This window comes from Actinoplanes sp. URMC 104 (assembly GCF_051386375.1).
Lineage (GTDB): Bacteria > Actinomycetota > Actinomycetes > Mycobacteriales > Micromonosporaceae > Actinoplanes.
The window spans coordinates 1,800,511-1,853,598 of sequence record NZ_JBPQTO010000011.1 but is presented as its reverse complement, the minus strand read 5'-3'; the positions used below and the strand labels follow the sequence as shown (position 1 = coordinate 1,853,598).

The 53,088-nt window shown below is 74.2% G+C and carries 61 protein-coding genes (2 of these 61 cut by a window edge); 34 read left to right on the top strand and 27 right to left on the bottom strand.

Going from position 1 to position 53,088, the window contains the following annotated elements:
- Positions 1-213, bottom strand: the start of a protein-coding gene (locus ACSNN8_RS34295) for an SAM-dependent methyltransferase (protein ID WP_436654311.1). The gene continues 603 nt to the left of window position 1, outside the view; only the first 213 of its 816 coding nucleotides appear in the window; the start codon lies at positions 211-213; its stop codon lies off the left edge, out of view.
- 55 nt (positions 214-268) lie between these two features.
- On the opposite strand from ACSNN8_RS34295, the gene ACSNN8_RS34290 reads away from it, so the two are divergent.
- Both ACSNN8_RS34290 and ACSNN8_RS34285 read left to right on the top strand, forming a co-directional pair.
- The gene (locus ACSNN8_RS34290) at positions 269-1,036 is read left to right on the top strand and encodes an SAM-dependent methyltransferase (RefSeq protein WP_436654309.1); all 768 of its coding nucleotides are present in this window, start codon (positions 269-271) and stop codon (positions 1,034-1,036) included.
- Positions 1,033-1,710, top strand: coding sequence for an SDR family NAD(P)-dependent oxidoreductase (locus tag ACSNN8_RS34285; RefSeq protein WP_436654307.1), 678 nt, complete (start codon positions 1,033-1,035; stop codon positions 1,708-1,710). The genes ACSNN8_RS34290 and ACSNN8_RS34285 overlap by 4 nt, the downstream gene beginning before the upstream one ends.
- Here ACSNN8_RS34285 and ACSNN8_RS34280 read toward each other — a convergent pair.
- The 3 genes from ACSNN8_RS34280 to ACSNN8_RS34270 are packed head-to-tail and all read right to left on the bottom strand — an operon-like array spanning position 1,685 to position 4,643.
- On the bottom strand, positions 1,685-2,533 hold the full coding sequence (locus ACSNN8_RS34280) for a phosphatidylinositol-specific phospholipase C/glycerophosphodiester phosphodiesterase family protein (RefSeq protein WP_436654305.1): 849 nt from the start codon (positions 2,531-2,533) through the stop codon (positions 1,685-1,687). The genes ACSNN8_RS34285 and ACSNN8_RS34280 overlap by 26 nt on opposite strands.
- Before the next feature lie 31 nt (positions 2,534-2,564).
- A complete protein-coding gene (locus ACSNN8_RS34275; protein ID WP_436654303.1) occupies positions 2,565-3,389 on the bottom strand; it encodes a helix-turn-helix transcriptional regulator in 825 nt (274 codons plus the stop codon).
- Positions 3,390-3,425: 36 nt separating this feature from the next.
- Entirely contained in the window at positions 3,426-4,643 is a 1,218-nt protein-coding gene (locus ACSNN8_RS34270; protein WP_436655510.1) for a TIR domain-containing protein, read from the bottom strand.
- Here ACSNN8_RS34270 and ACSNN8_RS34265 point away from each other — a divergent pair.
- A complete protein-coding gene (locus tag ACSNN8_RS34265; RefSeq protein WP_436654301.1) occupies positions 4,603-5,340 on the top strand; it encodes an STAS domain-containing protein in 738 nt (245 codons plus the stop codon). The two genes, ACSNN8_RS34270 and ACSNN8_RS34265, sit on opposite strands and share 41 nt — an antisense overlap.
- Positions 5,341-5,377: 37 nt before the next feature.
- On the opposite strand, the gene ACSNN8_RS34260 is transcribed toward ACSNN8_RS34265, so the two are convergent.
- A complete protein-coding gene (locus ACSNN8_RS34260; protein WP_436655508.1) occupies positions 5,378-5,728 on the bottom strand; it encodes a hypothetical protein in 351 nt (116 codons plus the stop codon).
- A 52-nt stretch (positions 5,729-5,780) separates the two neighbouring features.
- Between ACSNN8_RS34260 and ACSNN8_RS34255 the strand changes: the two genes are divergently transcribed.
- On the top strand, positions 5,781-6,362 hold the full coding sequence (locus ACSNN8_RS34255) for an O-methyltransferase (protein ID WP_436654299.1): 582 nt from the start codon (positions 5,781-5,783) through the stop codon (positions 6,360-6,362).
- 180 nt (positions 6,363-6,542) lie between these two features.
- Complete coding sequence (locus ACSNN8_RS34250) at positions 6,543-8,339, top strand: immune inhibitor A domain-containing protein (RefSeq protein WP_436654297.1); 1,797 nt, start codon at positions 6,543-6,545, stop codon at positions 8,337-8,339.
- Here ACSNN8_RS34250 and ACSNN8_RS34245 read toward each other — a convergent pair.
- Entirely contained in the window at positions 8,275-9,498 is a 1,224-nt protein-coding gene (locus ACSNN8_RS34245; protein ID WP_436654295.1) for an MFS transporter, read from the bottom strand. The two genes, ACSNN8_RS34250 and ACSNN8_RS34245, sit on opposite strands and share 65 nt — an antisense overlap.
- Positions 9,499-9,658: 160 nt before the next feature.
- Here ACSNN8_RS34245 and ACSNN8_RS34240 point away from each other — a divergent pair, with 160 nt between their 5' ends.
- The 9 genes from ACSNN8_RS34240 (at position 9,659) to ACSNN8_RS34200 (ending at position 17,424) form a co-directional block, all read left to right on the top strand.
- Positions 9,659-10,369: a polysaccharide deacetylase family protein gene (locus tag ACSNN8_RS34240; RefSeq protein WP_436654293.1), complete on the top strand. Its 711-nt coding sequence runs from the start codon at positions 9,659-9,661 to the stop codon at positions 10,367-10,369.
- Positions 10,370-10,371: 2 nt separating this feature from the next.
- Positions 10,372-11,118 (top strand): XRE family transcriptional regulator, encoded by a 747-nt coding sequence (locus ACSNN8_RS34235; RefSeq protein ID WP_436654291.1) that lies wholly within the window; start codon positions 10,372-10,374, stop codon positions 11,116-11,118.
- Between the two features lie 46 nt (positions 11,119-11,164).
- Positions 11,165-11,683, top strand: coding sequence for a hypothetical protein (locus tag ACSNN8_RS34230; protein WP_436654289.1), 519 nt, complete (start codon positions 11,165-11,167; stop codon positions 11,681-11,683).
- Positions 11,684-11,804: 121 nt separating this feature from the next.
- On the top strand, positions 11,805-12,464 hold the full coding sequence (locus tag ACSNN8_RS34225) for a hypothetical protein (RefSeq protein WP_436654287.1): 660 nt from the start codon (positions 11,805-11,807) through the stop codon (positions 12,462-12,464).
- Positions 12,465-12,594: 130 nt separating this feature from the next.
- Positions 12,595-13,398 (top strand): class I SAM-dependent methyltransferase, encoded by an 804-nt coding sequence (locus ACSNN8_RS34220; RefSeq protein WP_436654285.1) that lies wholly within the window; start codon positions 12,595-12,597, stop codon positions 13,396-13,398.
- Positions 13,395-14,405, top strand: coding sequence for an ABC transporter substrate-binding protein (locus ACSNN8_RS34215; RefSeq protein WP_436654283.1), 1,011 nt, complete (start codon positions 13,395-13,397; stop codon positions 14,403-14,405). Before ACSNN8_RS34220 ends, ACSNN8_RS34215 begins: the two co-directional genes overlap by 4 nt.
- Positions 14,402-15,157 carry an ABC transporter permease gene (locus tag ACSNN8_RS34210; protein WP_436654282.1) on the top strand — a complete coding sequence of 252 codons (756 nt, stop codon included), beginning with the start codon at positions 14,402-14,404 and terminating at the stop codon, positions 15,155-15,157. The genes ACSNN8_RS34215 and ACSNN8_RS34210 overlap by 4 nt, the downstream gene beginning before the upstream one ends.
- Positions 15,158-15,371: 214 nt before the next feature.
- Positions 15,372-17,195, top strand: a complete 1,824-nt coding sequence (locus ACSNN8_RS34205) for a serine/threonine-protein kinase (RefSeq protein WP_436654281.1) — start codon at positions 15,372-15,374, stop codon at positions 17,193-17,195.
- A 46-nt stretch (positions 17,196-17,241) separates the two neighbouring features.
- Positions 17,242-17,424, top strand: coding sequence for a hypothetical protein (locus ACSNN8_RS34200; RefSeq protein WP_436654279.1), 183 nt, complete (start codon positions 17,242-17,244; stop codon positions 17,422-17,424).
- Positions 17,425-17,434: 10 nt separating this feature from the next.
- Here the strand turns inward: ACSNN8_RS34200 and ACSNN8_RS34195 are convergent, their stop codons facing one another.
- Entirely contained in the window at positions 17,435-17,593 is a 159-nt protein-coding gene (locus ACSNN8_RS34195; protein ID WP_436654278.1) for a hypothetical protein, read from the bottom strand.
- 210 nt (positions 17,594-17,803) lie between these two features.
- Positions 17,804-18,499, bottom strand: coding sequence for a siderophore-interacting protein (locus tag ACSNN8_RS34190; RefSeq protein WP_436654276.1), 696 nt, complete (start codon positions 18,497-18,499; stop codon positions 17,804-17,806).
- 47 nt (positions 18,500-18,546) lie between these two features.
- On the opposite strand from ACSNN8_RS34190, the gene ACSNN8_RS34185 reads away from it, so the two are divergent.
- Together ACSNN8_RS34185 and yidC are read left to right on the top strand one after the other, a co-directional pair.
- On the top strand, positions 18,547-18,810 hold the full coding sequence (locus ACSNN8_RS34185; protein WP_436654275.1) for a DUF6412 domain-containing protein: 264 nt from the start codon (positions 18,547-18,549) through the stop codon (positions 18,808-18,810).
- Between the two features lie 61 nt (positions 18,811-18,871).
- Entirely contained in the window at positions 18,872-19,669 is a 798-nt protein-coding gene (gene yidC / locus ACSNN8_RS34180; RefSeq protein ID WP_436654273.1) for a membrane protein insertase YidC, read from the top strand.
- Here yidC and ACSNN8_RS34175 read toward each other — a convergent pair.
- A complete protein-coding gene (locus ACSNN8_RS34175; RefSeq protein WP_436654272.1) occupies positions 19,611-20,510 on the bottom strand; it encodes a LysR family transcriptional regulator in 900 nt (299 codons plus the stop codon). The genes yidC and ACSNN8_RS34175 overlap by 59 nt on opposite strands.
- A gap of 95 nt (positions 20,511-20,605) precedes the next feature.
- Here ACSNN8_RS34175 and ACSNN8_RS34170 point away from each other — a divergent pair, with 95 nt between their 5' ends.
- On the top strand, positions 20,606-21,481 hold the full coding sequence (locus tag ACSNN8_RS34170; RefSeq protein ID WP_436654270.1) for an oxidoreductase: 876 nt from the start codon (positions 20,606-20,608) through the stop codon (positions 21,479-21,481).
- Here ACSNN8_RS34170 and ACSNN8_RS34165 read toward each other — a convergent pair.
- Entirely contained in the window at positions 21,447-22,088 is a 642-nt protein-coding gene (locus ACSNN8_RS34165) for a TetR/AcrR family transcriptional regulator (RefSeq protein ID WP_436654269.1), read from the bottom strand. The two genes, ACSNN8_RS34170 and ACSNN8_RS34165, sit on opposite strands and share 35 nt — an antisense overlap.
- 101 nt (positions 22,089-22,189) lie before the next feature.
- Between ACSNN8_RS34165 and ACSNN8_RS34160 the strand changes: the two genes are divergently transcribed.
- The gene (locus ACSNN8_RS34160; RefSeq protein WP_436654268.1) at positions 22,190-22,918 is read left to right on the top strand and encodes an SDR family NAD(P)-dependent oxidoreductase; all 729 of its coding nucleotides are present in this window, start codon (positions 22,190-22,192) and stop codon (positions 22,916-22,918) included.
- Here ACSNN8_RS34160 and ACSNN8_RS34155 read toward each other — a convergent pair.
- The gene (locus tag ACSNN8_RS34155; protein WP_436654267.1) at positions 22,915-23,634 is read right to left on the bottom strand and encodes an alpha/beta fold hydrolase; all 720 of its coding nucleotides are present in this window, start codon (positions 23,632-23,634) and stop codon (positions 22,915-22,917) included. The genes ACSNN8_RS34160 and ACSNN8_RS34155 overlap by 4 nt on opposite strands.
- Before the next feature lie 49 nt (positions 23,635-23,683).
- Here ACSNN8_RS34155 and ACSNN8_RS34150 point away from each other — a divergent pair, with 49 nt between their 5' ends.
- From ACSNN8_RS34150 to ACSNN8_RS34140, 3 genes are read left to right on the top strand one after another with little or no spacing between them, the layout of a single operon-like run.
- Positions 23,684-24,496 carry a helix-turn-helix transcriptional regulator gene (locus ACSNN8_RS34150; protein WP_436654266.1) on the top strand — a complete coding sequence of 271 codons (813 nt, stop codon included), beginning with the start codon at positions 23,684-23,686 and terminating at the stop codon, positions 24,494-24,496.
- A gap of 12 nt (positions 24,497-24,508) precedes the next feature.
- The gene (locus tag ACSNN8_RS34145; RefSeq protein ID WP_436654265.1) at positions 24,509-26,506 is read left to right on the top strand and encodes a S9 family peptidase; all 1,998 of its coding nucleotides are present in this window, start codon (positions 24,509-24,511) and stop codon (positions 26,504-26,506) included.
- Positions 26,507-26,520: 14 nt separating this feature from the next.
- Entirely contained in the window at positions 26,521-27,048 is a 528-nt protein-coding gene (locus ACSNN8_RS34140; protein WP_436654264.1) for a hypothetical protein, read from the top strand.
- A 19-nt stretch (positions 27,049-27,067) separates the two neighbouring features.
- On the opposite strand, the gene ACSNN8_RS34135 is transcribed toward ACSNN8_RS34140, so the two are convergent.
- Genes ACSNN8_RS34135 through ACSNN8_RS34120 form a run of 4 tightly spaced genes read right to left on the bottom strand, consistent with a single transcriptional unit; the run spans position 27,068 to position 30,410 of the window.
- Positions 27,068-28,054: a serine hydrolase domain-containing protein gene (locus ACSNN8_RS34135; RefSeq protein ID WP_436654263.1), complete on the bottom strand. Its 987-nt coding sequence runs from the start codon at positions 28,052-28,054 to the stop codon at positions 27,068-27,070.
- A 10-nt stretch (positions 28,055-28,064) separates the two neighbouring features.
- Positions 28,065-28,997, bottom strand: coding sequence for an aldo/keto reductase (locus ACSNN8_RS34130; RefSeq protein ID WP_436654261.1), 933 nt, complete (start codon positions 28,995-28,997; stop codon positions 28,065-28,067).
- Positions 28,998-29,031: 34 nt separating this feature from the next.
- Positions 29,032-29,754: a nucleotidyltransferase domain-containing protein gene (locus ACSNN8_RS34125; protein ID WP_436654259.1), complete on the bottom strand. Its 723-nt coding sequence runs from the start codon at positions 29,752-29,754 to the stop codon at positions 29,032-29,034.
- A gap of 32 nt (positions 29,755-29,786) precedes the next feature.
- Entirely contained in the window at positions 29,787-30,410 is a 624-nt protein-coding gene (locus tag ACSNN8_RS34120; RefSeq protein WP_436654257.1) for a hypothetical protein, read from the bottom strand.
- A 90-nt stretch (positions 30,411-30,500) separates the two neighbouring features.
- On the opposite strand from ACSNN8_RS34120, the gene ACSNN8_RS34115 reads away from it, so the two are divergent.
- The 3 genes from ACSNN8_RS34115 to ACSNN8_RS34105 are packed head-to-tail and all read left to right on the top strand — an operon-like array spanning position 30,501 to position 32,457.
- Positions 30,501-31,247, top strand: a complete 747-nt coding sequence (locus ACSNN8_RS34115; protein WP_436654255.1) for a class I SAM-dependent methyltransferase — start codon at positions 30,501-30,503, stop codon at positions 31,245-31,247.
- Between the two features lie 20 nt (positions 31,248-31,267).
- On the top strand, positions 31,268-31,576 hold the full coding sequence (locus ACSNN8_RS34110; protein WP_436654254.1) for a hypothetical protein: 309 nt from the start codon (positions 31,268-31,270) through the stop codon (positions 31,574-31,576).
- The gene (locus ACSNN8_RS34105) at positions 31,573-32,457 is read left to right on the top strand and encodes a DUF5996 family protein (RefSeq protein WP_436654252.1); all 885 of its coding nucleotides are present in this window, start codon (positions 31,573-31,575) and stop codon (positions 32,455-32,457) included. The genes ACSNN8_RS34110 and ACSNN8_RS34105 overlap by 4 nt, the downstream gene beginning before the upstream one ends.
- An 18-nt stretch (positions 32,458-32,475) precedes the next feature.
- Here ACSNN8_RS34105 and ACSNN8_RS34100 read toward each other — a convergent pair whose 3' ends face one another.
- Positions 32,476-35,463, bottom strand: a complete 2,988-nt coding sequence (locus ACSNN8_RS34100; RefSeq protein WP_436654250.1) for a helix-turn-helix transcriptional regulator — start codon at positions 35,461-35,463, stop codon at positions 32,476-32,478.
- Between the two features lie 63 nt (positions 35,464-35,526).
- Here ACSNN8_RS34100 and ACSNN8_RS34095 point away from each other — a divergent pair, with 63 nt between their 5' ends.
- Complete coding sequence (locus ACSNN8_RS34095) at positions 35,527-35,736, top strand: hypothetical protein (protein WP_436654248.1); 210 nt, start codon at positions 35,527-35,529, stop codon at positions 35,734-35,736.
- Positions 35,737-35,770: 34 nt separating this feature from the next.
- Here ACSNN8_RS34095 and ACSNN8_RS34090 read toward each other — a convergent pair whose 3' ends face one another.
- Genes ACSNN8_RS34090 through ACSNN8_RS34080 form a run of 3 tightly spaced genes read right to left on the bottom strand, consistent with a single transcriptional unit; the run spans position 35,771 to position 38,477 of the window.
- Entirely contained in the window at positions 35,771-36,406 is a 636-nt protein-coding gene (locus tag ACSNN8_RS34090; RefSeq protein ID WP_436654246.1) for a hypothetical protein, read from the bottom strand.
- 18 nt (positions 36,407-36,424) lie between these two features.
- The gene (locus tag ACSNN8_RS34085) at positions 36,425-37,426 is read right to left on the bottom strand and encodes an NAD(P)/FAD-dependent oxidoreductase (protein WP_436654245.1); all 1,002 of its coding nucleotides are present in this window, start codon (positions 37,424-37,426) and stop codon (positions 36,425-36,427) included.
- A 10-nt stretch (positions 37,427-37,436) separates the two neighbouring features.
- On the bottom strand, positions 37,437-38,477 hold the full coding sequence (locus ACSNN8_RS34080) for a DUF3500 domain-containing protein (protein WP_436654243.1): 1,041 nt from the start codon (positions 38,475-38,477) through the stop codon (positions 37,437-37,439).
- Between the two features lie 97 nt (positions 38,478-38,574).
- On the opposite strand from ACSNN8_RS34080, the gene ACSNN8_RS34075 reads away from it, so the two are divergent.
- The gene (locus ACSNN8_RS34075; RefSeq protein WP_436654242.1) at positions 38,575-39,594 is read left to right on the top strand and encodes an NADPH:quinone reductase; all 1,020 of its coding nucleotides are present in this window, start codon (positions 38,575-38,577) and stop codon (positions 39,592-39,594) included.
- Positions 39,595-39,645: 51 nt separating this feature from the next.
- Here ACSNN8_RS34075 and ACSNN8_RS34070 read toward each other — a convergent pair whose 3' ends face one another.
- Complete coding sequence (locus ACSNN8_RS34070; protein WP_436654240.1) at positions 39,646-41,448, bottom strand: peroxidase family protein; 1,803 nt, start codon at positions 41,446-41,448, stop codon at positions 39,646-39,648.
- 125 nt (positions 41,449-41,573) lie between these two features.
- On the bottom strand, positions 41,574-42,137 hold the full coding sequence (locus ACSNN8_RS34065) for a TetR family transcriptional regulator (RefSeq protein ID WP_436654239.1): 564 nt from the start codon (positions 42,135-42,137) through the stop codon (positions 41,574-41,576).
- Positions 42,138-42,237: 100 nt separating this feature from the next.
- Here ACSNN8_RS34065 and ACSNN8_RS34060 point away from each other — a divergent pair, with 100 nt between their 5' ends.
- Positions 42,238-43,383: an FAD-dependent oxidoreductase gene (locus ACSNN8_RS34060; RefSeq protein ID WP_436654238.1), complete on the top strand. Its 1,146-nt coding sequence runs from the start codon at positions 42,238-42,240 to the stop codon at positions 43,381-43,383.
- Here the strand turns inward: ACSNN8_RS34060 and ACSNN8_RS34055 are convergent.
- From ACSNN8_RS34055 to ACSNN8_RS34040, 4 genes are all read right to left on the bottom strand, one after another.
- Positions 43,353-43,763 carry a TIGR03618 family F420-dependent PPOX class oxidoreductase gene (locus tag ACSNN8_RS34055; protein ID WP_436654237.1) on the bottom strand — a complete coding sequence of 137 codons (411 nt, stop codon included), beginning with the start codon at positions 43,761-43,763 and terminating at the stop codon, positions 43,353-43,355. The two genes, ACSNN8_RS34060 and ACSNN8_RS34055, sit on opposite strands and share 31 nt — an antisense overlap.
- 10 nt (positions 43,764-43,773) lie before the next feature.
- Positions 43,774-44,082 carry an STAS domain-containing protein gene (locus ACSNN8_RS34050; protein WP_436654236.1) on the bottom strand — a complete coding sequence of 103 codons (309 nt, stop codon included), beginning with the start codon at positions 44,080-44,082 and terminating at the stop codon, positions 43,774-43,776.
- Positions 44,083-44,152: 70 nt separating this feature from the next.
- Positions 44,153-45,103 carry an FAD-dependent oxidoreductase gene (locus tag ACSNN8_RS34045; RefSeq protein ID WP_436654234.1) on the bottom strand — a complete coding sequence of 317 codons (951 nt, stop codon included), beginning with the start codon at positions 45,101-45,103 and terminating at the stop codon, positions 44,153-44,155.
- A complete protein-coding gene (locus ACSNN8_RS34040) occupies positions 45,096-46,061 on the bottom strand; it encodes a hypothetical protein (RefSeq protein WP_436654233.1) in 966 nt (321 codons plus the stop codon). Before ACSNN8_RS34040 ends, ACSNN8_RS34045 begins: the two co-directional genes overlap by 8 nt.
- Positions 46,062-46,151: 90 nt before the next feature.
- Here ACSNN8_RS34040 and ACSNN8_RS34035 point away from each other — a divergent pair, with 90 nt between their 5' ends.
- The 7 genes from ACSNN8_RS34035 to ACSNN8_RS34005 all read left to right on the top strand — a co-directional run bounded on the left by ACSNN8_RS34035 (position 46,152) and on the right by ACSNN8_RS34005 (position 51,878).
- Entirely contained in the window at positions 46,152-46,508 is a 357-nt protein-coding gene (locus tag ACSNN8_RS34035) for a hypothetical protein (RefSeq protein ID WP_436654231.1), read from the top strand.
- 115 nt (positions 46,509-46,623) lie between these two features.
- On the top strand, positions 46,624-48,027 hold the full coding sequence (locus ACSNN8_RS34030) for a hypothetical protein (protein ID WP_436654229.1): 1,404 nt from the start codon (positions 46,624-46,626) through the stop codon (positions 48,025-48,027).
- The gene (locus ACSNN8_RS34025) at positions 47,996-48,814 is read left to right on the top strand and encodes an inositol monophosphatase family protein (protein ID WP_436654227.1); all 819 of its coding nucleotides are present in this window, start codon (positions 47,996-47,998) and stop codon (positions 48,812-48,814) included. Before ACSNN8_RS34030 ends, ACSNN8_RS34025 begins: the two co-directional genes overlap by 32 nt.
- 71 nt (positions 48,815-48,885) lie before the next feature.
- Positions 48,886-49,584 (top strand): class I SAM-dependent methyltransferase, encoded by a 699-nt coding sequence (locus ACSNN8_RS34020; protein WP_436654225.1) that lies wholly within the window; start codon positions 48,886-48,888, stop codon positions 49,582-49,584.
- A gap of 19 nt (positions 49,585-49,603) precedes the next feature.
- Positions 49,604-50,398, top strand: coding sequence for an endonuclease/exonuclease/phosphatase family protein (locus ACSNN8_RS34015; protein ID WP_436654224.1), 795 nt, complete (start codon positions 49,604-49,606; stop codon positions 50,396-50,398).
- A 152-nt stretch (positions 50,399-50,550) separates the two neighbouring features.
- Positions 50,551-51,207 carry a DUF4142 domain-containing protein gene (locus tag ACSNN8_RS34010; RefSeq protein ID WP_436654223.1) on the top strand — a complete coding sequence of 219 codons (657 nt, stop codon included), beginning with the start codon at positions 50,551-50,553 and terminating at the stop codon, positions 51,205-51,207.
- Complete coding sequence (locus ACSNN8_RS34005; protein WP_436654221.1) at positions 51,204-51,878, top strand: class F sortase; 675 nt, start codon at positions 51,204-51,206, stop codon at positions 51,876-51,878. The genes ACSNN8_RS34010 and ACSNN8_RS34005 overlap by 4 nt, the downstream gene beginning before the upstream one ends.
- On the opposite strand, the gene ACSNN8_RS34000 is transcribed toward ACSNN8_RS34005, so the two are convergent.
- Positions 51,857-52,279, bottom strand: a complete 423-nt coding sequence (locus tag ACSNN8_RS34000) for a hypothetical protein (protein WP_436654219.1) — start codon at positions 52,277-52,279, stop codon at positions 51,857-51,859. The two genes, ACSNN8_RS34005 and ACSNN8_RS34000, sit on opposite strands and share 22 nt — an antisense overlap.
- A 9-nt stretch (positions 52,280-52,288) precedes the next feature.
- On the bottom strand, positions 52,289-53,088 hold the 3' portion of the coding sequence (locus ACSNN8_RS33995) for a DUF3488 and transglutaminase-like domain-containing protein (RefSeq protein ID WP_436654217.1). 1,405 nt of this gene lie beyond the right edge of the window; the window shows 800 of its 2,205 coding nt (coding positions 1,406-2,205); its start codon lies off the right edge, out of view; its stop codon occupies positions 52,289-52,291.

Sequence of the window (53,088 nt, the reverse complement as noted above, 5' to 3'; positions counted from 1 at the left end):
GGCCTCGGCGGCCAGGAACCGGGTGGCCCGCTGCAGCATCGCCCGGTTGATCAGCGCGCCCTGGCGCACCGCGGGGAACAGCCTCTCGAGCGCGTCGCCCGACTCGCGGTCGGCGGCGAAGTGGTCCTTGCCGCCGAGCCAGTAGTTGTAGCGCCGGGCGGGGTGCGGGACGCTCGTGTCGAGACCTGCGGATGCCGCGCTGGTGTGATCCACAGCCGCACCCTACCGCCGGTTCCCCCGCACCGTCATCGGGGTCCACAATAGAGGCATGGACGAGCAGCTCGACACGAGCGTGCCGCAGACGGCGCGGATCTGGAACTACTGGCTGGGCGGCAAGGACAACTTCGCGGTCGACCGGCAGGTCGGCGACCAGATCCGCGAGGCCTTCCCCGACATCGTCGACAACGCCCGCGCCTCGCGGGCGTTCCTGGTGCGGGCCGTCACCCACGTGGCCGCCGACGCCGGGATCCGCCAGTTCCTCGACGTCGGCACCGGCCTGCCGACCGCCGACAACACCCACGAGGTCGCGCAGCGGGTGGCCCCCGAGGCCCGCATCGTCTACGTCGACTTCGACCCGCTGGTGCTGGCCCACGCGCGGGCCCTGCTGACCAGCACCGCCGAGGGCGTCACCCAGTACGTCGACGCCGACGGGCGCGACGCGGCCAAGGTGCTCGGCGAGGCCGCGCAGACGCTCGACCTCAGCCGCCCGGTGGCGCTGATCATGTCGGGGCTGCTGGGTCACGTCACCGACGACGACGAGGCGCTGGGCATGGTCCGTGCCTACGTCGACGCGCTCGCGCCCGGCAGCTACTTCATCGCGCTGGACGGCTCGCACAGCGTCGAGCACGGCGAGGCCGAGAAGATCTGGAACGAACAGGCCAACCCGCCGTACGTGCTGCGCAGCCACGCCCAGTTCGCGCGGTTCTTCGACGGCCTCACGCTGGTCAGCCCCGGTGTCACCTCCGCGCCGCTGTGGCGGCCCACCGAGGAGGCGCCCAAGCCCCTCGACGTGGTCTGCGGGGTCGCGGTCAAGTGAGCCGTACGGCGGTGGTCACCGGCGGCCTGAGCGGCATCGGCGCAGCCACGGCCGCCCGGCTGCGCGCCGACGGCGTCAAGGTGCACACGCTGGACGTCGCCGAGGGCGCCGACCTGCCCGCCGACGTCTCCTCCGCGGAGCAGATGCAGGAGGCCGCCGCGCGGATCGGACCGGTCGACATCCTGGTCAACTCGGCCGGGATCGTCGGCCCGGGCGCGCCGCTGTGGGAGATCGCGCCCGAGGACTGGGAACGGGTGTTCGCGGTCAACGTGCGCGGCACCTTCAACGCGTGCCGGGCGTTCGTGCCCGGCATGCTCGCGCGCGGCTGGGGCCGGATCGTGAACCTGGCGAGCATGGCCGGCAAGGACGGCAACCCGGCCATGTCGCCGTACTCGGCGTCCAAGGCCGCCGTCATCGCGCTCACCAAGTCGCTGGGCAAGGAGCTGGCCACCAGCGGGGTGCTGGTCAACGCGGTCGCGCCGGCCGTCATCGCGACGCCGATGAACGCCGGCACCGACCCGGACGCGCTGGCGCACATCACCAGCCTGATCCCGATGCGGCGGGTGGGCCGGCCGGAGGAGGTCGCCGAGCTGATCGCCTGGCTCGCCTCCGACCGGGTCACCTTCTCGACCGGCGCGGTCTACGACATCAGCGGCGGACGAGCGACCTATTAGTCAGGAACGCCTGCAGCCCGGCCAGGTCGTCGGTGTTGATGTGGTCGACGTCCGCGGCCACCAGCTCGCGCCACACGGCCTCGCGCTCGGGCCCCGGCACGTCCGGCGTCGCCCAGAAACGCACCCGCTGCCGGTTCGCGTGTGCGTCGCGGACGAACTGCCGCAGCTTGGCGCGCTCGGCCTGCGGCATCGGTCCGGCGCCCTCCCAGGTGAACAGCGTCGTCCAGTTGTCGCTGATCAGCGGGATGAACGTCGCCGGCGCGCCCGAGTTGAGGTCCGCCGCGCGCCCGTCGTAGAAGGCATGGCGCACCCGTTGCGCGCTCATCAGCTCGCGGGGCCGGTCGCCGCTGACGACCACCGTCACGGCGTCCTTGAAAACCCGGCCCCAGGCGTACGTGGTGAGGATGCTGCGGTAGCGGCGCAGCACCCGGTCCAGCTCCGTGTAGGTGGCCGCACCGGTGTTCTTGATGTCGACCAGCAGCTGCAGCGAGATCGGGCTGCCCCGGTAGACGCGGCCGTGGTTGGCCCGCACCCGCTGCACGAGCGGGTCCAGGTAGAGGCTCTGCAGCGTACGCCCGGCAACGACGTCCCCGGGGTCGTGCGCGACCAGCAGCTGGCCGCCGACCAGGTAGATGTCGGCCTCCACGCTGGTGAAGCCGTGCGCCAGCGCGTCCGCCAGCGGGCGCTCGTGCTCGTAGTCGTTGTGGGCGTGCGCGCGGGGCAGCGGGCGCACGCCGTGGCGCACGTCCGCTTGCGCGACCGCGGGCGCGAGGGTCAGCATCGCGCACACCGCGGCGAACAGGGTCAGCACTCGACGGGTCATGCGCCCGACGCTAGACATCCATCGTGAAGTGTCAATGACGCAGACCGGAACGGCCGTTGAGCATGCCCAGCAGGGCCACGGCGTCGGCGCTGGGCGAACCCGGCTCGGCGGAGTAGACCGTCAGCTCCTGACCGTCGGTCCCCCGTACGGCGAAGGTCTGCACCCGCAGCGTGAGCTCGCCGACCTCGGGGTGGCGCAGCGTCTTGACGTCGATCGTCTTGCCGCGGGCGTCGTGCTCGCGCCACAGCGCCGCGAACTCGGGGCTGCGCTCCAGCAGCTCGGCCAGCACGGCACGCACCCGGGGATGGCCGGGCGCCTCGCCGAGCCGCACGCGGAAACCGGCCACCGAGTTCGCCGCCACCGCGGGCCAGTCGGCGTAGAACTCGCGCGCCCGCGGGTCGGTGAAGACCGCGAGCATGAGGTTGCGCGACAGCCCGGCGAACAGCGCCTCGCCCAGCGGGTTGGCGGCCAGCACGTCGTACGCGCGGCCGAGCACCAGTGCGGGCGTGGCGGGCCAGGAGTCCAGCAGCTCAGCCAGGGCCGGGTCGACGCGCTCGGCGGCGTGCGAGACGCGATCGCGCGGCGCGAGACCGGCCAGCCGGAACAGGTGCGCGCGGCCGTCGTCGCCGAGCCGCAACGCCACCGCGAGCGACTCGGCGACCTGCGCGGACGGGGTGCGCTCGCGACCCTGCTCCAGGCGTACGTAGTAGTCGACGCTCACCCCGGCGAGCAGCGCGACCTCCTCACGGCGAAGCCCCGCCACCCGCCGGTCGCCGTGCTCGGGCAGCCCCACCTGCCCGGGCCGCACCGCGGCGCGGCGGTGACGCAGGAAGTCGCCCAGCTCGGAGGTCGGCATGCCCCGACTGTAGGCCCGCGCCGGCCGGACCGTGACCTACCGGCGCTGGTCGTGAGCCCGCCACTGCTGGGCCAGGTGCCCACTCTTCTTGTCGCACACCTCCAGCCGCAGCGTGGTGTCCTGGTGAGGAGCCGCGACCGGCCGAGCGACGCAGAACTCGTCCGCGCCGGCGTAATGGATCTGCCAGTACCGGTCGTTGCCGTTCGTGCTCTCACCCCAGTCCTCGAAACGCCATGCCGGAGCCGACGCGCAGTGGTCGAGGACGAGCCTCCGGTCGACGACACGTTCGTCCGCGGTGACCGCCAGGCACAGATCCGGGGCGTGTTTGAACTGCAGCTTCCACCGGGTTCTGTCCTGGCCGCCGGGGTGCAGCGCGATCAGTTCCTGTCTGTCACCCGGTCCGCATGGGGAGCGGCCGACACCCGCCCCGGCCTCCGCCAGCCCGCCCAGCGCTTCGATGCACCGCGGACCTTCAGCGATCGGGCCGTCGGTGCTGACCACCTGCCCGAGATAGCCGTCCCGCAGAAGCGCGCCGGTGTATGCCGGCGAAGGTGTGGCTGTGGTCCCCGGCGTGTTGCTGCGGTCGTTCAATGCGTATGCGGTCGCGCCGCCGATGAGCGCGACTGCAGCTGCGGCCGGCGCCACGAGCCGGTAGCGCCGCCGGGCCGCAACCCCGGCCGGTGGGGGACCGTCGGCCGCCCTCGCGAGGTCCTCGAGGAACCGCCGGTCGGGCAGCCGGCCGTCGTGCGCGTCGAAGTAGTGCCTCCCGGCCACGGCATAGAACTCCTCCCCGGACAACAGCACGGGGAACACCGGGATCTTGAGCTTTCTCGCCCAGGCGAGTTCGTTGCCGACATGGTCCGATCCGGCGGAGTCCGGCGTCATCACGACGACCATCGCGGCCGCGCCCTCGATCCGCCTGCGGATCTCGTTCTCCCACTGCGAGCCGTAGTGGATCTCGGTGTCGACCCACACCTCGGCACCCGCGGCGCGGAGATGGCGGACGAGGTCCATCGTGTAGGTCTTGTCGCGGCGGCTGTAGCTGACGAAGACGTAGCCCGGCACCGCCCCATCAGAGCAGCCGTCGCGCAAGGTCACCAGTGTCGCCGGCCATCCGTCGTTCGGGCGATGGGCATGTGACCAGGGGTTGCGCGGTCGTGACGCAGAGGAGTTTGGTGGGAGCGCGACGACGGGGAGGCTCACCGAGGCTGCGATGCTCACAACCGCGATCGACCGAAATCTGAACAGCGGCATCACGACGGTACGCCTCGCCGGCACCCTGGCGCTGGGCACCGTGCCGGAGGTCCGCGGGGCGATCGCCAAGGCCGTCGCGGAGTGCCCGGCCGCGGTCGTCGTGGACCTGCAGGGGCTGCGCCACGACGGCGACGCGCTGCTCGGGGTGTTCGCGGCGATGACCCACGACGCGCAGCTGCACTGGGGAGTTCCGGTGCTGCTGTGCGGGGCAGCCCCCGAGGTGCGCCACGCCCTGCACGCCTTCCGCACGTACGTGGCCCTCTACGAGGACCGCGCGCACGCGTCGCTGGCCGTGCACGCCAACGTGCCGCGCTGGGTGCGCCGGCATCTGCCGCCCGTGCCCGAGAGCGCGGCGGTCGCCCGCACCGTGACCGGCGAGGCGTGCCTGACCTGGGGCCTGACCGATCTGCGCAACCCCGCCCGGCTGGTCGCCTCGGAGCTCGCCGCGAACGCGATCCTGCACGCGGTCACCGCGTTCGACCTCGTGGTCGTCCACACCGGCCGGTTCCTGCGCATCGCCGTGCAGGACGGCAGCACCACGCTGCCGCGGCTGAGCGGGGACCCGCCCGCCACCAGCACGCTGATGCGTCCCGGCACCGGCCGCGGCCTGCGCATCGTCGCCGCCGCGAGCACCCACTGGGGCGTCACGCCGCTGCCCACGGGCAAGATCGTCTGGGCGCTGATGCGGTCCGAGTGACAGTGCATCCGAGTGGCGGTGCAACAGCCCGGGGCCGTCAGTCCGGGGTGACCAGGCCCTGCAGGCCCACGACGACGGCGATCAGGCCGAAGACAGCGAGCAGCAGCGCCGGCGGCGCCTTGCGGCGGGTCAGGCGGTCCCACAGCAGCGCGACGCCGACGAGGATGCCGACGACCTCGAAGTGGAAGACGTGCGGGCCGTTGAACAGGTGCACCAGCAGGTAGAAGCCGCCGGCGACCAGGGCGGCCACGCCGACCACCCAGCCGAAGGGGGCCACGCGGTCGGCGGCGCGCTGCAGGGTGTCGCCGGCGCGGGGCAGGCGGCGCAGCAGCGAGACGGCCAGCAGGAAGCCGCCGACGATGTTCGCGAGATCGAGCAGGAGGGCCATCAGCACGGCGCGTCGTTTACCCGGGAGCGCTCCCACGGGAAACATGGACCCCATGGACGCCGAACTCCGCGACTTTCTGTCGACCCTGCACGCCGAGGGCGCCGCGCGCGACGCCGCCGAGAACGACCGGCTGCGCCGGCTGCGCAACCTCGAGCCGGCGACGGCCGAGCTGCTCACCTTCGTGCTGCGCGCCGCCCGGGCCCGCGACATCGTGGAGATCGGCACGTCGAACGGCTACTCCGCGATCTGGCTGGCCGACGCGGCCCGCGACACCGGCGGCACGGTGACCACCGTGGACGTCAAGGAGTGGCCCGGCGTGGTGGAGAACCTCGAACGCGCCGGCGTGAGCGTGCGGCGCGAGATCGCCGACGCCGCGGACTTCCTCGCCGCCCGCCCGGACGCGAGCGTCGACCTGCTGTTCCTCGACGCCGAACGCACCGAGTACGCGAGCTGGTGGCCGCACCCCGCGCGCGTGCTGCGGCCCGGGGGAGTGCTGGCCGTCGACAACGTGCTCTCGCACCCGGAGGAGGCCGAGGCCCTGCTGTCGCTGATCGCCGCCGACGCGAACCTGGTGCCCGGCACCGTCTCCGTCGGCAAGGGCCTGCACCTGGCCTGGCGGCGCCTCGCCGACTGAGCAGGCCGTTTCCGGCCGGCTTCAACCCGGGGGCCGACGTCGGCCCACGGTATGAGCCAACCGCTAGTGCCGATCGATGCATCGAGATTCATAAGATTCATCGATCGGACGCGAGGCGGAAACGACGATCGACGAACGTGCTCGCGGTCCGGCTTGCGCCTACCGGCAAAGGAGCACTCGTTGAGGAACCAGTTCACCGCCGTGCTGGCCGCCGTCTCCGCGATCGCGGTGACGGCCGGCTTCACGGCAGCGCCCGCGGCCGCCGCACCCGGCGCCGCGGACCGCCCGGCCGAAGCGTCGCTGGGCGAGGACAACCTGCCGCACCCGCTGGGCGAGCAGCGGGAGGCCGAGCGCACGGAGGCGCTCGAGAAGCTCATCGCCGGGGAGGTGACGACCGAGCGGCGTACGGGATCCGACGTCATCAGGCTCGGCGGCAACCGCTTCGTCGAGTACCGCAAGAAGGAGACGAAGACCGACCCGATCCTGACCTTCCTCGTGGAGTTCGGCGACGCGACCCACCCGGCCGCCGGGGGCGCCGCGGGGCCGCTGCACAACCGGATCGCCGCGCCGGACCGGGCCGACGACAACTCCACGATCTGGGCCCCCGACTTCAGCACCGCGTACTACAAGGATCTCCTGTTCGCCAAGAACAAGGAGTCGATGACCACGTTCTACTACAAGCAGTCGGGCGGCCGGTACACGGTGGGCGGCGACGTCTCGGACTGGGTGAAGGTGCCCTACAACGAGGCGCGCTACGGCAGCAACGAGGTGCCGGAGGACGACGGCTACTGGAACTTCGTCAAGGACAGCGCGACCGCCTGGTACGACGCGCAGGTCGCCGCCGGCAAGTCCCCCGAGCAGATCAGGGCGTACCTCAAGACCTTCGACATCTGGGACCGCGACGACTTCGACGGCGACGGCGACTTCAACGAGCCGGACGGCTACGTCGACCACTTCCAGGCCATCCACGCCGGTGAGGGCGAGGAGGCCGGGGGAGGCGCGCAGGGCGCGGACGCCATCTGGGCCCACCGCTGGTACGCCTTCTCCGACCTGGCCGGTGTGGCGGGCCCCGAGGGCAACCTCGCCGGCGGCGTGCAGATCGGCGACACCGGCATCTGGATCGGCGACTACACGACCGAGCCGGAGAACGGCGGGCTCGGCGTCTTCGCCCACGAGTACGGCCACGACCTGGGCCTGCCCGACCTGTACGACACCGCGGGCGGCGACAACGGCACCGGCTTCTGGACGCTCATGTCGGCCGGCTCGTGGCTGGGCCACGGCGCGCCGACGATCGGCTCGACGCCCGGCTACATGGGCGCCTGGGAGAAGCTGTTCCTCGGCTGGTCGAACTTCGTGACCGTCAAGCCCGGCAAGGCCAAGTACGTGACGCTGGGCTCGGCCGCCAACGCCTGGAGCAGCGCCCTGCCGGAGACCGTGGTGGTGCCGCTGGCCGACGGGTCGTACTACGCGGCGGAGTACCGCTCGTACACCGGCTACGACGAGGTGCTCCGGACCGGCCCGTACAACTGGGGGTGGCAGAGCACCCGGCCCAAGTGGGCGGAACGCTTCCCCTACCAGGACGGTCTGCTCGTCTGGTACGTCAACCCGGCGGCCGGCAACAACAACACCAGCCGCCACCCGGGCACGGGCCTGAGCCTGCCGGTCGACGCCCGCCCCGCGCCCGTCGTGTTCCCCGACGGCACCCTGCTGAGCAACCGGCGGCAGCCGTTCGACGCGACGTTCGGCCTGCAGCGCACCGACCCGGTCACGTTCCACCGCAACGGCGAGCCGGTCTCGGTGCCGCGGCAGCCGGCGATCCCGGTCTTCGACGACTCGGACCCGCTGGCCTACTGGAACGCCGCCAACCCGCAGAACTCGGTGAAGGTCGCCGGCGCGGGCGTCAAGCTGGAGGTCAAGACGCAGGTGGGCGGGCAGGTTCCGCTGATGACGCTGAAGGTGACTCCGCCGGCGCAGTAGCCGGGGCGGGCCGGGCCCGCAGACCGGCCCACAGCAGCAGCAGGCAGACGCCGATCAGCACGGGCTCCAGCGCGAACGCGGTGACCAGCCCGTGCCGGTCGGCCAGGGCGCCGAGGGCGTACGGGGACACGGCCGCGACCAGCCCCAGCACGAGCTGGGACCGGGCGTTGGCCGTGTCCTCGCGGCCGTCGGCGGCGTCGAGGGTGAGCGCCAGCGCGAGCGGATAGAGGTTCGCGATGCCCAGGCCGCACAGGAACAGGCCCGCGACCGCGGGCGCCGGCCGGTCGGCCAGCCAGAACAGCGCGAAGCCCGCGCCGGTGAGCGCCAGCGACCCGTACAGCACCCGGACGCCGCGGCCCGGGCGGCGGGTGATCCGCGAGCCGAGCACCCGGCCGACCAGGATGCCGAGGTAGTTGCCGCTGAGCGCGGTGCCCGCGGCCGCGGCGGACAGCCCGGTGCCGATCAGCATCTGCGGCCCGAAGTAGACCAGGCAGAACTCGATCGCCGAGCTCACCGCGGTCAGCACCGCGAACAGCCAGCACGCCAGGGGCAGCCGCCCGCTGCCCGCCGCCGCGCGCTGCTGGGGCCGGGCCGGCAGCGGCCGCCGCCGATACGTCAGGAACAGCACCACGAGGACGGCGGCCGGCAGCGCGAACGTGACCCGCCAGCCCAGCGCGCTCGCCGCCAGCGCGCCGAGCACGAGCGGCGCGACCACCGCGGACGCGCCGGCGCCGATGTTGGCCTCGGTCAGCGCCCGGTCCCGCAGCGGACCGTGCCGGTCGGACAGGATCGCCTGGATGACCGTGAGCAGGGTCGCCCCGGCCATGCCGAACACCAGCGCGCCGGTCAGCGTGACGGGCACGGTGCCGCCGAGCGTGTAGAGGGCCGCCCCGGCCGTGGTGCCCGCCGCCGAACCCCAGAACAACGCGCCCCGGGACAGGCGCCGCGCCGCCCACGCGAACCCGGCCCCGGTCAGCGCGGCGCCCACCGACCACACCACCGAGTAGATGCCGAGCAGCGTGTACGAGAACCCGAGCTCCTCGCGCAGCAGCGTCACCGACGGCCCGAAGGCGTACAGCCAGAACGTGAAGCACCCCAGCGCGGCGTAGGACAGCACCGTCGGCCCGTCCCTGTCGAAAGTCTCTGTGTATCGATACACACGTCGAGTGTGCGCCGGTCGCCGGCGAAACGCAACCTCCGGAAGTCCTTGGAAGTGCAGCGGAAGTTTCGGTTGCTCTATTGACGTACGTCGTTTCCGATCCCTAGCGTGCGAGGTGATCGCCGTCCGAAAGATTCGCTTCCGCAAGGAGGGGCCAGCCATGAGAGAACGTCGTCTCCGGCTCACCGCGCTGCTCGCCGCCTGCACGCTCACCCTCGTCGGAGCCGCCGGAGCCTCGCGCGCTCCCGCGCACGGCAGGTCCTGCGCCAACGGGTACGTCGGCCTCACCTACGACGACGGGCCGAGCGCCACCACCGACCAGCTGCTGGCGGCGCTGCGCAAGAACAAGCTGCGCGCCACCTTCTTCAACCAGGGCAACAATTCGCTGGAACGCCCGGAGCTGGTCCGCGCCGAGCTGCGCGCCGGCATGTGGGTGGGCAACCACACCTTCACCCACCCCCACCTCACCCAGATCGAGGACGCCGCGGCCTTCCAGGAGATCGCGAGCACGCAGTGGGTGCTGCGCGACATCACCGGCCGGGAGCCGACCCTGTTCCGCCCGCCGTACGGCGAGACCGACGAGCAGGTCCGCGCCGACGCGAGCCGCATCGGGGTGCTCGAGGTGCTGTGGACGGTCGACTCGCGCGACTGGGCCGGAGCCACGGCCGAGGAGATCGCGGCGGCCGCGCACACCCTGCAGCCCGGCGGCATCATCCTCATGCACGACTGGCCGCCGGCCACCATCGAGGCCGTCCCGCTGATCGCCGCCGACCTCGCCGCGCGCGGTCTGTGCGCCGGCCGCATCGCCTACACGCCCGCCGACGTCCCGTTCGGCACCCAGGTCTTCCACGCCAAGGCCGTACGGCCGTAGGGGTGCAGGCCTTCCCCGGACCGGGCGAGCGCCTCAGGCGGCTGGCGGAGCTGCGCGGAACGGCCCTGCCCGGCGGCGGGCCCGACCCGGGGCTGCTGCGCCGCGTGGCGCCGGCCCTGGGTCTGCACACCAGCGACCTGTTCGTGATCGTGGACGAGCCGGTGCCCGACGACCTCACCCCGCTCGACACCACCGGCGGCGCCGCCCTGCTGGCGTGGCCGATGACGTACCTGCCGGGCGCCGTGCCGCGGCTGCGGGAGTTCGTGGCGTCCTTGCCGCAGCTGCCGCGCCCGCCGGGGCCGCGCCCGCCGGTGCCGTCGTTCCAGCACTATCCGGACGGTCCCGGCGGGCTGCTGCTGCGGCTGCTGCACAACCGCAACCTGACCTGGACCGGGGCGGCGAAGTACCTGCTCGGGCTGGGGCGCGGCGACGCGCTGTCGGCGTCGACGATCGGCATGATCGGGCACGGCCGCAAGGCACTGACGCCGGAGCTGCTGACCCGGATCGCCGCCCTGCTGGACATCCCGGCGCGCGACCTCAGCGCGCTGACCGGCGTGGACGTGGCGGTGCTCGACCGGCCGGTCCACCCGGACGCCGCCGGGGCCGCCGCCCTGCTCTGGGAGGCGCGCCGTCTCACCGGCGCGCAGCTGAGCCGGGTCCACGACCGGGCCCACGTCCTCCGGCACGAGTGCGCCGACGAGATCGACCCGCTCCTGCGGTGCAGCTGTCCCGGGCCCCGCGATCCGTGAGCTCACGCCGCGGGAACCCGCGACGCCTCCGCGGTGTCAGCCGGACATGAGGACCCTCGCCGCTGTCGCCGTCGCGCTGCTGCTGCTCGCCGGATGCACGTCCACACCGCCGTCCACGCCGGCATCCACGCCGCCGTCTGCGCTGTCCGCGCCGCCCTCCGCGCCGTCGTCGACGCCGGTCGCCTCCGCCGCCTGCGGCTCGCCGGTGCGCACGGGTCCGCTGCCGGAGTGGGCGCGCGCCGGCTTCAGCGACGACGGCAGCGGCGTGCCCCAGGTCTACGGCGCCGCCGGCGACATCGTCGCGATCATCTTCGGCCGGCCCCTGCAGGCGTCGCCCGCCCCCGACCGCGGCAACAAGATCCTGTGGGTCGCCCGGGAGCCCGTCGAACGCGGCAACGACCTGCACATCTCCGCCGTCCTCGACCGCGCCGACGTGCGCCACGAGCAGACGGTCGCCGGCGGCCCCGGCCCTTCGCTGGTCGACCTGCCCCGCGCCGGCTGCTGGCACCTGACCCTGACCTGGGGGGACCACACCGACACGCTGGACCTGACCTACGAGCCCTGACCTACGAGCCCTGACCCCGACTCGGCGGCGGGCATCCGAAGCCCCTCTACCTCCAGACAACCAAGGTGGACCGGCAAGAACAAGACTTGATCGTGCTGAAGATCGGGGTCAGGGTCTTGTCATGCATGGGGATCTCTGCACGACCCTGCGACGGGCCCTCTGGATCGGTGGCGGGCAGTGGGCCGGCAAGACGACCGTCGCCGGGATTCTCGCCGAGCGGTACGGCCTCATCCACTACCACTACGACTACCACGACGCTCGGGGCCACCTCGACCGGCGGATGGCGGCGCAACTACGGCGCGGCGAACGGCCCGTCGAGCCTTCCGCGGAGGACATGTGGGTCCGGCCGACCGTCGAGCAGGCCGTCGAGCAGGCCGTCGAGCAGGCCCGCGACATCTTCGTGGAGCGCTTCGCGTACGTCCTGGACGACCTGCGCGCTCTCACCTCGCCGCGCCCCGTGGTCGCCGACGGGTGGGGACTGCGGCCGGAACTGGTCGCGCCCCTGCTGTCCACGACGCGGCGCATGGTGGTCATGGTGCCCACCGAGGACTTCCGGCAGCGGCAACTCCGGGAGCTGCCCCGCGCCGGCGCCCTGCGGGTGAACGTCAGCGACCCGCAGCTCGCCCGGCGGAACCGGATCGCCCGCGACCGGCTGATCGCCGACGACGCGGTCCGCAACGCCGAGCGCCTGACCATTCGCGTCATCGAGGTGGACGGGTCCCGCGACGCCCGGGCCGTGGCCGATGTGGTGGCCGAGCACTTCCGCGAGTTCCTGCCATAGGGGGCGGGGACCGCAGGCAAGACATCGATGCATTTCCATAAATCATTCCGATCATGGAGTGGGCTTCGCTAGGGTCTCGGACGGCAATCGTGGGAGTTGCGCCGCATTTGTGACCACCTGTGGAGGTTCTATGGCCGCGCCCAGGGCGACCCGTACCCCGTACGCCTTCGACAACGACGAGCCGACGGCGGCCGGCATGCTCGCCGCGCTCGCGGCCACGCTCGACGAGTTCACCATCGCGCGCCTGCGGCAGGCGGGCGCCGCCGAGGGGATGCGCTGTCTCGAGATCGGCGCGGGCGCGGGCACGATCGCGGTGTGGCTGGCCGAGCAGGCCGGCCCGCGCGGGCGGGTCGTCGCGACGGACCTCAAGCCGCAGCACGTCGCGGACCACCCGCACCTGACCGTGCTGCGGCACGACGTGGTCGGCGAACCGCTGCCCGAGGGCCCGTTCGACCTCATCCACGCACGGGCCGTCCTGCAGCACCTGCCGCAGCGGCGCGAGGTGCTCGCCAAGCTGGCCGCCGCGCTGGCCCCGGGCGGCGCGCTCGTGGTGGAGGAGCTCGAGGCGGGCTGGAGCCGCGCGGTGCTGGCCACCCCGGACCCCCGGGCGTACGACGTCTTCGCCGCCTACGAGAGGGCGCTGACCCGGGTGCTGACCGCCAGCGGCAACGACCGGACGTGGAACCGGCTCAAGCACGCCGCGATGCTCGAGATCGGCCTCGAGGACGTGGACACGCAGAGCTGGCAGGGGTCGTTCGCCGGCGGGACGGGCGTGTGCCTGCTGGCGTACTCGGGCTCGAAGGAACTGCACGACCGGCTCGTCGAGGAGGGCATGCCCGCCGAGGACCTGGAGACGTTGCGGCGCCTCGCGCTGGACCCGCGGCTCGTGCTGCGCGGCATCCTGCTGCTGTCGACGATCGGGCGCAAGCCGTGAGGCGGCGCGCGCTGCTCAGCGCGCCGCTGCTCGCGCTCGGCGCGGGCTGCACCGCGCAGTCCGACGGCGACGGCGACGGCGATCGCGGGAGCGGCATCGAGCGGGTCAAGTTCCTCACCGGCGCCAGCATTCTCGGCCGGGAGGCGTACGTGTATGTCGCCTCGGAGAAGGGCTACTTCCACGAGGCCGGCTTCGACGTGGAGGTGCAGGCGGGCAAGGGCACGGGCCCGAACCTGCAGCTGCTGCAGAGCGGCCAGGTCGACTTCGCGGCGCTCGACATCACCGCCGCGCTCATCGAGTACGGCAACGGCAGGTTCCGCGACTTCACCATCGTCGACGCCATCCAGCAGCGCAACCTGCAGTGCATCATGGCGCTCGAGGGCAGCGGCATCGCCGGCCCCAAGGACCTCGCCGGCAAGAAGATCGCGTACCTGCCCGGCGGCGTGGCCAAGTCGCTGTTCCCGGCGTACGCGAAGCTCGCCGGCATCGACGCGTCGCGCATCCGGTGGATCAACATCCCGCTGGAGCAGCATCCGCAGAACCTCGCCGCGGGCACGGTCGACGCCGCCACCCAGTTCGCGGTCGGCAAGCCGGGCATCGAGCGTGTGGCCAAGGGCCGGGCCATCACGGTGCTGCCCTACACCGACTACCTCACCGACCTCTACGGCGTCGGCATCGGCGTGACGCGCAAGGCCGCCGAAAAGGACCCCGAGCGCGTACGCCGATTCAACGGGGCGCTCCTCAAGGGGCTCAGCGACGCGATGGCCGACCCCGCCGAGGCCGGGCGGATCTACGCCAAGCACCAGAAGATCCAGCCCGAGCCGGTCGCCGCCGCGGAGAACACGCTGATGGTCCCGTACGCCAAGTCGGCCGCCGGGGGCACGCCGGTCGGCGCGCTCGACCCGCAGCGGGTCGCCCGCAACATCGCCATCCTGCAGGGCGCGGGCGTCATCTCCGACGTGTTCGACCCGCAGGAGGTGGTCGCCGCCGACCTGCTGCCGGGATGACCCGCCGGGCGGGGGCGGTCGCGCTGGCGGTGCTCGGCGGCGCTGTCAGCGTCGGACTGTGGTGGCTGGCGATCGTCGTGTTCGGCGTCGAGTCGTACACCGCGCCCACGCCTCCGCAGGTCGTGGCGGCGTTCGGCCGGATGCCCGGCTATCTGGTCGGCAACGCCGGGATCACGCTGCTGGCCACGGTGCAGGGCTTCGCGACGACCGTCGTGCTGGGGCTGCTGCTCGGCGCGCTGCTGGGCACCTCGCGCACGCTGGAGCGGGCGTTCCTGCCCTCGCTGGTGGCGCTCAACGCCGTACCGAAGATGGCCTTCGGCCCGCTGCTGCTGGTCTGGTTCGGGGTGGGCCGCACGCCCAGCGTCGTGATGGCGGTGCTGCTGTGCTTCTTCCCGATCGTGCTCGCCGTGGTGACCGGGTTGTCGCGTACGCCCGGCGACCTCGCGGAGCTGGCCCGGTCGATGGCCGCGGGCCGCTGGCAGACGTTCACGCGGATCCGGCTGCCCGGCGCGCTCCCGCAGATCTTCGTGGGCCTCAAGCTCGGGCTGCCGCTGGCCGTGATCGGCGTGCTGCTCGGCGAGCTGTTCGGCGCGGGTTCCGGGCTCGGCTACATCATCACGACCGCGGGCTCGGACACCGCGCTGTCGTTCGCCGCGATCGCCCTGGTGGCCGCGCTGAGCATCGCGCTCTATTACCTGCTCGTCGCGGTGGAGGCCGTGCTGCTGCCGTGGGTGCGGGAAACCACGGAATAGGCCGGGAGAATGGTCACTCCGGGTGCAGTTGTGGTGACTCTGGATAGCCGGTCGGTTGTCATGATCCGTACGTCCGACCGATGGGCGCGATACGCGTACGGAGAAATCTTTGAGGCATCGCAACGGAGCGTCCGGCCTGCTGGAAGCGCCATTGTGGACCATTCCTCCCGGCCGCGGCGGAAACGCATTCCGGCGAGCCGGCTACGGAAGGAAAATGGCGATGGCCGACGAGGAGCAGCTCGGTCGCGACTACCGCCTGCGCGAGGAAATCGGGCGGGGACCCACGGCGGTCGTGCGACGGGCGACGAGCACACTCGGCGGCGCGGACTACGCCGCCAAGCTGTTCGGGCCGGACTTCGCCGCGGACCAGCGGGTCCGCGAGGTCTTCCTGCGCGAGGAGACGGTCCTGCGCGAGCTGCGCCACGAAAACATCGTGGGCGTCCGCGGCGTGGTGGTGGAACAGGTGCGCATCGCGCTGCTGCGCGAGTACGTGGACGGGGTCAACCTGCGCCAGCACCAGGCCCGCCGCGGCGGCGTGCTGCCCGCGACCGAGGCGGCCGGGATCGCCGCCCAGGTCGCCGCGGCGCTGGCCGCCGCGCACGCCCGGGGCATCTCGCACCTGAGCCTCGTGCCCGAGAACGTGCTGGTCACCGGCGGCGACCCGGTCACGGTCCGGGTCACCGACTTCGGCCTGACCACCCTCATGTGGGACGCGGGGCGCCCGGCCAACCTGACCAACGGCTACGCGGCGCCGGAACTGTGGACCGGCGGCGCCCCCACCCCCGCGGCCGACCTGTACTCGCTGGGCGCGATCTTCCTCGAGCTCGTCACGGGCATGCACCCCGGCGCGGGCGGGCCCGGCCTGTCCGCCGTGCCGCCGCAGCTGCGACCGCTGGTGCAGCAGATGCTCTCCGCCGACCCGGCGCAGCGGCCCTCCGCGAGCACCGCGGCCGCCCAGTTCCGCGCGGCCGCCCCATCCTCGGCGGCCGCCGGCTATCCGACGGGCGCCGGCTACGCCACGGGCGACTGGCCCACCGTGGCCGATGCGCCGCTGTGGCCGCCGCCTCCCATGGCGCCGCCCTTCTCCGCTCCGCCGTCGCCGGCGCCGCCCTATCCCGGGCCGATCCCGCCCCATCCCGCGTCGGCGCCGCCCTATCCCGGGGCGACCCCGCCCCATCCCGCGTCGGCGCCGCCCTTCGCCGCCTCCGCGGCGGGTTCCCCGTACGCCGCCCCGGATCAGTGCTCGTCCGCTCCGGCAGCGCGCCCGACCTTCCCGGCCCAGTCCGCGCCGGCGTCGCCGTCGGTGGTCTCGTTCGCGCCCCAGGACAAGACGCTGCACGTCTCGCTGACCGGCAAGCACGCCGCCATCCTCGCCGCGGTCATCGCCGTGGTCGCCGTGGCGGTGCTCGCGTTCCGGCTCGGCGACGCCAACGGCAACGACACGATGGCCCAGCCCACGCCCACCGCCACGGCCACCACCACGCCGTCGCCGACGCCCACGACGGCGCCGACCGACGTCGTTGCGCCGCCGGTGACGAAGGAGACCGTGGGATACCCCTCCCGGGAGACCTACGCCTCCCGCCTGCCCGGCGGCTGGGGCACCATCTACATCGCCGTCCGCGACGGCACGGTCGTCGCCTACCTGTGCGACGGCAACACCCTCGAGGCCTGGTTCAAGGGCTCGATCGACGGCGGCGACCTCACGGCGAGCAGCAAGAAGACGGGCGGCAAGCTGACCGGCTCGTTCAGCGCCGGGCGGCTGAGCGTGGAAATCACGGTGGAGGGCGAGACCCACACGTACCAGATCCCGGCCGTCAAGAAGCCGTCCGGCCTCTACCGCGCCTCCGGGCGCGTCCGCAACGCCGAGGTGAGCGGCGGCTGGATCGTCCTGTCCGACGGCAGCCAGGTCGGCGTGCTCGCCGTCGGCGGCACCCCGCAACCCGCGCCCCGGCTGGACACCACCAGCAAGTCCGCGACCGTCGACGGCACGGCGGTGTCCGCCACCGAGGTGGATGTCCAGAGCGGTACGGGCTTCTGACCCCGCGGCCCGGTTGTGACCCCTCGCCGCGGGGTAGCACAGGGCGATGACCGACGAACACCACGCGCTCACCAACGAGCAGGCCGCCGACATCCTCCGCAACGACCCGGTGCTGAGCGCCGGCTCGGCGGGCGGCCAGGACGACGAGGACCGCGGCGCGGAGCCCAACGACCAGGGCACCGACGACGACGCCACCACGCCCGACCGGGCGGTCACCGAACAGGACTGACCGGGCGCGCCTAAGGCCGGCGGCCCTCGAGCAGGCGCTGCTCCTCGGCTCGTCGGACCTGATGAGCGATGTCCCGGGAGCTTCGCGGGGCGCTGCCGGGCCGCTGCCGCCGATGGTCGGCGGCGGGCCTGAGCAGCAGTCCGATCAGGTGGTCGAGTCCGGTGGGCATTGTGGTCTCCTCGACGTCGCCTGCGGCTCGGCGCCGGAGCCCGGCGCCGTGCCGGTCCCTGCGACCGGCACACACCACGCTGGGGCCTGACCCAAGGTCAGGGTCAAGGGAGCGGAACCGCGCCCGACAGTCAGTCGTGGCCTGTGCCGGCCTTTCGAGGCGCGCGGCGGCTTCGGTGTGGCGGCGCCGCGTCGAGGCGGGCGCGGGCGGTCAGTCGCGGCCGGCGCCGAAACCCGGGTGGCCCGGCGCCCACTGTGGCTGCACGCGGACCGCGCGGCGCGGCCATCCGCGTTGCTCGACGAGGTGGCGCTGCAGCAGCCGGCACGTGCCGGCCTCCCCGGCGAGGTAGGCGGCGCCGGGGCCGGGCGGCAGGTCGAGATCCTGGACGGCGCGCAGCAGCACCCGCGAAGCCACCGGTGAGGCGCCGCCGCGGTGCACCCACGGCAGCGGCGCGACGCCGGCCGCGCCGGGAACCTCGTCGGCAGGCTGCGCCGCCTCGAAGACGCCGTGCACGCTGGCCGTCGAGCCGCGCAGCGCCGCCCGCATCGCCAGCAGCGGCACGGCCCCCGTCTCGTCGCCCGCGAACAGATGGAACCGCGCCGTCCCGTCCAACGTGATCTTGCTGCGGGGCGGCTCGAGCGTGACCCGGTCGCCCTCCGCGACGCTGCGGGCCCACGTACACCCCGGCCCGCCCGCGTCGTGCAGCGCTACCCGGATCGAGAGCGACGCCGCCCGCGGGTCGTGCCGCCAGACCGAGTAGACCCGCCGCTGCGGGACGTGCACCACCACGTGCGCGCCCGGTCGGCAGCGCAGGCGCGGCACGTCGGGCCCCACGAGGTCGATCTGCCGCATGTGGCCGGTCACGTCGAGGACCGCCCGCACCCGGGTCGGCAGCGAGGCCCGCATCCGTGCGACGTTATCGGCGCTGGCGCGTGGTTGCTAGCGTGCCGGGCATGACCTGGCTGGACGCGATCTGGTGGCTGGTCGGCGTGCTGACCGACGCCGGGCCGTCCGGGCTGGCGGGCGTGCTGCTGATCGCCGCGGTCGCCGCGGTGCTGCTGCTGACCGGGCGCGTCACCGCCGCGGATCCGGCCACCGCCGGGCTGGCGCTGCGCACCCGCGCCCGCCGAGCGGGCGTGCCCCGCCACCGCGATCCCGACGCCGCGGGTCGCACCCGCCCGAGAGGACCCACCGAGCGGCCCCCGGCGGCCGCCTGAACCACGCGCGGCCGCCGGCGACACCTGTCCGCCGTCGTCCTCACCTCTCGAGGGGTTCCGCGTGTCCATCGTCTATTCCGGCATCTCCGCGCTTCTGCTGTTCTGGCACTCCGCCTGGGCCGCCCTGCTGGGCGAGCAGTCCGGGCTCGGCACCGACTGGGCGTGGGTGCTCAGCATCGTGTTCCTCGTTCTCACCGTGCGCGTCGCGCTGCTGCCGCTGTTCGCCCGGCAGGTCCGCTCGCAGCGCGCCCTGCAGCGCCTGCAGCCCGAGCTCAAGTCGCTGCAAGCCCGGCACGGCAACGACGTGCGCGCACTCGGCACGGCCGTCCAGGACCTCTACCGGCGCGAGCGCGTCAGCCCGTACGGGAGCCTGATGCCCTTGATCCTCCAGGCGCCTGTCTTCCTGGGGTTGTTCCACGTGCTGCGCCACCTGCGGCCCACCACCACCGACCCGGCCACCCGGACCCTGTACGGCTGGACTGCCGCCCAGTTCCACGACGCCTCGCACGCGCACCTGCTCGGCGCCCCGATCGCCGCGAGCTTCAGCACCGGTGGCGCCCTGGTCGCCGCACTCCTGATCGCCGCCATGGTGACCACCACGTTCCTCACGATGCGCCTGTCCGCGACCCGCGCCGACGACCCCCTGCAGCGGACGGTCCAACGGCTGATGACGTACGGGGTCCCGCTGTCGCTGCTCGTCTCCGGCGTCATCCTCCCCGTGGGCGTGCTGCTCTACTGGACGACGCAGAACGTGTTCGCGCTCGCCCAGCAGGCGTGGCTCCTGCGCCGGTACCCGCCGCTCACCTGCGAGCGGCCGGCCCCGCCAGATGGTCCTTCGCGGCGCGCACGAACTGCGTGACGAGGGGGTTCGGGTCCGCGCTCCGGGTGGCGACGACGACCCGGCAGGGCTCGACGCCGTCGAGCGCCACGGTGACCAGGCCGGGACGCAGGGTCCAGCGCCGGTCGCCGGCCGGGACGACGGCGATGGCGGTGCCGTCGGCGATCGCCTCGAGCTTGTCCTCGTGGGTCTCGGCCAGGGCGGGACCCACCGGGGCGTGGCCGCCGTCCGGCCGCGGTTCGAGCCGCCAGAAGCTCGTCCACTGTGCCCCCATGCCGGTGCAGCCCACGAGGGGCTCCGCGGCGAGGTCGGCCGCCGTGACCGCCTCCCGGCCGGCGAGGCGGTGCGACGCGCCGACGAGCAGCACCCGCGGCTCGGCGTACAGGACCGTCACCGCCAGGCCGTCGGCCGGGATCGGCAGCGGCGCGCGGGTCACCAGGGCATCGATCTGCCGCTCCGGCAGCGTGACGGCGTCCTGCGAGCCGAGGTGACGGGTGCGGACATGGGCGTCCGGACACCGCCGGCGCAGGGCGCGCACGGCGGGGGAGACGACCAGGTCGTCGGCGTACCCGATGGTGATCGTGCGCGCCGGCGCCGCGGCCAGGGCGGTGCGGACCGCCTGCTGCGCGCCGTGCAGCAGCTGCTGTGCCTGGGGCAGGAAGGCCGCGCCCGCAGCGGTGAGACGGCTGCCCTGGGTGGTGCGGTCCAGCAGGCGTACGCCGAGGGTGTTCTCCAGCCGCTGGATCTGCCGGCTCAGCGAGGGCTGCGCCACCCGCAGCTCCTCGGCCGCCCGGGCGAAGTTCAGCTGCTCGGCGACGACCGTGAAGTAGCGGACCAGCCGGAGGTCGAGATCGGGAACCACGATCCCAGGCTAGTCCCGCGTCATGCGTTTCCGGCATCACGGGTTGCCAGGCAGGTCTTGGACACCGGGGCCGGACCGTTGCTGTCATGTCCGGCATGACCAGCATGCACATCCCGGACCAGACCGGCCGGACCGCCATCGTCACCGGCGGCAGCAGCGGCATCGGCAGGGCCACGGCCGCCGCCCTGGCCGCGCGAGGGGCCCGGGTCATCCTCGCCGTGCGCGACCAGACCCGCGGCCGCGCGGCAGCGGAAGGGATCGGCGCCAGCGCCGAGTCGCGCCCGCTCGACCTCGGATCGCTGGCCTCCGTGCGCGCGTTCGCCCGTACGGTGGAGGGCCCGGTCGATTACCTGATCAACAACGCCGGACTCATGACCGGCGCCCGGCAGTCCACCACCGACGGCTTCGAGAGCCAGTTCGGCATCAACCATCTCGGGCACTTCGCCCTGACCAACCTGCTGCTGAGCCGGATCACCAGGCGGGTGGTGACCGTGTCGTCCGCCGCCTACCGCGGCGCCCGCATCGACTTCGACGACCTGCAGTGGCGCCGGCGGCCCTACCGGCCGTTCGGCGCCTACGGGCAGAGCAAGCTGGCCAACCTGCTGTTCACCCGGGAACTGCAGCGTCGCCTGGACGCGGCCGGATCGCCGATCCTGGCGACGGCGGCGCATCCCGGCTGGGCGTCCACCGGGTTCACCATGACCACCGGCCGGTGGCTCCTCGACCGTACCCTCGCCCTCGGGACTCGATTGCTGGCCCAGGGCCCCGAAGCCGGGGCACGGCCCACCCTGCTGGCCACCGCCGGCGCCGTCCCCGGCGCCGGGTTCGCCGGTCCCAGCCGGTTCGGGGTGCGCGGACCCGCCGCCGTCGAGACCCTCTCCGGCGAAGCGCTCGACGACGACGCCGCGCGCCGGCTGTGGGAGGTCTCCGAACGTCTCACCGGGGTCGCGTTCCCCCTGTCCGCCGTCTGACCGGCGTCGGCACGTGCAGGGCGGCGAGCACGACGTCGTCGACCACCGAGACGAAGAAGTCGCGCCGCACGGGCCCGCGGCCGGTGCTCAGGCGGTGCGTGCTCATCGCGGGGATCACCTCGGCCAGGACGGGGATGCTCGCGGCGAAGGCGGCGGAGACCTCGCCCCGGTCGACCGCCCGGTGCAGCAGGCGCCGGTAGACGTCGACGTACGGCTCGGTCACCTCGGAGCGGACGACGTCGCCCAGCCGCTGCGAGCCGCGCGTGGCCGAGGCGAGGCCCTTGAAGATCGCGAGCCGCCGGTCGGAGCCGCCCAGCCACGGGGAGTCGACCACCGCGAGCAGGTCCGACCGGAGCGACCCCAGGTCCGGCAGCCGGTCGGCCTCCGGCGGGCGCCCGGCGGCCCGGATCGCCGCGAGGACGAGGTCCTCCTTGGTCGCCCACCGGCGATAGAGGGTGGTCTTGGCCTTGCCGGTGCGGGCGGCGACCTCGTCCAGGGTGACGCGCTCGTAGTCGCGCTCGGCGAGCAGGTCGAGCGTGGTCGCCAGGATCAGCGCGTCGCTCGAGTGGTCGTACGGGCGCCCGGTCCGGGGACTCGAGGTCTCCATTCACGGCAGGGTAGGCCACGCCGCGTGACTTACGCTACTCCGCAGTAGCGCTTTACGATACTTGGCAGTAGCGTAACGATCTCCGCGAGCAAGGAGGATCAGTGGAGATCAAGGATTCGGTCGTCGTGATCACGGGGGCCTCCTCCGGTATCGGAGCCGCGACGGCTCGGGCCGCGTCGCTGGCCGGCGCCCGCCTGGTGCTGGCCGCCCGGCGCGAGGAGCGCGTCCGCGATCTGGCGGACGAGCTGGGCCGGGCCGTCGCCGTGCGCTGCGACGTCACCGACCGGGCGCAGGTGGGCGCCGTGGCCCGCGCCGCCCTGGACGCGTTCGGGCGTATCGACGTGCTCGTCAACAACGCCGGTCAGGGTCTGCAGGCCGGGATCGAGCAGATCTCGCTGGACGAATTCCGCGCCGTGCTGGAGCTGAACCTCGTGGCGCCGCTGGCGATGATGCAAGCGGTGCTGCCGGCGATGCGCCGCCAGGGCGCGGGCAGCATCGTCAACGTCAGTTCCGGCACGACCTTCGCGGACGTCCCCGGCACCGGCGGGTACGTCGCTTCCAAGATCGCGCTCGAGCGGCTCTCCGCGATCGCCCGCAACGAGCTCGACGGGACCGGGATCGCGGTATCGACCGTCATCCCGTTCGTCACCGGCACCGAGTTCCTCACCTCGATGCGGGCCGGCCGCGCCGAGGCCGAGGCGATGACGGCCGGCGCCGCCTTCGACACGCCCGAGCAGGTCGCCGCCGCGATCCTCGACCTCGTCAGGAGCGGTGAGCCCCGGGCCGACCTGGTTCCCGCGGCGTACGGCGGCACACGCCGTACGCCCTAACGGCTCTCGGGGACCACGACCGGCAACAGGCGCTCGGGGGCCTCGAGCTGGGGCAGGTGCCCGGCCTCCGGCAGCGGGATGAACACGGCGCCCGGGATGGCGTCGGCGTAGGCGCGGCCGTAGGCGGGCCCGGCGATCCCGTCGGACTCGCCCCACACGACCTGCACCGGCACGTCGATGCCGGGGAGCCGGTCGCGCAGGCTGGGATCGGTCATCCGCATGCTCGTGTAGGCGGCCAGCGCCCGGACGTCGGGGCCGGGGCGCGGCGAGCCGGGCGGGAGCGCGGGCGGCCGGTGGAACGACAGCGCGGTCAGCTGGGCCGGGGTCAGCCCGGACACGTCGGTGATCGGGTGCTCGGGCACGTCGAGGCCGACGGCGTTCACCAGCACGACGCGGGCGAGCCGGGAACCGTCGGCCAGGGCGAGCTCCGCGGCGATCCAGCCGCCGATCGAGTTGCCGATCACGGTCACGTCGTGGACGTCGAGGTCGCTCAGCAGGCCGGCGTAGAGGCGGGCCAGGCCGGCGATGCTCGTCAGGTCGTCCGGCCGCGGGGTGCCCGCGAAGCCGGGATGGGTGGGCACGAGCACCCGGGCGTCGAGGCGCTCGGCGAGCAGGTGGGCGAACGGCAGCACCGAGACGGGCCCCGCGCCGCCGTGGAGCAGCAGAAACGTCGGGGTACGGTCGCCGTTGAGGTCGAGCACGGTCGGTGTGGTCACGCATCGAGCATCAGCCGCCGGGCGGCGCGGCGGGAGAGGACAGATCATCGTGGGACCCGCACCACCACCCTCGCCGGACGAGGCCCGGCGCCGCCAGCTCGCCGACTTCCTGCGCACCCGGCGGGCGGCCCTGCGACCGGACACCGGCGACGCGGGCCGCAGGCGCACGCCCGGCCTGCGGCGCGAGGAGGTCGCGCAGCGGTCCGGGGTGGGCCTGTCCTGGTACACCTGGCTCGAGCAGGGCCGCGACGTCAGCCCGTCCGACCAGGTGCTGCTCGCGCTGAGCCGGGCGCTGGAGCTGTCGCCCGCCGAGCGCGAGCACCTGTTCCGGCTGGCGGGGGTGGCGCCGCCCGAGACGGCGGCGGGGCCGGTCGACGAGCAGACCGCCGCGCTGGTCGAGGGGTTGCTGCCCCATCCGGCCTTCGTGCTGGGGCCGCGCTTCGACGTGCTGGCCGCCAACCGCGCCGCCGCGCTGGTGCTGGCCGGGCTGGTCGCCGCGCCGCCGGAGGAGCGCAACCTGTTGCTGTGGCTGTTCGGCGGCGGCTGGGACGAGACGGCCGAGGCGTGGCAGCAGACCGCGCAGGCGAACCTGCTCGACTTCCGGGCCGAGTTCGCCCGCCACCCGGGCGACCCGGGCTTCGTCGCGCTGGTCGACCGGCTCACGTCGGCGAGCGGGACCTTCCGTACGTGGTGGGCCCGCCACGACGTGCACGCGCTGGAGCCGGCCCGCAAGCGCATCGACCACCGCGAGCTGGGGCCGCTCACGTTGCTGTCGGTGCAGAGCCGCCCGAGCCACGCGCCGGGGCTGCGCCTGCGGATCCTGGTGCCGGGCGACGACCGTACGCGCAAGGCTCTCGGCTGATAGAAAGGGGCGGTGACCGTCGATGCGTTCGCCGACCTTGATGCCTACGTCCGTGTGCCCCGCCTGGCCGGGCTGTGGCTGTCGCCGGACGGGCGTCGGCTCGTCGTGGGCGTGGGCACACCCGACCGGGAGAACAGCCGGTACGCCACCGCGCTGTGGGAGGTCGACCCGGCGGGGGAGCGGCCCGCGCGGCGGCTGACCCGCAGCGACAAAGGCGAGGCGGCCGCCGCGTTCACGCCGGACGGGGATCTGCTGTTCACCTCGGCGCGGCCCGTGCCGGACGGGGCGGACGACGACGACAAGCAGGCGGCGCTGTGGCTGCAGCCGGCCGCGGGCGGCGACGCGCGGGTGCTCGCGAAGCTGCCGGGGGGACTGCACGGCGTACGGGTCAGCGCGAGCGGCACGCTGGTGGCCGGCTCGTCGATGCTGCCGTCCGCCGCCGACGTGGACGCCGAGAAGGAGCTGCGCCGGCGGCGCAAGGAGGCCGGGGTCTCGGCGATCCTGCACGAGCAGTACCCCGTCCGGCACTGGGACCACGACCTCGGCCCCGACCGGCCCCGGCTGCTGACCGGCGTCGTCGAGGGCGAGCAGCTCGAGCTGCGCGACCTGACCGGGGCCGCCGGGCACGCGCTGGACACCGAGGGGGACTGGGACGTCACCCCGGACGGCGCCACGGTCGTCGCCGTGTGGAAGGTGGACGATCCCGGCGCGTCGCAGCGCACGACGGTGGTGGCGATCGACGTGGCGACCGGCGAGCGCCGCACGCTGGCCGGCGACGCCGAGCACGAGTACTGGGCGCCGCGGGTGTCGCCGGACGGCAGCCGGGTGGCGGTCGTCGTACGCCGTCTCACCTCGGTGGACGACCCGGGCGACAGCTGGCTGGCCGTCGTGCCGGTCGCCGGCGGCCCCGTCGAGCCGCTGACCGACGACTGGGACCGCTGGCCGGACGGCGCCCGCTGGACCCCCGACGGCGCCGCGCTGGTCGTCGCGGCCGACGACACCGGGCGCTCGCCGCTGTGGCGGGTGGACGCGGCCACCGGCGAGGTGACGCGGCTGACCTTCGACGACGGCGCCTACACCGACGTGCGCATCTCGCCGGACGGGCGGTGGGTGTACGCGTTGCGCAGCGCGATCGACAGCCCGCCCGCCCCGGTGCGCGTGTCGTTGGCCGGCGACGGCGATGTGCAGCCGCTGCGCGGCCCGGCCGAGCCACTGCCCGTACCGGGTCGCCTGGAGGAGGTCGAAGCGGTCGCCGCCGACGGCACCCCGCTGCGCGCCTGGCTCGCGCTGCCGCCCGAGGGCGAGCCCGCCCCGCTGCTGCTGTGGATCCACGGCGGCCCGTTCGGCTCGTGGAACGCGTGGTCGTGGCGCTGGAACCCGTGGCCGGCGGTGGCGCAGGGCTACGCCGTGCTGCTGCCCGACCCGGCGCTGTCCACCGGCTACGGCTTCGAGTTCTTCCGCCGCGGCTGGGGCTCGTGGGGCGACGCCCCCTACACCGACCTGATGGCGCTCACCGACGCCGCCGTCGCGCGCTCCGACATCGACGCCACGCGGACGGCCGCGATGGGCGGCTCGTTCGGCGGCTACATGGCCAACTGGGTCGCCGGGCACACCGACCGCTTCTCGGCCATCGTCACGCACGCCTCGCTGTGGGCGCTCGACCAGATGATGACCACCACCGACGCGCCGTTCTACTGGCTGCGCGAGCTCACCCCCGAGCGTCTCGAGGCCAACTCGCCGCATCGCTCCGCCGGCGCCATCACCACGCCGATGCTCGTCATCCACGGCGACAAGGACTACCGCGTGCCGATCGGCGAGGCGCTGCGCCTGTGGTGGGACCTGTTGTCCCGGTCCGACCAGGACGGCCGGCACAAGTTCCTCTACTTTCCCGACGAGAACCACTGGATCCTCAAGCCCGGCAACGTCAAGGTCTGGTACGAGACGGTGTTCGCGTTCCTCGACCACCACGTGCGCGGCGAGAAGTGGCAGCGCCCCGAGCTGCTGGGCTGAGACGCGCGCCTGCCGTGCCCCGGCTCGTGATCCTCACCGGCCCGATCGCGGCCGGGAAGAACACCGTCGCGGCCGGGCTCGCCGGCCACCTGACCGGACGCGGCAGGACGGTGGTCGTTGCCGACGTCGACGACGTCGCGGCGATGGTGGGACCGCCCGGTGCGGCCGCGGCGGGCCTGTGGTTCGCCGCCCACCAGGCGCACGGCGCGCTTGTCGGCCGGTGGATGCGCTCGGATGTCGAGTACGTCGTGGCGGTGGGACCGATCTACTCGGCCGAGGAGCAGGCGGCCCTCATGCGACCGCTGCCGGACCGCGCCGCCGTGTTGTGGATCGTCATTGACGCCCCGGTTGCGGTGACGTTCCGGCGTGCGCAGGCCGATCCGGGGCGGGGGCTGTCACGCGAGCCGGAGTTTCATCACGCCGCCCACCGCCGCTTCCGGCAGCTGCTGCCGGGGATCCCCGCCGACCGCGTCTTCGACTCCGCACAGCTCGGCGCGGACCGGATAGCGTCCGGGATCGCGGCGATGCTGGGCGTCCGATAGTCGGCCGGAGCGTGACGCCTCACGCCGGGGCGGTCACCGCGGGCAGGACGACCCGTTCCAGGACGGCCTGGGGCGTCCGCCACTGCTCGGGGTGGTCGTAGTTGCCGGCGGTGACCGCGACCACCAGATGCAGGTCGGGCAGGACGTAGAGGCGCTGGCCGCCGTTGCCCATGCCGGCCACGAGATGGTGACCCGCGACCGGCTGGATGTACCACTGGTAGCCGTATTGCGCGTCCCACGAGGTCTCCAGCCGGGGTTCGAGCATGGTGCGCAGCCAGTCCTGCGGCACGATGCGCCGGCCGTCCCACACGCCGCCGGCCAGCACCAGCTCGCCGATCCGGGCCAGGCCGCGCGGCGTGAGGCGCAGGCCCGAGGCGGCGGAGGGCGTGCCGTCCCGCCCGGTGATCCAGTGGTATCGGTCGATGCCCAGCGGGGTGAGAAGCACCTCCTCGGCGTACGCCGGAAGCGACCGCCCGGTGCCGTCGGCGATCAGCCGGCCCAGCAGCGCGGTCGCGCCGCCGGAGTACGCCCACCGCACGCCCGGCGGCTCGGCGATCGGCCGTTCGAGCACGAAGCGGTACCGGTCGGGGGCGAGCTCCATCGCGATCTCGGCGTTCGCGGGGCTGTCGTACGGCGGGTCCTCGCGCCACTCCAGCCCCAGCGACATGGTCAGCGCGTGCTCGACGGTGAGCGCGGCGCGCCGCGGGTCGGCGGCCAGGTCCGGGTACTCCGGGAAGTGCGGCAGCAGCGGGTCGCCCGGCGGCGGGACGAGCCCCTCGCCCAGCGCGATGCCGTACAGCAGCCCGGTCACGCTCTTGGTGACCGAGCGCAGGTCGTGCAGCGTGTCCGGTCCGAACTCGACCACGCCGAGCCGGTCGGCCCAGCTGGCGTCCTCGCCGGTGCCGTAGTGCTCCAGCAGCGTCCGCCCGCCCTGCAGCGCCACGACGCCGTGCAACCCGGGCGCCTCCCCGGCGCGCAGGACCTCGTCGAGCCTGTCCCGTAGCATGCCGTCGAGCTTAGGCGGCGGCGTCGAGGCGTGCGCGCACCTCCGCGTCCAGCTTCAGGTCACGGGCGGCCATGACCTCGTCGAGGCGGGCCGGCGTGCTGGCGCCGACGATCGGCCACACCGGAGTGTCCCCGCCGAGCAGCCAGGCGAGCACGACCTGGTTCTGCGTCGCGCCCAGCTCACGGGCCACCTGCGCGAGCACCGCCACCCGCCGCGTGGTGCCCGGGTGGGCGTACGCCTGTTCGAGCGGCCGGTCGGCGCCGCCGTACGCGCCGTTGACGAGCGGGGAGTACGCCCACAGGTCCAACCCGCACGACCGCACGTAGTCCAGCGTCTCGGGGAACACCTGCCGGTGCGCCCACGACTCCAGCGGAGCGCCCGGCCGGGGCTGCACATAGGAATGCCGCAGCTGCAGCGCCGCCCACCCGGGCACGCCGAGCCCGGCGGCCAGCCCGCGCGCCTGCTCGACGCGCCACGCGGGCGTGTTGGACGCGCCCACCCGTACGGCCAGCCCCTCGCCGGCCAGCTCGCCGAACGCCGCCACCGTCTCGCCCAGCGGCACCGACCGGTCCTCGACGTGCGCCCAGTACAGGTCCACGCGGTCGGTGCCGAGCCGCCGCAGGCTGCCGGTCATCGCCGAGCGGACCACCGGCGCCGACAGCCCCTCCATCGCGTCCAGCCCGCGCGCCGGGTCGGTCGGCTGCGCGCCCACCTTGGTGCTGATCGCCACCCGGTCGCGCATGCCCGGACGGCTCGCCAGCCACCGGCCGATCACCTGCTCGCTCTGCCCGCCCAGCCCCGACGGGTCCGCCCAGAACGCGTAGTTGTCCGCCGTGTCGATCCACCTGCCGCCGCGCTCGACGAACCGGTCGAGCAACGCGAACGACTCCGCCTCGCCGATCCTGGTCCCGAACAGCATTGCCCCCAGCACGATCTCAGCCATGCCGGTGATCCTGCGACCTCGAGCGCGCTCGAGGTCAAGCCCGGCGCGCCCGGCGCACGGTCCGGCGCGCGTCGCGCCAGGCGATCAGCGCGGTCCGCAGCCGCGGCGAGGCGACCTCGTGCCCCTGGCGCCGCGCGCGCAGCTGGGCCCTGAGCCAGGCCGGGGCGTACGCCTGCTCGACCGCCTCGGTCTTGGTGAGCAGCGCGCCCGTGCGCAGCGCGTGCCGGCCGCGGGCCATCGACGTGAGGCCCAGATCGGCGAGCACGGGATCCCACCACAGCCACGGCCGCCGCGCCGCCCACGCCCAGTAGCCGGTCAGCTCGGCCCGCGCCGCCTCCCGCACGGCCGCGTCGTCCATCGGCGGCAGCACCTCGCGGGGCTCGGGCCCGAACACCGCGTATCCGTGGCGGACGAGCTCCGCCCGCGTGATGCCCGAGAGGATGCGCTGCACCAGCCGCCCGTGCGTCCACGTCGGATGCTCGGCTCCCGCGTCGCCGATCCGGGCCGCGTCGACGTAGACGCACCCCAGATCGAGCCCGCGTCCCGGGCCGGCGTCGATGCTGCGGTGCACCGCCGTCAGCTCGGCCGTGCGCTGCTCGCCGACGGGTCCTTGGGCGAGCGCCACCAGGTCGAGGTCGCTGACCCCGGGCCGGTAGTCCCCGGTGGCCAGCGACCCGGCGACGTGCAGGGCGCTCACCCAGCCCAGCTCCCGCAGGCGTACGCCGAACTCCGTCACCACCGCCGGCGAGGTCGTCATGACCGAGACCCTAGCCAGCCCGCGCCGTGCGGTCAGTCGGACAGCTTGACGCTGGAGGCAGGCACCGAGATGTAGTAGCCCTGCTCGGTGAGCTGGTCGGCGCCCTCGGCGGCGGTCACACCGGTCTTGGCGGCGAAGCCCTCGGCCGCGCGGGTCACGGTGCCGCTGAAGTTCACGGTGTCGTCCTGCTTGACCTTGTAGTACGACTCGCCGTTCGTGCCGGTCAGCTGCACCCACACCCGGTCCTGCTCGCTCGAGCCGACCCAGAAGCCCTCGTCGGCGGGCACGGACTGCACCTTGACGCCCTGACCGGTGGCCTGCTTGCCGTCGTTGGCGCTCAGGTTCTGCGCGCCGCCGGCGCCCAGCAGGCTCGCGCCGCCGGCGGTGACCGTGCCCGCGCCGTCCTCAGCGGTTGCCGTTGCGGTGTCGGTGGCGGTGCCCGGCGTGGCCGCAGCCGATGTGGCGGCGGCGGTGGGCGTCGCCGTCGTCGTACCGGCCGAGGTGTTGTCGTCGTCGCCTCCGCACTGCGACAGAAGCAGCAGCAGCGCGATCAGGACGACCAGAGCGATGATCAGAGGCACCAGCCACTTGCGCCGCGACGGGCCGGCGGGCACGGCAACGGGACGCGCACTCGGGGTGCGAGAGTTGTCAGACATGGGCACCTGAATGCCCCCAAGATCACTTTCGAAACGACAAAACACCAGGTCAAGTACCGGACAGCGAGGCATCGGAGGACGATTTCGGCCATGACGGACTACGACTCCGAACTGATCGGATACAACGCAGTGCTCCGCCGTGCCTGGGCGATCCGGCCCGGCGACCGCGTCCTCGACATCGGCTGCGGCGCCGGCGGCACCACGCGCGAGGCCGCCCGCCTGGCCCCCGCGGGCAGCGCCCTCGGCGTCGACGTGTCGGCGCCGGCCATCGAGCGCGCCCGCCTCGCGCCGGGCCCGCCCAACGTCGCCTACGAGTGCGCCGACGCGCAGACGTACGGCTTCACGCCCGGCTCCTTCGACGTCGCCGTCAGCCGGTTCGGCACCATGTTCTTCGCCGCCCCGGTGGCGGCCTTCGCCAACGTCGCGCGCGCCCTGACCCCGGCCGGGCGCCTGGTGATGCTGGTCTGGCAGGCGCACGACCGCAACGAGTGGAGCGTCGCCCTCGCCGAGACGCTCGACGCCCGGGTGGACGCCGACGGGCCGGACCCGTTCTCGCTGGCCGACCCCGCGACCGTGCGCGCGACGCTGGAAGCCGCCGGGTTCGCCGCCATCGAGCTGACCGACGTCGGCGAGCCGCTGTGCTTCGGCGCCGACGTGGACGCGGCCGAGGCGTGGGTCCGGGGCTTCACGTGTACGTCGGCCGCCCTCGAACGCCTCGCCCCGGCGGCGCGCGAGGCGGCCCTCGCGCGCCTGCGCGACCTGCTCGCCGCCCACCTGCGCGACGACGGCGTCTGGTTCGACGCCCGCGCCTGGCTGGTCACGGCGCGCCGCCGGTGAGCACCGGGGCGGCGGCTACCATGTGCCGGGTGAATCCGATTCGGTCCCTGCGGTGGTACGGCGGGCTTGCCCTGGTGTTCTTCGGCATCGTGCCGACCGTGATGGTGGCGCTGCTGGTCGCCCAGGGGCGGACGCCCGGATCGGTCGGGCTGCTGCTGATCGGCGGTGTGCCGCTCGTGCTCGCCGCGCTCGTGCTCGCGATCCGGGGCATCACCGGCCCCGACCCCGAGCAGGCGACCCGTCAGCTGCACCTGAGCATGGCCTTCGTCGCCGGGGCCGACGTGCTGCTGCTGGGCGGCAACGCGCTGATCCGCATGGGCGCCTCGTGAGCGGGCAGTGGCCGCGGCTGCGGGTCGCCGACTGGGCGGACACCCGCGACACGCTGCACATGTGGATGCAGATCGTCGGCAAGGTGCGGATGGCGTACGCCCCGCCCGTCAACCACTGGTGGCACGTGACGCTCTACCCCAGCGCGCGCGGGCTGACCACCTCGGCGGTGCCGCACGGCGACGGCGTGTTCGAGCTCGAGTTCGACTTCCTCCAGCACCGGCTGCACGCCCGAGCCAGCGACGGCCGCTCCCGCGAGGTGCGGCTCGAACCCAAGCCCGTCGCGCAGTTCTACCGCGAGACCCTCGACGCCCTCCGCGCGCTCGGCCTCGAGCCGCGGATCCACGCCGTCCCCAACGAGGTCGAGCCCGCCATCCCCTTCGCCGAGGACCAGACCCATTCCGCGTACGACGGGCAGGCCGCGCAGCTGTTCTGGCGGCAGCTGCTGCAGGCGTCGCGCGTGTTCGGGCAGTTCCGCTCCGAGTTCACCGGCAAGGCCAGCCCCGTGCACTTCTTCTGGGGCGCGATGGACCTGGCGTACACCCGCTTCTCCGGCCGCACCGCCCCGCCCCACCCCGGCGGCGCGCCCAACTGCCCGCCCGAGGTCATGCGCGAGGGCTACTCGCACGAGCTGGCCAGCTTCGGTTTCTGGCCCGGCGGCGGCGAGGAGGGCGCCTTCTACGCGTACGCCTACCCCGAGCCCGCCGGCTACCCCGACCACGCCGCCGGCGCTTCCTACGACCCCACCCTGCGCGAATACCTGCTGCCGTACGAGACCGTCGCCGCTTCCGCCGACCCCGACGCGACCCTGCTGGCCTTCCTGCGCTCCACCCACGCCGCAGCCGCCGACCTCGCCGCCTGGGACCCCGGCACCCCGCGCTAGGCAGCGTCTCTCGCTGCATCACGGACGAAGCCCAGCACCTCTCGTGCGTTCAGGGCCGCCTGCCAGCAGGCCGGCCCGGTGCGCCACGGTGGCGGCCTGGGTCCGGTTGGCGACGTCCAGTTTGCGCAGGATGTTGGTGACGTGGACGCTGGCGGTCTTCTTGCCGATGAACAGCCGCGTGCCGATCTCAGCGTTGCTCAGCCCGTCGGCGACCAGCCGCAACACCTCCAGCTCGCGGGACGTCAGCCCGTAGGGAACCGGCGGCGGCGCGGCCGCCGCCGGACCGGCGCGCAGGTCGAGGCGGGCCAGGCGGGCGAGGGCGCGGATCTCGGCCAGCAGCGGGGCGTGCTGGTCCGCGGCCGCCGCAGCGGCGCGCAGGCAGTCGCGGACCCGGGCGGTGCGGCCGGTGGAGCGCAGGAGAGCCTCGGCCTGGCGCCACCGGGCGTACGCGCTCCGGTGGGGGCGACCGAGCGTCTCCCACGCCGCGGCGGCTTGCGCCCACGCGTCCGGATCCGATGCACCGGCCACCCGGGTGAGCTCGGCCCGCCACAGCGCCCCGTCGGCGGGCGCCCAGCTCCAGTACGGGTGCTCGGCGAACGGGTCGGGGTCCAGGGCGGCGTGGGTGTCGACCAGTTCGGCGGCGTAACGGCGGACGTCGGCGAGGGCGGCGTCGTCACGGGCGGCCCGGGCGATCTCGGCGGCGTCGGCGCAGACCCGGGCCGCGGTCCGCAGCAGCAGGCCGGTCCAGCCCCATTGGAAGCTCGGGTCGAGATCGGCCTGCCGGATGCGGGCCAAGGCCTCGCCCGGCCGCTTCCGCCACAGATCGATCTCCGTGACCGGCACCAGGTAACTCCCGTAGAGACGGTTCTCCTCCGCCACAACGGCCAGGCTCGCCGCGAGCCGCTCGTCGGCGGCGTCGACGTTGCCGGCCAGCAGGTCGAAGTACGCCCGATCGATCGCCGCTGCCCCGGTCCGGGTGGGCTCGGCCCAGGCGGGCAGCGCGGGTTCCGCCTCGGCCGGACGCCCCAGGTCGGACAACACCTCGAACAGGCGGGCGCGCAGGAACTCGGTGTTCGAGTCCTCGTCCAGTCCCGCCCGTTCCGCGACGCCGAGCGCAGCCCGGCAGACAGCGGCGGCCTCCTCCAGCCGGTTGAGCACCCAGAGATGATCGGCCCGGCTCAGCATGACGCGGACCGTGACGACCGGATCGCCGAGCAACGCCGCCAGCTCCCCGGCCCGGGCCATCCAGCGTTCGCCGCCGGCGACGTCGCCCGCGTGCAGCGCGCAGCCGGCGAGGTCGGCGACGATCTTCACCTTGATGTCGGCTGCGGACGGCCCGGCGGCGTCGGCCACGGCCAGGGCCTGAAGGAACTGGGGCTGCGCGACAGGCGGCTGGTTGGTGTCGGTGATCCGGGTCGCGTAGGAGTGCAGCACGAGCGCCAGCTCCCGGCTCGGCGGCAGGTCGCGGAGCAGCTTCTTCGCCGTCTCCAGCGGCTCGAACGTGTCCGTTCTCCCGTCGATCCAGCGGTAGGTGGACACCCGGTCGTGGATCAGCGCGAGCCGGCGAGGATCGGCGTCGGTGAGCACGCGGACCGCGCGCTCGGCGAGGGGGGAAGCCGCCCGGCTGTCGCCGCAGCGGTCGAGGGCGGTGAGCGCCCTCAGGTAGGCCTCGGCGAGGTCCACCCCCGGCGGACGATCGGCTTGCGGCCACAGGTCGATGACCCGCTGCCAGTGACGGGCGGCTTCGCGGTGGGCGTACACCTGCTCGGCCCGGCCCGCCGCCGTGACCCGCCACGGCATCTCGTCGCCGGGGCGGCCGGCGGCGGCCCAGTGCTCGGCGATCTCCCCGGCGACGTCGGCCGGCAGGCAGCGGGCCACGGCGCCGTGCCGCTCGCGACGCTCGCCGGCGAGCAGATCGGCGGTGACGACCTCGCCGACGACAGCGTGCCGGAGCCGGTACTCGCCGTCGGCGCCGGGGCGGTCGATCAGACGGGCGCCGACGAGTTCGCGGACCGCACCGCCGAGCCGGGCCGGTTCGAGGCCGGTGACCGCGGCCAGGGCCGTGTCGGTCAGCCCGCGTCCGGCGACCGCCAGCGAGGCGAGGACCTCGCGGCCGTCGTCACTGACCGTGCCGGCCCGGGCGAGGACCAACTGGACGAGGTCGTCGGGCAGGCCGGGTTCGTGGCGCACGGCCGCCGCGACGAGTTGTTCGGTGAAAAACGCGTTCCCGCCGGCCCGCCGGAACACCTCGTCGACCAGGGCGCGGGGTGTGGTCGTGCCCAGCAGCCCGGTGATCTGCTCGGTCACCTCGGCGTACGACAACCGCGCCAGCGTCACCCTGGTCACGCCCGGTCGCCGGGTCAGCTCGCCGAGCCGGCGCCCGACCGGCCGACCGGCGCCGGCCTCCTCCTCGCGGCAGGTCAGCACGATCGGCGCGGCGGTGCCGCTCGCGTACACCAGGAAGTCCAGCGTGGTCTCGTCGGCCCAGTGGACGTCCTCGACTACCAGCGCGCACCCGGCCGAGCCGAGCAGGTGGCGCAGTGCCGCGAACAGCCGGCCCCGTTGCCATCCCTCGATCGGGCCGGACGTCTCCGGCGCCGGGCCGTCGGCCCACTCCGGGACGAGCCGGGCCAGATCGGTGCGCCACGCCGGGGAGGCTCGCCCGGCCACCTCCGGGCCCAGCTCGCGCAGCGCCTCGGTGATCGGCAGGAACGGCACCGTGCCGGTGAGCGGGAGGCAGTGGCCGAGGAGAACGGTCGTACCGCCCGCCCGGGCCCGGTCCACCGCCGCACCGAGCAGTCGTGTCTTGCCGACGCCGGCCTCGCCGGCGAGCACGACGGTCCGTGGCACGGACGGGCTGGCCATTGCGTCCGTCACCAGCTGCAGCTCAGCGCGGCGACCCACCAGGGGAGGCACCCCGGTCACCCGCTCAGCAGAGCAAACCGTCGAGCCTGCGTCAACGGGGGATAAGGCGTACGCCGGCCGACCCGTACGCGATCGCTCCATGCGCCCCGGGGGGCCTTAGCCGAAATCTCGGTGGTGTCCCATCCCGACCCCGAGGAGCACATCATGATCGCCGCACTCGTCGCCGTCGTCCTCGCCGCCGCTCCCGCCCCCGTCGGCGACCGCGCTCCCGCCCCGTGCCCCACCCGTGTCGACACCTTCGCCGCCGCCCTGCGGGCCGGCGGTTCCGATCACCGGAGCGCGCAGAACTTCGCCGTGCTGACCGTCCGCGACTGCGCCGACCAGCGCATTGAGCGCGGGCTGCCCCGGCGCTGACTACGCGGACGCGCCGGGCCGTGGGCCGGCCGGCTCACCAGCCGAGCTCCGGGCCGGCGAGAACCCGGGCGCCGACCGCCGCGGCCAGCTCGTGCGCCTGCTCGTCGTCGGAGACGTGCACATAGAGGCTGTGTCCGGGCGGCGGATCGGGGACGTAGAGCTCCCGGCCGTTGAGGCCGAGCTCGAAGCCCTGGTGGGAGTGGTTGAACGTCCAGCACACGTTCCAGGCGATCCTCGCGGGGTCGCCCCCGATCACGGTCAGCACCGCCTCGGCCAGGTCGCGGTCCAGCGGCAGCTCGGTCGTCTGCACGTCGACCGCCATGGGCGGCAGCTCCCGCAGGGCGGCCACGACGGCCGGCGTGAGGTCCGTCATGAGCCACGCGCTGCCGTCGCGGTGCCGGTGGGGTATGTGATCGTCCGGCCCGAGATGCGGCTCGAGCGCCGTGACGGCGTCGGTGAACAAGTGCGCCGGGATGCTCACCCCGGCCCACACCGTCTCGATGCCCAGGAAGCGCTCCAGCGACCGGTGGGAGCCGGTGTCCACCGAGACGCGCACGTCGTGCGGGCAGCTGCAGGTGGTGTCCCGCTGGGCCAGCAGGCGTTGCGCCATGCCGTACGCGTCCCGCAGCTCGTCACCGGTGTGGATGCGATAGACCCTGGAGTTCCCCACGCCGGGCAGTCTTGCCGTTCAGGACTCGCCCGGCACGCGAGTATCGCGGCCGCGGAACCGGGCCGGGCGCAGGCCGGCGAGCTCCGGGGCCTCGACGCCGTCGACGAGCTCGGCGGCGATCAGGCGCGCAGCGCTCGGGCCGAGCGTGATGCCCGAGTGCATGACGGCGACGTAGGCGCCGCGGGGACCGGGGCCGATCACCGGCAGCCCGTCGGCCGGCATGGGCCGCTGTCCGAGCCGCTCCTCGACCAGCCGGACGTGGCGGGCGTCGAACGCGGCGGTGAGGCGGCGCAGCATCTCCGCGCCGCCGACACCGGGGACGGTCGCGACGAGAAGCTCGCCCTCGGCCGCCTGCCGGACCTCCAGCTCGGGGGTGGCGACCAGCGTCCGCACGACTCGCGGCGGCGCGGCGAACCGCATCAGCACGGCCGGCGACGCCTCGACCGGCAAGCCGGGGCACAGCTGGGGTGTGCCGGTGCCGGCGGCCACGACGACGGTGTCGGCGGGCAGCCGGCCCGCGGACGACTGCACCCCGCCGGCGTCCACCGCGGTCACCGCGGTGCCGGTGAGCAGCCGCGCGCCGTGGGTCTGCGCCGCCCGCACCAATGCGCGGGTCACGGCGACCGGGTCGACGGCCGCGTGGCTCGTGAGGTGCAGGGCCCGTGCCGGCCGGGCGCGCAGCCGCGGTTCGAGCCGGCGCAGCCCGGCCTCGTCGACGATGCGCTCGTCGGGCCCCTCCGCGGTGAGCGGCCCGTCGCCCCACAGCAGGGCGCCGCGCCACCCGACCCGTACGCCCGGAACTTCTCTTTCCAGGCGCCGGTAGTCCGCGAGCACGCGCTCCCGCAGCGGGGTGCTCGCGTCCGGCGCCTGTCCGGGGCGGGCGCCGCCGATCCAGGCGAACGAGGCCGCGGTCACGCCCGAAGCGGGCAGCGCCCGGTCGACCAGGACGACATCGGCGCCCTTGCGGGCGGTCTCGTAGGCCACCGCGGCGCCGACGATGCCGGCGCCCACGACCACCACGCGCGGCCGGCTAGTGATGGCGGCGGCGGTGGTCGAGGAGCACGTCCAGGCCGAAGTCGCTCGCCGGGTCGCGCCAGACGGAATGGGCGTGGTTGGCCCGGCGCTGGGTGTTGTCCCACTCGAGCAGCAGCCGCGGGCCCTGCACGCGGTAGTAGTGCGGCGCGCCCGGCTCGGTCGGTCCCGCCCAGGCGAAGTGCACGGCGTCGAGCGCGGCCTCGTCGTACGCCGCCATCGGGGAGACAGCCTCGGGCACGCGCCCGAAGTACGTGCCGAGCAGGGAACGCAGCAGGTCGCGTTGCCCGGCCGTGAGCGCGGCGCCCGCGATGCCCTGGGGCCGTGCGGTGTACTCGACCGCCCGGTCGCTGGTTTCCGGAGGGTCGGCGATCGTCGTGCGGTTGCCGGTCACCACATCCGCGGGCGCCTCGGGGGAGAGGAGGGCGCGCCGCTGTTCCTGCGGGCCGAGCGACCGTACGAGCTCCCGCGCCAGATCCTCGACCCGGGCGAGCGGACGGTTCACCGCCCCGCCCAGCAGCTCGGAGACGGCTGGGTCGGCGCCCAGGAAGCACGGCGTGGTCGACACCAGCTCGCCGTCCACGACGAGGTTGTTGAGCGACACGTGGTGCCCGCCGAAGCGCCAGCCCCACGTGCCGCCGCTGCGCGGGTCGCCGAAGACCCGCAGGTAGTACAGCCCCGGGTCGCGCCTGCGCTCGCGGTCGCCGCGGGTCGTGAACCCCTCGGTCCGGTCGAGCACGTTCTCCAGCCCGATGGTCGTGGCGACCGTGACGTAGCCCGCGCGCGACAGCCCGGAGGCCACCAGCCGCATCGCCGCCTGCTGCTGCGCCGGCCGCTGCTGGTGGAAGGTCAGGCCACCGTGGTCGGTCGGCGTGTAGAACCAGCGCCGCCGCTCCCCGTCGTCCGCCGCGTCGCCCGACGGCCCGTTGCCCACGGCGACGGTCTGCTGGTCGGCGCCGAGCAGCTCCAGCCACTGCCGCGCCGCCTCGGCCATCGCGTCCGCGACCCGCCGCCGGCCCTCCCCGGCCCGATCCACCATGCCCTCAACCTATCCCGGCGCGCGACGCCGACCCGTCCGTAGTCCGGCAGCGCCCCGGCACGCCGCGACCGCCGCGGGGCTGGGTGAGAATCGGGGCATGAAGGCCATCATCTATCGCGACAACGGCGGACCCGACGTGCTCGAGCTGGTCGACCGGGCGACCCCCGAGCCGGGCCCCGGCGAGGTGCGCGTGCGCCTGCACGTCTCGGGCGTCAACCCGACGGACTGGAAGACCCGCTCCGGCGCCACCAACCCGAAACAGTTCCCGGAGGTCACGCCGCACCTGGACGGCGCCGGGGTCATCGACGCGGTGGGGGAGGGCGTCGACGCGGGCCGGGTCGGGCAGCGCGTCTGGCTGTTCATGGCCACCGCCGGGCGGCCCACCGGCACCGCGGCGGAGTTCACGGTCGTGGACGCCGAGCGGGCGGTGCCGCTGCCGGAGCAGGCCGGCTTCGAGCTGGGCGCCTCGCTCGGGGTGCCGGCGCTCACCGCGCACCGCGCGCTGACCGTGGCGGAGGACGGGCCCGACCGGCTGCGTCCCGGCGCGCTCGACGGCAAGGTGGTGCTGGCCGCGGGCGGCGCCGGCGCGGTCGGGCACGCGGTGATCCAGCTCGCGCGCTGGGCGGGCGCCACGGTGATCAGCACGATCAGCGGTCCGGAGAAGGCCCGGCTGGCCACCGCCGCGGGCGCCCACCACGTCGTCAACTACCGCGAGGGCGACCCGGCGGCCGTGATCCGCGGGATCGCCCCGGACGGCGTCGACATCGTCGCCGAGGTGGCGCTGGGCGCGAACCTCGCGCTCGACCTGGCCGTGCTGCGCACGCGGGGGGTCATCGCGACGTACGCCAACGACGGCGGCAAGCCCGTGCAGCTCGACGTGCGGCAGAACATGATGCTGAACACGCGCTTCCAGTTCCTCGTGCTCTACACGCTGGGCAGCCGCGCGCTCACCGCCGGCGCCGAGGACGTCGCGGCCGCGGTGGCCGACGGCGCGCTGCCGGTCGGCGAGGAGCACGGGCTGCCGCTGGTCCGCTTCCCGCTCGAGCGCACCGCCGACGCGCACCGGGCGGTCGAGGACGGCACGGTCGGCAAGGTCCTGGTCGACGTCACGCCGTGAGCTTCGCGGGCGGCCGTGGCGGGCACCCGCGCCCGCCACGGCCGCCGCCGGTCACGTCGGGTCGGCGGGGAACACCCCGGCGAAGCGGAACAGGTCGGTGATGGTGACGATCGGCTCGCCGTTGGGGAGCCGTACGCCCTGGGCCGGGTTCCATCCGCGGTAGCGGCCCAGGTACGACTCCGGGTCGGCGCGCAGCTGGCCGATCAGGGTCTCCGCGACGATCCGGCTGCCCACCTCGCCCAGGAAGTTGCCGTGGCAGCGGACCTCGGCCTCCTTGAGGATGTAGAACCACAGCGGCGTGTTCTCGAGGAAGGGCTGGAGCAGGTCGTTGAGCTCCTGGGTGTTGCCGCGCTGCAGCTCCTGCGCGGTCAGCACCCGCGCGCCCACCTTGCGGGCCACGGCCTGACCGGTCGGCAGGCTCAGGTGGTAGCCGCGCAGCAGGTTGCGGATCGCCAGGCCCTGCAGCATCTGCTTGATCTGGTCGGAGGCGTTCTCGTCCTCGCCCGAGACCTGGTTGACCATCTCGGACAGCGGCAGCGCCAGCCGGGTGTCGATGCGCCGCGCGAAGTGGTCGGAGACGCCGTCGCCCTTGTCGACGAACCGGTTCCACTCGATCACCCAGTTGAACGGCAACGTCGGCGTGCCGGTGCCGGCGAACGGGCGCTTGTGGCCGCCGGTGAAGGCGAACAGCTGCCGGAAGGTCGCCAGGTTGGTGACCACGCCGTCGCCGTCGTCCTTGCGGCCGAAGTTGCGGTTGTAGTCGTAGACCGCGCGCACCATGCTGTGCCCGAACCGGTACGCCGCCACGGAGAACTCGATCGGCATGTACGGTTCCTGGCCGTCGGCGAGCACGAAGTGCCGGTTGCCGTCGAGCAGCACCTTGTCGACCACGCCGGGCATCGCGATCGTCTTGAGGTAGTCGTGCACGACCAGCCACTGGTAGTGCCACCGCACCAGGTCGCGCGCCTCGAGGAACAGCTCCTGCTCGCTCTTCTGGTAGCCGTTGCTGGTCTCCCGCAGGTGCTGCACGACCCGGTTGTGGAAGCGCAGGAACGCCACGTGGAACTGGGCCACGATGAGGTTCTCGTCGTTGCGGGCGTCGCCGATGACCGCGGTGGTGCGGTGGATCGCCTTCTGCTCGTCGGTGGCGCCGGGGTCGAGGCCCGCGTCGCCGCGCCGGGGCAGGTCGTGGTCGAGGTCGTCGACCGGCGGGATCACGTCGCCGGGGATGCGGTCGTTCACCGTGACCTTGTCGATCCGCAGCTCGATGCCGTTGTAGAGCGCCGCGGACTCGGTGCCCTCACCGGTGAAGTCCGGCCCGTCGCCGTAGACGGAGTCGAGGTTGAGCGTGGGCTGGCGCAGGTTGCGCAGCTCGGTGCGCACGACGTTCGGGTCCAGCGGCGGCAGGTCCGGCTTGCGCAGGTCGGTCAGCTCGTTGTTCCGGTCGGTGTTCGCCGTGATGTCGTGGTCGATGAACTGACCCCAGTACGTGTAGACCGGCGGGACCACGGAGTTGTCGATGCCGCCGCGCTCGTCGTCGGCGGCGGGCTCCTCCTTGGCCATCGCGATGCCCAGGGCCGTGAGCTGCTGCCGTACGGTCGCGGGGTCGCCCGGGATGTGGTGCGCCGGAAACTCGGCCGCGAGGTCGCCGAACAGGTAGTCGAACGGGCTGGTCACCTCCGCCAGCTCGAGCTGCGCGCTCACCGGCAGATCGGCTGCCTCGCTCAGCAGCGTGACGCTCTCGATCCGCTTCGCCGTCTCGGGCGCCTGCGGAGCGGTGTCGGCCACCACCTGGCTGCCGTGCCGGACGTTCTGCAGCATCCGCCGGTAGTGCTTCTTCTCTGGTGCGGTCATTGCGTTCCTTCCCCCGAGACGAGGCGTCCACATAGGGCGCACAACCACGTTTGCCGTCGCGCGGGGGCGGCCGCCAGGGTTGTGTCGCATTCGCAGCAGAGCTGGGAATCCGACGCCCGGCTGCATCAGGCGGGCTGGGAGTCCAGCAGGTAGTGCCGCACGGCCGGGGCGGTCCAGGCGATGACCTCGGCCCGCTCCATCGCGGCCACCGGCGGCAGCCTGAGCACGTAACGGCACAGCGCCAGCCCGAGGATCTGGGTCGCCACCAGCGCGGCGCGCACCCGGGGGCGGTCGGAGGTGAGCCGCTCGGCGACGGGCACCAGCTGGGCGGCGAAGATCTCGCGCATGCGGTCCGCGGCCGCCGGGTTCGTCGCGCCGGCGCGCAGCAGCGCCGTCAGCGTCTCGTCGCCCTCCCAGCGGTCGAGGAAGTGCCCGACCAGGACGGCGGCCGCGTCGTGCGCCGGCATCCCGGACAGCTCGGGCAGGCGCAGGTCGAACTCGGCGGCCGCCGCGAACAGCCGCTCCTTGCTGCCGTAGTAGCGCATCACCATCGACGGGTCGATGGCGGCGTCCGCCGCGATCGCCCGGATCGTGGCCCGCTCGTAGCCGTCGGCCGCGAACCGCTCCCGGGCCGCCCGCAGGATCGCCGCCCGGGTGGCGTCGGAGCGCCGGGGTCGTTGCTCACTCATGCCCACAACTGTAGGCCAACACCTGTTGACCCCGGCGGTAAGCCGGGGCTACGGTTATGCCAACAAGTGTTGGCAAACGGATGTTGGCAGGTGAGTCGAGATGCTTCCCGAAACCACTACCGTCCTGGTCGTCGGCGCCGGACCCGTCGGTCTGGCCACGGCCACCGCGCTGGCGCAGGCCGGCGTCGAGGTCACCGTCGTCGACCGCGCGCCGACCGCCGCGCACACCAGCCGCGCCGCCGTCGTGCACGCGCGCACCCTCGAGGTGCTCGACCGCATCGGCGCCGCGCAACCATTGGTGGCCGCCGGCATCCCGGCGCCGCGGTTCACCATCCGCGACCGCGACCGCGTCCTGGTGCCGGTCACCTTCGGCGACCTGCCGACCCGGTTCCCGTACGCGCTGATGGTCCCGCAGTCGACCACCGAGAGCGTGCTCGCCGAGCGGCTGACGGACGCCGGCGGCCGGGTGCTGCGCGGTGTCGAGGCGGTCGGCCTGGCCGGCGGCACGGTCACGTTCGCGGGCGGCGAGCGGGTGACCGCTGAATACGTGGTGGGGGCCGACGGCATGCACAGCACGGTCCGCCGCCTGGCGGGCATCGGCTTCGGCGATCCCACGGACTCCGGCGGCGAGTCGTTCACGCTCGCCGACGTCAAGGTCGACGGCGGGCCGCCCCGCGACGAGGTGGTGCTGTACTTCTCCCGCGCGGGCCTGCTGGTCTGGGCGCCCCTGCCCGACGGCACCGTACGGATCGTGGCCGCGGTCGCCGACGCGCCGGAGCACCCCGATGCCACGTACGTCGACGACCTGCTGCGCCGCCGCGGGCCCGCCGCCGAACCCGCCCGGGTGCGCGACGTGGTCTGGGGTTCACGGTTCCGGGTGCACCACCGGGTGGCGGACACCTTCCGCGCCGGCCCGGTGCTGCTCGCCGGCGACGCCGGGCACGTGCACAGCCCGGCGGGCGGCCAGGGCATGAACCTCGGCCTCAAGGACGCGCTGGCCCTGGCCGACGCGCTGCGCGAGGGCGGGCCGGCGCTCGACCGGTACGCGGCCGAGCGCCGCCGGCAGGCGCAGGAGGTCGTGCGGTTCGCGGCCCGGCTGACCCGGCTCGCGACCGTGCCGGCGCCCGTACGCCCGCTGCGCAACGCCCTGCTGTCGGCGCTCGCGAGCCGGTCCGCCTTCCGCAGCGGGCTGGCGTACCGGCTCTCGGGCCTGCCTCACTCGGCGGCGAGCTTGCCCCAGACGTGATAGCGGTCGATCTCGACCCGCACGCTCACCCGCGGGCTGGTGCGGTTCGGGTACGCCCCGCCGGTGTAGGCCGTGGCCAGGCGGTCGATGTCGCGCAGGTCCTCGTCGTCGGTGACGGCGACCACGCGGCCCTGCAGGCTCACGTGGGTGTACCAGTCGTCAGGGGCCAGCACGGTCAGCGCGACCCGCCCGTCGTCGCGCAGGTGCTTGAGCCGCGCCCGCGTCGCGTCGAGGTTGAGCAGCACGCGGCCGTCGTCCTCGAGCAGGTACCAGGTCGCCACGGTGACCGGGCGGCCGTCGGCCGCGACGGTGGCCATGACAGCGGGATTGGGCAGCTTGAGCAGGTCGACGGCCTGCTGGGGGAGCGGAGTCTCGGGCATGGTCAAAACCCTATCGAGCCGTCAGGCTGTCCAGCAGGCCGGTGACCTCCAGCAACCGGTGCACGCCCTCCTGCAGCCTGATCACCCGCAGCGCGACACCGCGGACGGCCGCCTCGTGGTAGGCCCGGTCGAGCGCGGCGACGCCGGAGGAGTCGCAGAAGCCCACGTCGCCGAAGTCCACGAGGATCCGCGGGGTGCCGTCCACGGCGACGGCTCTCGCCAGCGCCTCCTCGAACTCCTCGATGGTGGCCAGGTCGATCTCGCCGGCCACGGACAGGTGGATGGTGCCGTCGGAGGTCACCAAGATCTGGACGATCATGCAGGGGCCGGGTTCCGCTCTGGTGCTGTCATGGCGGCCGGGCATGCCCGCAATTCGGCGGGCCAATCAGTCAATTTCGGCGCGCGGGCTCCGACTGCTGGACGAGGCGCACGACGTCGGCCGCCTCACCCCACGAAAGGGTGAACCCGGCGCCGCCGTGGCCGTAGCAGGCGATCACCGGGCGGGCGTGGCCGTCCACCCGTTCGAGGCGCACGCTGGTGCGCGCGGGACGCAGGCCGGCCGCGCGCGAGAGCACCGGCTGCCCGGCGAGCTCGGGCACCAGCGCGGTCACCCGGGCCAGCACGGCCGCCTCGACGTCGGCGTGGGTGCTCTCGTCCCAGGAGCCGACGTCGTCGGTGCCGCCGCACACCACGTCGTGGTCGCGGGGCACCACGTACGTCAGCCCGGCCGGGTTGTCGCCGTCGAGCCACCAGTCGGTCAGGCCCGGGTTCGCCAGGCGCACCACCTGGCCGCGGATCGGGTACAGCTCGTCGTCGCCGCCGAGCAGCGCCGCCGAGCCGAGCCCGGCGGCCACCACCACGACGTCGCCGGCCACGTCGTCCAGCGACGCCACCGTGCGGGCCTCGAACCGTACGCCCAAGCCCTGGACCTGCTTCTGGAGCCAGGCCAGGTACGCGTCGGTGACCGCGAGCGGCAGCAGGCACCGTACGCCCGTCGCGCCCTCCGGGACCGTCTGGGCCACGGCCGTCCCGGGCACCGCCGACGTCCAGCTCAGGTCGGGGTCGGGGCGCCGGTGCACGACCGTGCCGTGCCGCAGCCGCACGCCGGTCGACGGGTCCGCGGCCAGCTGCACGAAGCGGCGGTACGAGGCCTCGCCCGAGGCGAGCACCCGCGGCGTGGGCGCCACGTCGTGCGGGAACCAGATGGCCGCGGCCACCGACGACACGGACGCGCGATGGTCGCGCGCCGCGATCACGGTGACCGCGTGCCCCTCGGCCGCCAGCTCGTGCGCGACGGTCAGCCCGATGACGCCGCCGCCGACGACCGAGACGTCACTCACCGGTGAGGTCGCCTAGCCCGCCCAGGGAGCCGCCGATGGCCGGCTGCGGGAGGTTGCCCAGGTCGACCTTCGTGGCGCCCTCCGGGGTGGCGATCGGCGCGCCGGTGGTCATCTCGAGCCGCGCGGCGACCCGGCCGGTGGCCCCGTCCGCGAACTGCAGCACGTTGATCTCGACCGCGGTCAGCTTGCCGCCGTCGATCCACAGGTCCAGCACGATCGGGCGGTCGGCGGGCGCCTTCGGGAACTCGCTCGCCAGCGACGGCTCCACCGCGGTGGCCACGCGCTTGGCCTCCGCGTACGCCTTGGCGGTCGACGACGTGGCGATCAGGTGCTTGTCGTCGGCGCTGTCACGCACCACCTCAGCGCCCTCGAGCAGGTTGGTGGCGGCCTTGGTCAGCTCGTCCACCGCCTTGCGCGACTGTGCGTCGGGGGTGGGCTCGGCGCCGGTCAGGCCGGTCAGCTCGCTGGTGTCGACCGACACCCACTTGCCGGCGAACAGCGCGTCGGTGCCCGGGTTGCTGCCGGCCCCGCTGAGCTGCTTGAGGTCGGCCGGGGTGGCGCCGAACTTCTTCGCCAGCTCGGTGACCGGGGCCTTGGCGTACAGCGTCCGGCCGACGTAGCGGATCTCGGTGCCGGTGACGCCGTCGATGGTCGCCGACAGGCTGGAGGCGTCGTCCTCCGCGCCGGCGCCGCCCTTGTCGTAGGCCATCGTGATCGAGGAGTTGAACAGCTGGTCGACGGTGGCGGCGTCGGCCTCCTTGCCGACCGCGGCGACCAGGTCGGCCGGGTTGCCGGTCAGCTTGATCGTGAAGCCGGCCTGCTGCGCGTCGGCGAGCTGCTGAGCGGCGTTGCGCAGCTCGAGCTTGGGCTCCAGCGCCTGGATCTGCTGCGCCGCGCAGCCGCCGGCCAGGGTGAGGGTGACAGCGCCGGCGACGACGCCGGCCACAGAAGTACGCATGGATCTCCGTCCAATGATGGGCCCGCTCAGGGTAGGGTGCCGCCTCAACCCGGCGCGTCCGCTTTTCGGGCCTGTGTAGGGTGCTGCCGCATGAAGATCACGCGCCGCGGGCTCGCCACGACGTCGCTCACCGTCGCCGCGCTCGGCCTCGCCGCCCTGGTCGGCTGGTCGACGGCCGGCGAGCGCGGCTCGGTGCCCGGGCTGTCGAGCTTCGTGCTGTACGGCATCGTCCTCTGCGCCGGCCTGGCGACGTCCACCACCCTGCGCCGCTGGTCGGGGCGGCACGTGGTGCTCGACGCGCTGATCTTCGTGCCGCTCTGCTACTGCGCCCTGCTGCTGGTCCCGGCGCTGTCCTGGTGGGCCGCCGCCCTGATCGCCGTGGCGGCCGGCGTCGCCCTGGTGCCCCTCGCCGCACGCCGCCGCCGTCGCGCCGGCCCGGCATCCTGACCTCGGGCGCTACCTCGTGCTGACCGACCCCGAGCGGCTCAGCGCTCGGATCGACGCCCTGCTCAACCGCCCGCCGCGCCGCTGACAGCCGGCGCGGACGGGATAGCCTGCGCTGGTGACGGCACAGGAACGCGGCAAGCGCATCTCCGGGATCGCCTTCGGCGCCGTCGTGGGGGCGCTGGCCGGGGCCTCGGTCGCCGGGCGCCGGCGGCCCGGGGTGGCGCCGGTCGGGGCCTCGATCGGCGGGCGTCGGCGGACAGGGGCGACGCCGGCCGGGGCCTCGATGGGCGGGCGTCGGCTGGCCGGGGCGGCGCTGGCCGGGGCGGCGCTGCTGGCGGCGACCGAGGCGGTGGCGCGGGCCCGGCAGCGGCCCGGCGAGATCCCGGCGTGGTGGTCGCGGGTGGCGATGAGCGGCGCGCTCGCCGCGCCGGCGGGCCTGCTCGGGGCGCGGCTGACCCAGGCGGGGCCGGTGGCGGTGGGAGCGGCCGCGGGGGCGGTCGCGGGCGCGCTCGGGTTGCGGCCGCAGAAGGTGGCGCTCGGCCCGGTGGTCGGCGCTGCCGTGGGCGCGGGCTGGCGGGCGGCGGCGGGCCGCGAGGCGGCACCGGCGGCCGTGGCGGCGAGCGCGGTCGTCGGCTTCCGGGTGGTGTCGGCGCTGCTGTTCCGCGACCCGCAGGTGAGCCTGCTGGCCGACCGGGTGCCGGCGTCGCAGCTGCCGTTCGTCGTGCCGCTCGAGGCCCGTACGCGCTATGTCGGCACCGGATATGTGCGCCGGCTGGCCGAGGCGCTCGGCGGCACCTACCAGCCCGACGCCGCCGACGTGGGCATCGTCGCATCGCTCGACGACCTCGCCGGGCCGCAGTTCGACCCCGCGGCCGTCGACCCGCTGGTGCGCGAGTTCTACGAGCACACCACCCGGTTCCGGCTCGACATCGTGCCGCGCTGGCGGCCGTGGGTGCGCCCGGGCTACCTGCTCTACCGCACGCTCGTGGCGCGGCCGCTGGGGCAGGCCAACGTGCCGATGAACCAGCGCGAGACCGTACGCGGGGTGCGCAGCCGCATCGACACCATCACGCCCGAGGGCACGGACCTGATCGGCGTACGGGGCTGGATCCGCTCGTACGCCGACACCGACGAGCCCATCTACGTGGGCATCTACACCACGTACCGGCACGGCGGCCGCGGCTTCGTGAGCGTCGGCTTCCCCGTGCCGCAGGGCAGCTTCACCGCCACGCTGCTCCCGTTGCCGCGCCCCGGCGGCGGGCTCGTGCTCACCAGCCGCAGCGACCAGCCCCACCCCGGGCACTATCTGTCCTACGTCGACCCGGCCACCCGCGAGCTGACCACGCTGGCCGTGCACGGGTTCGCCGAACAGCTCGACGTCTTCACCGACGGCGGCGACCTGCGCGCCGAGCACGCCTTCTCGCTGTACGGGCTGCCCTTCCTGGTGCTGCACTACACGATCCACCGCAAGACCGTAGGGTCCGTCCATGACGATCACCGACCACGCGCTGGCCGTTGAGGCCGCCGAAGCCGGAGCCGCCGTCGTCCGCGCCCACTACGGCTCGTCGCTGACCCGGTTCGCCAAGACCGCGGGCGACTTCGCCACCACCGCCGACCTCGAGGCGGAGAGGGCCGTGCTCGACGTGCTGCGCCGGGAACGGCCGGACGACGTCGTGCTGGGGGAGGAGAGCGGCCGTACGGGTGTGGACCGCAACGGGCGCATGTGGATGGTGGACCCGTTGTGCGGAACGCTGAACTACGCCGTACGCACCATGCTCGCCTCGGTCAACGTGGCGCTGCGCATCGGTGACCGCGTTGCCGCGGCTGCCTCGGCCGACCCGTTCGCCGCCGAGGTGTTCTGGACCGACGGCGCCGCCGCGTACGTGCGCAGCGACGGCGCGGACGAGCGGCTGCTGCCGTCCGCCGAATCCGTGCTGGTCGACCTCAACCTCGACCCGCCCTTTCCCAACCGGGAGACGTTCCTGGCCGCCCGGATGCTCGCCGACGAGGCGTTCCTGGCGCGGTTCCGCCCGCGCGTCGTCTCCACCACGCTGGCCGTCGCCTGGGTCGCCGCGGGCCGCCGCGCCGCGTACGTCACCGACGGCCACCTGCGCGACAGCGTGCACTTCGCGGCAGGGATCGCCCTGTGCCGGGCCGCCGGCTGCGTGGTCACCGGCCTCGACGGCCGGCCCCTGCACACCGGCGCCGGCGGCCTGCTCGCGGCCGCCGACCCCGACACCCACGCCGCTCTGCTCGCCGTCATCCGCACCCAGCGCGCCCCCTCCGGCTCCGGCTCCGGCTCCTGAACGCTCCCGGTCGCCTCGGATCGTCCGGACGCCGAGTTGCCGGGCCCGGTCGCCGCCCCGACGATGGGGTGGTGGACGGCGCCGAGGTGGAGAAACTCGTCGCGCTCGAGGATCGCCACTGGTGGTATCGGGAGCGGCGGGCCCTGCTCGGCCGCAGCCTGCGCCTGCTGCCGGGCCCTCCCGGAGTCGCCCTGGACATCGGTGCGGCCGGCGGCGGCAACACCCGGGTCCTGCGGCAGCATCGCTGGTCGCCGATCGCGGTCGAGTACGGCTCGCACGGCGCGGCCGTGGCGCGGCGGCGCGGGCTGACGACCGTACGGGGAGACGGCCGTCATCTGCCCTTCCGGTCGGGCTCGGCCGATCTGGTCGTCGCCTTCGACGTGCTCGAGCACATCGCCGACGACCTGCGGGCCGTGGCGGAGATCCGCAGGGTGCTCAGGCCCGGCGCGAGCGCGCTCGTCACCGTGCCGTGCGACATGCGGCTGTGGTCGGCGCACGACGTGGCCGTCGGGCACGTCCGGCGCTACACCCGCGACAGCCTGCGCGCGGTGCTGCGCGACGGCGGCCTGCGGGTGGAGCAGCTGTGGAGCTGGAACGTGCTGCTGCGCCCGGCGGCGGCGTGGGTGCGGCGGCGGTCCACCAGCAGCGACCTGCGCGAGGTGCATCCGGTCGTCAACGCCGTGCTCGGCTCGGTGGTCAGGGCGGAGCGCTTCCTGCCGGTGTCGTCGCTGCCCGGCGTGTCGCTGGTGGCCCGGGCGGTCCGGGCCTGATCGCCTACCATCGGCTGCTGTGCGGATCGTGACCTTGAACGCGTGGGGCGGCGCCCGGCACGACGAGCTCGTCGCGTGGCTGCCCGCCAGCGGGGCGGACGTGCTGTGCCTGCAGGAGGTGACCCGTACGCCCGGGTTGCGCGGGTGGACGCGCTTCGAGGACGCCGATCGGGTGCTGCCGCAGCGCGCCGACCTGTTCGACGACGTGCGCGCCGCGCTGCCGGGGCACCAGGCGATGTTCCTGGCCAGCGACTCCGGTCCCGTGCACGACGAGCAGGGCGGGCGCCACCGGCAGGACTTCGGCGTGGCCACCCTGGTCGCCCCGCGGCTGCCGGTGATCGGCGTCGACTCCGCCTATGTGCACGGCGACTTCACCGAGCACGACGAGTGGACGGTGGGGGACCGCCCGCGCAACGCGCTCGCCGTGCGCACCGTCGACCGGGCCACGGGTCGCACGGTCTGCGTGGTGCAGGCCCATGGCGTACGGGACCCGGCCGGCAAGGGCGACACCCCGGCCCGCCGCGAGCAGGCCGTACGGCTGGCCGCCCTCGTCCGCCGCGTGCGCCGCCCCGGCGACCTGGTCGTGCTCGGCGGCGACCTCAACCTGCTGCCGGGCAGCGAGACGTTCTCGATCCTCGCCGGGGCGGGGCTGACCGACCTGGTGGGCCCGGCCGACACCCGTACGTCGCACTACCGCAAGCCGGTGCGGCACGCGAGCTACCTGCTGGTCTCCGACGTGGCCGCCGTCAAGCACTTCGAGGTCCTGGCCGAGCCGGAGGTCTCCGACCACCGCGCGCTGGTCCTCGAGCTCTGACCCCGGGCTCTGTCGGACCTTGTTGCGTCGATTCGCCAGCTGTCCCCGGAGGGCCAACATGGGGGCCAAAACGATAGTTGCGTCGATTGCTGTGCATGGGGGCCGGGTCGCCGGGTATCCGCGCACCGTCCCCGAGTGAATGGAAGAGATCGATGTTCATGCGACGTCTGGCGGCCATCGCCGCCGTTTCCGGGCTCCTGCTGGTGCCCGCCACCGCCGCCCAGGCGGCACCCTCCGACCAGGACGCGGCCTACCTGAAGGCGGCGCACCAGTCGAACCTCACCGAGATCGCCGGCGGCAAGCTCGCCCAGCAGAAGGCCGCCAGCCAGGCGGTCAAGGACCTCGGCGCCCGCTTCGTCGCCGACCACACCAAGCTGGACGCCTCGCTGCGGCAGACCGCCTCCGACCTGGGCGTCGACCTGCCGTCCGAGCCCAACGCCGAGCAGAAGGCCCTCGCCGCCCGCTACCAGGCCGCCTCGGGCGAGGACTTCGACGCCCTGTTCGTGCCCACCCAGATGGACGCGCACATGAAGGCCATGCAGCTCGGCCAGACCGAGCTCTCCCGGGGCAGCGACGCCAACGCCAAGAAGGTCGCCCGTTCCGCCGCGCCGGTCGTCGCCGCGCACCACGACCTGATCCGTGCGGCCGCCCGTGAGATCGGCGTTCCGACGGGCGTCAACAGCGGCACCGGCGGCACCGCCGACAACGGTGGCCTGAGCACCACCGCGATCAGCCTGGTCGCGCTCGGCGCGCTGCTGGTCGGCGCGGCCGCGATGTTCCTGCTGCGCCGCCGTACCGTCCGCGCATGAGCATCCGCGATGCCGGCGGCCGGCGGGCGCTCGGCCTCGGCCTGCTCGCCGCGGGCGTGTGCGCGCTGACCGTCGGCATCGCGACGCTGCACGAGCCCGGGAGGGTCCCCGCCGCGGCGGGTACCCTTCCGGCGCCGTCCTTCACGGTGCCGGGGCCGGCGTCCTCCGCCTCGGCGCCGTCGGTCGCTCCTTCCCGCTCCGCGACGCGCGGGGCCAGGGACCTGCCCGCGGCCGTCACGATGCCGACCCGCGTCACGATCGGCGACCTCGACGTCGACGCCCCGATCGACCCGGCCGGCGTGGCCCGCGACCGCGAGCTGCGCATCCCCGAGGACCCGTCGCGGCTCGGCTGGTGGATCGGCTCGGCCCGCCCCGGCGAGCCCACCGGCACCGTCCTGATCGCCGGCCACGTCGACACGGCCGCCGACGGCCGCGGCGCCCTGTTCGAGCTGGAGAACCTGAAGATGGGCGCCCGCATCCAGGTCCGCTCGGGCGCGACCACCCACGAGTACCGCGCCGTGGCCCGGCGCAGCTACGTCAAGAGCCGCCTGCCCGCCGACCTGTTCCGCCCCGCGACCTCGCCCCGCCTGGTCCTGATCACCTGCGGGGGCGACTTCCACGACGGCGCCTACTCCCACAACGTGGTCCTCTACGCCGAGCCCGTCGCCTGACCGGACGCTTCCTCGGCGTACGCGTCAAGACCGACCTGCACCACCCGAGCCAGCCCGGCGCGGTCGACCGCCCGCACCACCCCGTCGGCGGCCAGCACCAGCCCGAGCCCGCTCATCTGCGCGGCACACTCGAGGGCCCGCCGCCGGCGCCGCGGGTCGAACCCGTCCAGGTCCACCTCGTTGCTCGAGAGCAGGGCGTACGCCAACCGCCGCCCGGTCGACCGCAGCGCCTCCGGCGTGAACCCGCGCGTCGTCAGATGCCACGCGAGGCCGCCCGGGCACCGATAGACGGTGACGCTCTCCCCGTACGCCGCCGCGTCCTCATCCGCGGCCGCCAGCGCCGAACTCTCGTCCCGGTAGCGCTTCTTGCCGCAGGAGCAGTTGTACCGCCGGCCCGGCATGCCCCCACGCTACCTGCGCCGGCGCAGCGGCCCCGGGTGCACGCTCCACCACAGCCGCCGCCACCACGAGCGGCGCGAGCGCAGCGCCTCGGCGTACGCGATCGCCTGCTCACCCGCCCGGCTCGCCTGCGCGTCGCCGGCCGAGCCGGGGGAGAAGCCCACGGTGTTGATCCCCGCCACCAGCTCGTCCAGCGGCGGCAGGTCCCCCGCGTCGGGCACCGCCTTGCGCAGGAGGTGCGGCTCGTGCGCGTACGCCGCGGCCTCCGTCGCCGCCAGATGCGCCGGCACCGGCTGACCCGCCAGCCGCAGCGCGTCCCGGAACTCCGCCCACGCCCCGGTGATCCGGTCGTCCGGGCTGCCCGCGGTCAGCCGCCGGCGCCGCAGCGAACGCCGCATCAGCACGATCGCCCCCGCCGCAGCGACCAGCACGAGCAGCACGGACCCCGACGCGCCCCCGGCGACCACCACGGCCGACGGCCCCCGATCGTCCGGGGCCGCGAGCGCCGCCGGCGGACCCGACGACGACGGCGTCTCCGTGGGCGTGGGCGCCTCGGACGGCGGGGACGGCGGCTTGGTCGGCCGCGGCGTGAAGTCCTCCTCGACCGGCCGCGGGTTCCTGCTCTTGGGCATCGGGTCGAACGCCACCCACCCCAGCCCGTCGAACAGCACCTCCGGCCACGCCAGCGCGCTGCCCGCCGTCACCGTGCCGCCCGCGGCCGGCGCGTCGAAGCCCACGACCACCCGGCTGGGCAGCCCGGTCAGCCGGGCCAGCACCGCGAACGACGCCGCGAACTGCTCCGAGGTGCCCA

Coding starts and splice junctions, on each gene's coding strand:
- ACSNN8_RS34290 (WP_436654309.1), top strand. CDS start 269: ATGGACGAGCAGCTCGACACGAGCGTGCCGCAGACGGCGCGGATCTGG.
- ACSNN8_RS34280 (WP_436654305.1), bottom strand. CDS start 2,533: ATGACCCGTCGAGTGCTGACCCTGTTCGCCGCGGTGTGCGCGATGCTG.
- ACSNN8_RS34275 (WP_436654303.1), bottom strand. CDS start 3,389: ATGCCGACCTCCGAGCTGGGCGACTTCCTGCGTCACCGCCGCGCCGCG.
- ACSNN8_RS34265 (WP_436654301.1), top strand. CDS start 4,603: ATGCTCACAACCGCGATCGACCGAAATCTGAACAGCGGCATCACGACG.
- ACSNN8_RS34270 (WP_436655510.1), bottom strand. CDS start 4,643: ATGCCGCTGTTCAGATTTCGGTCGATCGCGGTTGTGAGCATCGCAGCC.
- ACSNN8_RS34260 (WP_436655508.1), bottom strand. CDS start 5,728: ATGGCCCTCCTGCTCGATCTCGCGAACATCGTCGGCGGCTTCCTGCTG.
- ACSNN8_RS34255 (WP_436654299.1), top strand. CDS start 5,781: ATGGACGCCGAACTCCGCGACTTTCTGTCGACCCTGCACGCCGAGGGC.
- ACSNN8_RS34240 (WP_436654293.1), top strand. CDS start 9,659: ATGAGAGAACGTCGTCTCCGGCTCACCGCGCTGCTCGCCGCCTGCACG.
- ACSNN8_RS34230 (WP_436654289.1), top strand. CDS start 11,165: ATGAGGACCCTCGCCGCTGTCGCCGTCGCGCTGCTGCTGCTCGCCGGA.
- ACSNN8_RS34225 (WP_436654287.1), top strand. CDS start 11,805: ATGCATGGGGATCTCTGCACGACCCTGCGACGGGCCCTCTGGATCGGT.
- ACSNN8_RS34220 (WP_436654285.1), top strand. CDS start 12,595: ATGGCCGCGCCCAGGGCGACCCGTACCCCGTACGCCTTCGACAACGAC.
- ACSNN8_RS34210 (WP_436654282.1), top strand. CDS start 14,402: ATGACCCGCCGGGCGGGGGCGGTCGCGCTGGCGGTGCTCGGCGGCGCT.
- ACSNN8_RS34205 (WP_436654281.1), top strand. CDS start 15,372: ATGGCGATGGCCGACGAGGAGCAGCTCGGTCGCGACTACCGCCTGCGC.
- ACSNN8_RS34200 (WP_436654279.1), top strand. CDS start 17,242: ATGACCGACGAACACCACGCGCTCACCAACGAGCAGGCCGCCGACATC.
- ACSNN8_RS34195 (WP_436654278.1), bottom strand. CDS start 17,593: ATGCCCACCGGACTCGACCACCTGATCGGACTGCTGCTCAGGCCCGCC.
- ACSNN8_RS34190 (WP_436654276.1), bottom strand. CDS start 18,499: ATGCGGGCCTCGCTGCCGACCCGGGTGCGGGCGGTCCTCGACGTGACC.
- ACSNN8_RS34185 (WP_436654275.1), top strand. CDS start 18,547: ATGACCTGGCTGGACGCGATCTGGTGGCTGGTCGGCGTGCTGACCGAC.
- ACSNN8_RS34170 (WP_436654270.1), top strand. CDS start 20,606: ATGACCAGCATGCACATCCCGGACCAGACCGGCCGGACCGCCATCGTC.
- ACSNN8_RS34165 (WP_436654269.1), bottom strand. CDS start 22,088: ATGGAGACCTCGAGTCCCCGGACCGGGCGCCCGTACGACCACTCGAGC.
- ACSNN8_RS34135 (WP_436654263.1), bottom strand. CDS start 28,054: ATGCTACGGGACAGGCTCGACGAGGTCCTGCGCGCCGGGGAGGCGCCC.
- ACSNN8_RS34130 (WP_436654261.1), bottom strand. CDS start 28,997: ATGGCTGAGATCGTGCTGGGGGCAATGCTGTTCGGGACCAGGATCGGC.
- ACSNN8_RS34125 (WP_436654259.1), bottom strand. CDS start 29,754: ATGACGACCTCGCCGGCGGTGGTGACGGAGTTCGGCGTACGCCTGCGG.
- ACSNN8_RS34120 (WP_436654257.1), bottom strand. CDS start 30,410: ATGTCTGACAACTCTCGCACCCCGAGTGCGCGTCCCGTTGCCGTGCCC.
- ACSNN8_RS34115 (WP_436654255.1), top strand. CDS start 30,501: ATGACGGACTACGACTCCGAACTGATCGGATACAACGCAGTGCTCCGC.
- ACSNN8_RS34110 (WP_436654254.1), top strand. CDS start 31,268: ATGTGCCGGGTGAATCCGATTCGGTCCCTGCGGTGGTACGGCGGGCTT.
- ACSNN8_RS34100 (WP_436654250.1), bottom strand. CDS start 35,463: ATGGAGCGATCGCGTACGGGTCGGCCGGCGTACGCCTTATCCCCCGTT.
- ACSNN8_RS34095 (WP_436654248.1), top strand. CDS start 35,527: ATGATCGCCGCACTCGTCGCCGTCGTCCTCGCCGCCGCTCCCGCCCCC.
- ACSNN8_RS34080 (WP_436654243.1), bottom strand. CDS start 38,477: ATGGTGGATCGGGCCGGGGAGGGCCGGCGGCGGGTCGCGGACGCGATG.
- ACSNN8_RS34075 (WP_436654242.1), top strand. CDS start 38,575: ATGAAGGCCATCATCTATCGCGACAACGGCGGACCCGACGTGCTCGAG.
- ACSNN8_RS34070 (WP_436654240.1), bottom strand. CDS start 41,448: ATGACCGCACCAGAGAAGAAGCACTACCGGCGGATGCTGCAGAACGTC.
- ACSNN8_RS34065 (WP_436654239.1), bottom strand. CDS start 42,137: ATGAGTGAGCAACGACCCCGGCGCTCCGACGCCACCCGGGCGGCGATC.
- ACSNN8_RS34060 (WP_436654238.1), top strand. CDS start 42,238: ATGCTTCCCGAAACCACTACCGTCCTGGTCGTCGGCGCCGGACCCGTC.
- ACSNN8_RS34055 (WP_436654237.1), bottom strand. CDS start 43,763: ATGCCCGAGACTCCGCTCCCCCAGCAGGCCGTCGACCTGCTCAAGCTG.
- ACSNN8_RS34050 (WP_436654236.1), bottom strand. CDS start 44,082: ATGATCGTCCAGATCTTGGTGACCTCCGACGGCACCATCCACCTGTCC.
- ACSNN8_RS34040 (WP_436654233.1), bottom strand. CDS start 46,061: ATGCGTACTTCTGTGGCCGGCGTCGTCGCCGGCGCTGTCACCCTCACC.
- ACSNN8_RS34035 (WP_436654231.1), top strand. CDS start 46,152: ATGAAGATCACGCGCCGCGGGCTCGCCACGACGTCGCTCACCGTCGCC.
- ACSNN8_RS34025 (WP_436654227.1), top strand. CDS start 47,996: ATGACGATCACCGACCACGCGCTGGCCGTTGAGGCCGCCGAAGCCGGA.
- ACSNN8_RS34010 (WP_436654223.1), top strand. CDS start 50,551: ATGTTCATGCGACGTCTGGCGGCCATCGCCGCCGTTTCCGGGCTCCTG.
- ACSNN8_RS34005 (WP_436654221.1), top strand. CDS start 51,204: ATGAGCATCCGCGATGCCGGCGGCCGGCGGGCGCTCGGCCTCGGCCTG.
- ACSNN8_RS34000 (WP_436654219.1), bottom strand. CDS start 52,279: ATGCCGGGCCGGCGGTACAACTGCTCCTGCGGCAAGAAGCGCTACCGG.